Genomic DNA, 57354 nt, shown 5'->3' with positions numbered 1-57354 from the left:
TTATTGGTTCACAAATACCCGACATTGATACGGTCTTAAAATTAAGAAACAATGCTATTTATATCCGACATCATAGAGGCATTACCCACTCCATTCCAGCAGTTTTGTTGTGGCCAATCGTCCTCTCCGGAATTATTTTCCTTTTCTTTCCTAGCGTACCTTTTTCTACGTTATGGCTTTGGACATTTTTAGCTGTTTTCCTCCATGTATTTGTCGACATTTTTAACGCTTATGGAACACAAGCATTGCGACCATTCTCCAAAAAGTGGGTTGCAATAGGAGTTATTAATACGTTTGATTGGGTTATCTTCTTGACACATCTTGTCGGAATTTTTTTATGGTACTTTGGCGCTGAGCCGGGACCTTTATTTATAGGGATGTACTGTGCACTCGTCTTTTACTATTTAGTTCGATTTGCACAGAAATTAGTCATTCATTATAAAATTAAAAAATTGATTCCAGACGTTACAAATATGATTATCGCTCCAACGATGGGCTTTACATCTTGGAGACTTGCTATCGTTAGTAAACAAAGATTTTACGTTGGACGAGCGGAAAATGGAAAGGTAGAAATCTTGGATGAGTTTTTGCGCAAAAAATTACCAAAATCAGATGTAATTTCTGCTGCAAAGGTAGATCCAAACCTTTCTGCATTCTTATCGTTTTCCCCTCTTTATCGTTGGGTGATTGAAGAATATAATGACCACTACGAAGTAAGGTTTATTGATTTGCGCTACAGAAGTAACGATTACTACCCTTTTGTAGCTGTTGTAAAGTTAGACGAGGAGCTAAATATCTTAAGTTCCTATACCGGATGGATATTTAGTGAGGAGAAGCTGAAGGAAAAACTGAAGTGGACGTAAGAAAACGGAAGGATTGCCTTCCGTTTTTTGTTTTAACTTTAAGTTTTCAGTGCTTAACATCTTCTTCATCATCCAAGAGATGCGCATATTTCTTGTTTACATTCGCTAAGTCATGCAAACGGTGCCCATAGTGTAGCACCCACTGTTCCACTATTCTTTTTGTTTCTTTCTCACCAAGATACTCACGACCGCTTTTGGCATAAGTTGTTTCGAAATCTTCCCACATTAATTCTACCCATGATCTTGCTCTAGCTACTGATAAGGAACCGTTTTGCTTTAACAACATTTTAACCAATTCATCTTGATACTTTTTCAAATTCTATACCTCCCTAATACTGCCTTCATAACAAGTAAGTTTATGCTCATACTATAAAGGTACCTTGCTGAAAAAGCAAAGGGCATGAAGATAAGGGGGAGATTCGATTGCGTAATAAAGCGAAGAATTTTACCAATTTCCAAAACAACAAGTTCGAAGGGGAAGGCCGTGCTAAAGATGAGTTTAACTCAAAACGTGCAGACGGCTCGATTAATACCCACCCGCAAGAACGTATGAAAGCTTCTAATCAACGAGAAGACGACAGTATCCACTCGATGTAACAAGCATTCACACTTTAGGAGGCGGTTCGGATGGGAAAGAAACAAAACGTTTTTGGTAAACAGCATTATGAAAGCAATTTATCGTTAACTCACTTCAACCCTAAGCGACAAAAAAACCAAGTCAACGGGGAGACGCAGCAAACGCAACCTTTGTTGATATTGGAGCAAATGGCAAGGTCAAGAAGAAATTAGTGTAAGAAAAGAGCCTAATGATTGATCATTAGGCTCTTTTTTAGATTTAATCACGTTAATTTTTTGACTCATTTAGCCAGAACGATACCAAGTCGCCGGGAAAGCTAGCTTTCCTTAAAGACTTGGTATCGTTCTGGCTACCTTTCAACAAAGTTGAAAGGCGTGTGAAGTAAAGCTTCACACGAATGAGTCAAAAAATGTTGCAGTCACTAGAGTCTTTAACCATACAAACTTCTACCTCTTCTTCCTCAACAACGCAATTGGAACAGCTTCCTCTTTCCCGTCATCATTCATACGATATCCCCAAGCAAACACACCATTCATATAATCAATACGGAAAAAAGTACCCGGATCACTTTCCAACTCGTAAATCTCTCCAGCGGAATAATCTTTTGGATTTAAAAGATAGCTTTGAGCCATAATAGCTTTACGTTCTAAGACCGCAAATTCATTTACAATCCCTAACTGCTCTGCTTTTCTCGCTTTTTCCTTTAACGTAGCAATTTCTTGACGAAGTTCATGTTCTGTTAATTCACTATAACGTTTTTCCATCTTCTCCAACACCTTCTTTGTCTTCTTACTCAATTGTATACTATACTCATTATAGCTGTACAGAAAGGGGTTTCAAAAAATGAAAAGCGTTCTAATCACAGGAGCTGGTACTGGGCTTGGGGCAAGTTTTGCACAAAAGTTTGCTGAACAAGGTTACCATATCATCCTTATTGGAAGACACGAAAAGACACTTCAAGAAACAAAAAATACTATTGAAAGTAACGGCGGAAAAGCAACAACCGTTCGTTTAGACGTTCGCGATCGGGACCAAGTAGAAAAGAAATTACCAACAATCTTTGAGCACCACACGATACACACTATAGTTCTATCAGCAGGTGTCGGGAATTTTGGTCCTTTTAAACAATTGGATCCTAAAGAATTTAACCGAATGATGGATACAAATATAGGTGGATTAGTCAACATCATTCAAGTTTCCCTTCCCTTTGTAGAAAAACAAGATTCTGCAACCTATTTAGGGATTATTTCAACCGCGGGATTAAGAGGGAAAAAGAATGAAGCAGTTTATTGCGCAAGTAAATTTGCTGCTAGAGGATTAATGGAAAGTCTTGCAGCAGAGTATGAGGATACACCTATCCGATTCGTACGAGCGTACATGGGTGGAATGGATACGCCATTTTGGGAAGAAAGCGATCATATCAAAGACAAGAGCCGACTTCGTCCAGCAGATGTAGTAGCCGATGCTATTTTAGAACAGGTAGACAAAGAAGACCATATAGAAGTGTAAAATAAAGAGGTGCCCGACAAAGGCCCCTCTTTATTCTTCTTCTAAATATCGGTCTATTAAATGTAACGGGAAGCCTTTACGAAACAATGCTTGCTTCAGCTTCATCTTTTTCTCATAGCCTTCGAACTTGTCGTACTTTCTTGCAAACTTTTCCCCTTGCGTTACTAATCTTGCCCACTCTTCCTCTTCTTCCATTCCTTGCTCTTCGAATTCTTCTTTTACTTCACCCAATAAATAAGCTGGATATCCCTTCTTTACAATCGCTTCTTCCACTTTTAGCTGAAGCATTTTAGCGGATTGCGTTCGCTGTTTCTTCGCCACTTTCTCCGCTAACTTTTTAACCTTCTCTATCATTCTTTCTTCACTAAAGTTCAACAACGCTTCTTCGATTTTTGCATCACTGACAGACTTTAGCTTTAACTCCTGCTTTAGGACGTTGGGGCCTTTATCCGTCGTCTCCATCATTGTTCTAACATAAGCGTTCGCAAAAGCTAAATCATCTAAGTACCCGTTCTCCATTAGCTTAGAAAGTATTTGTTGAATCACGTGTTCTTCTACTTCTTGTTCTTTTAAGTACGTAAACACTTCTCCAGTGGAACGCATTCGATAGGATAGAAAATTGATGGCTTTCCCATATGCCTTCTGATCTTCCTCTTGCACTTGAATCTGTTCAATATCTTCTTCTGTTAACTGTTGTCCTTTTACTAAGTTATGTTTAATCAGAACCGCTTCATCTACGCTAAAAGCGTATTTTTCATTTAAGAAGATATTATAACGATCTTTTCTTTTCTCTTGAACGCTAATCTTTGTAATGATTTTCATGGACTCCTCCTTAGTATAAGAACCGCTTTTAAATAGTATTTTTCATACTTTTAACATAACATAAAGTAAGCATAAGTTCTTATTTGAAGGCGAGGGATACGATGAAAATAGCTATTGCAGGTGGAACAGGATTTGTTGGAAAAGGCTTAACTAATTACTTTTTAGAAAACGAACATGAGGTAGTAATTTTAACAAGATCTGAAGAAAAGACATCCTCTCACCCAAGACTTTCTTACGTAACTTGGTTAAAGGAAAGCGCACAGCCTGAACTGGCATTGTCCGGAGTCGATGTTGTCATTAATCTTGCTGGTACGTCGATTAATAGTGGACGTTGGACAGATGAAGTAAAGGAATCTATCCTGAAAAGTAGAGTAAACACAACGAAAGAACTTCTCCGAATAATGAAAGTTATGGAGCCGAAACCAAGTACGTTTATAAATGCTTCAGCGATAGGTATTTACCAAACTAGCGAAGACGCTACCTATCGTGAAGATAGCTTGAATCATGGTGACGACTTTTTGGCAACGACCGTTTCAACATGGGAAAACTTAGCTTCTGAAGCAGAAAGTTTAGGTATTCGAACGGTTTACACGAGGTTTGGTATTATTCTTGGGAAAGATGAAGGTGCCCTACCTGCTATAGCTATGCCATACAAATTGTTTGCAGGTGGCACAGTTGGAACAGGAAGGCAATGGTTATCATGGATTCATTGGAAAGATGTTGTCAGAGCCATAGACCATTGTATGAACAACACTGATATTAAGGGACCTGTAAACTTAGTCTCCCCTCATCCGTTAAGGATGAAGGAATTTGGAAAGACAGTCGCTGATGCGTTAAATAGACCCCACTGGATTCCTGCACCAAGTTTTGCTTTAAAAGCACTTTTAGGCGAAAAAAGCATCTTAGTATTAGAAGGACAACACGTACTTCCAACGGTTTTACAGCATACAAATTTTACTTTTGCCTATCCAACGCTTAAAGATGCATTAGAAGATATCTATGAAGAGTAATTTTTTTGTATTTCGTATGCCACTCCCCCTCAATGGTTAGACTTGTAAAGAATATCATTCAGAGGAGTGGATACTTATGGAAAAACGTTATAAAGAAGAAGGCAAACGCTATTTACGAAAAGCTCAGGAGATCAGCTTTCACCGTGAATTTAAAAAGGCGGATCGCGCTGCATCTGAAGCTTCTCCTAAAAGAGGATAAGATCTTATTAATAACTTGATATCAATCACATAATAAAAGACATATCCATAAGAGATATGTCTTTTATTATCCACAGAACTGTGGATAATCTTAATAACTTTTATACCCTTTGATACATAAAGGATACAAGGTGGTCAGTCCTGTGGATGGTTATCCACTGTTTTATCCACAATACTGTTGATAATGTTAACAACTTTCCCTAATACCATTTTTTTACTTTGAAATAGATTAACATTCCAACAGTTAACGAAATCATGATGACCCACACTAGCGGATAAGCCCACTGTTCATCCAATTCTGGCATATGAGCAAAGTTCATACCATAAATCCCTGCTATAAAAGTGAGTGGAATAAATATAGTGGAAACTATTGTTAGGACTTTCATGATTTCATTCATTTTATTGGAAATGCTTGAATAATAGAGGTCCACTAAACTCGCGACTTGTCCACGGTGAGCCTCATAAGCATCCGCCACCACTACCATATGATCATATATGTCGTTAAAATATTCTCTCATGTTCACTTGAATCATATCGAATTCTTGTTGTAGCAATTTGATCAGCATGTCTTGAACAGGTAACGCTCGTTTCTTAAAGGAGAGAACCGCGTGACGATATTCATAAATGGTTTGAAGGTCATTTTGTCTAGGATGCATGATTAATCTATCTTCTAACTCTTCCATGTCGTCTCCCATTTCTTCGGTTACCTTCATATATTCATCAACAATCACGTCAAGCATGGTATGGAATAATCCATCTGATTGGTCCAGTAGATGATCTTGCCTTTGCTCCTCTGCTTGCGTTATTACTCTTTCATAGAAACTAGAACCGGCTTCTCCAAAAGAGATGATTACTTTATCAAAAATAACTATACTTATTTGCTCTTCTAACACTTCAACCTTTTCCGGATGAAAAGCTAGACGTTTTAAGATAACTAGTAAGTGATTTTCCTTTACCTCTAATTTCGGACGATGATCTACATTTAATATGTCCTCTACTACAAGAGGATGAAGGTTTAATATACCTCCTACTTTTTCTATTGTATTCACATCATGAACACCATCTATATGTATCCAATCGACTGGTGTGTCTTGTAAATGTTTCTCCACTTCCTCTATACGTTCCGCTGTATGAGAGTGGAAATCTCCACCCTCTACTTCAATCATATGTATAGCAGTGGGACCTGAGTGAACAGGTTTAAGAGTCGTATTCTTTTTTCTGGAAGCAATTCTTTTTAACCTTCTCATTTACGTATCCCTCTTTTCTCTTTTACGTTTCCCGAATCAAATTAGTAATAAACTTTCTTGCCATATTAAAGAGGCTGCGACAGAACAAAAAAGGTACATTTCGAGAAAACGAATGTACCTTTTTTGCGTTGTATTGAAGATCATGATACTGCAGAATTAGTGCATTTAAAGAATAATTCTTAGGGATTGGAGCGGAAGGGGGCGACTCCTACGGGATAGGTGGGTTACTGAGACCCCACAGGAGCGTTCTTCAGCGACGAGGAGGCTCAGCAACCCGCCCCGTGGAAAGCGTCCCCCTGCAGCGGAAATCCCAGTGCAGTCACTTTCTGGTTTTGTCCCAGCCTCTTTTATATTATTTACTCTTCTTTAATGTTAAGCGAACGACCGCTTCCACTTGCGCCGTTTGCGGGAACATGTCAACAGGTTGAATGTAATCAATTTCATATAACCTACTTAATTGCTGTACATTCTTTGCTAAAGTGGACGGATTACAAGAAACATAAACAAATGTCTTTGGCTTAACCTTTAAAAGTGTAGATAGGAACTGATCATCACAACCTACTCTTGGAGGGTCAACTACTACTACATCAGGGGAAAATCCTGCTTGTTTCCACTTAGGTAACCAGTTCTCTGCTGTTCCTACTTCATACGTAGCTTTGTCACCATAACCATACTTTTTCGCATTTTGTCTAGCATCTTTAATAGAGGCTTCGATGACATCCATTCCTCTAATTTCTGATGCACCATCTACAAGCCATAAGCCAATTGTTCCAGAACCACAATACGCATCTACAATCTTTTCTTTACCTGTTAATTTAGCAGCTTTTTTTGCTTCATCATAAAGAGTTACAGTCTGTACAGGGTTTAACTGGAAGAAAGCTCGTGCGGACAGTTCGTATGAAAATTCTTTTAGCTCTTCTTGAATTTTTTCTTGTCCTGCAAGTAACGTGGTTTTATCACCAAAAATGATAGGTGTTTTACTTGGTTGAATGTTTAACATGACAGAAACGACCGATGGACATTGTTCTTGCACATCTCTTACCACTTCTTCTAAGTTTGGTAAGTTCGGTGTAGAAGAAACAAAAACAATCTGAGCTTGTCCTGTCTTAAATCCTACTCGGACGACAATAGTTCGAATACCAGCTTTCTTTTTCTTTTCCGAATATATTGGAAGGTTCCACTTTGTTAAGCTTGATTTGGCAGTATTAGTAATAAAATCCGTTGCAGGATGTTGTACAATACATCGATCTATATCAATTAACTTATGAGACTGTTCACTGTATAATCCAGCTTCCACTTTCCCTCGATTATACTGCGTTTGGAATTGGCTTTTGTTTCGATAAGCCCACGGATCATCCATACCTTTTGTAGGTAGGATGGTTAACTGATCAGTAGGTATTGCTTTATAAAAACGTTCAAACGCTTGTTTTACGATGTCTCTCTTTTCTACTAACTGCTGCTCGTACGTTAAGTGTTGCAATTGGCAGCCACCACAAATGTCGTAGACTGGACAAGGGGCAGTTGTACGATGTGGAGAAGCTTTTCTAATTTTCTTTATTTTGGCTTGTGCGAAAGAGTTCTTTACTAAAGTTGCTTCTACCACCACTTCTTCTTCGGGTAATGCACCAGGCACAAACACCACTTGGCGCTTAAAATAACCCACTCCCTCACCGTTAATACCTAATCGTTTAATCGTTAAAGGGAATTGTTGTCCTTCTTTAACAGGATTTTGTTGTTTTACTTGCTTTACGTTTTTATTCATGTCCGTTCACTCTTTTCTTTCTAAACTTCTCCATAGGTATAATGCTACGTAGGATCGATAAGGAGACCAACTTTGGGACTCTTTTTCCATCCATTCTTTAGAAGGTTTATTTTCAAATCCATAAATATGTTTTAGCGCATTTTGAAGCCCAATGTCTCCAACTGGAAAGAGATCTTTTCGACCCAATCCAAACATTAAAAAGCTCTGCGCAGTCCATGGCCCAATTCCTCTAATTCTTGTTAGTTGTTTTTCCACTTCTTGATTTTCAAGCGTATGTAAGTAGGATAAATCTAAAGTGATTTTCTTTTCAAGAACTGCTTTCGCAATGTCGATGATGTACTCCGCTTTTCTCTGACTAAAAGATAGTGTTCTTAATTCTTCAACAGGTATGAGTGCGACATTCTCTGGTGTTGGATAAAACCATACACCGTCAATTTTTTCACCATACTTTTGAACAAAACGAGTGGTAAGCGTAGCAGCAAATTTTGTATTAAGTTGTTGATGGATAATACTCTTCAGTAGACAGCTAAATAAAGACCACTCCAAAATAATTGGCGTACCATTATGTCTCTGAAACAACGATTCGAGAGGCGTAGTAGAAAAATGATTTTCTAATTGATCAAACGTTTGATCAATCCCAAGAATTCTTTTAATCTCCAACAAAACTGCTTCTTTTGTCGTACTATCCTTTCCCTTAATGAGCATATGTACACCTCTAGAAACTCTAGTACATTGCACACTCACAACTTCATATGTATGGTAGATTGGGATATGAATTCGAGCATGTTCTTCATCAATAACGTTCAACGGATCTATTTTTAAACGATGTAACGCTTCTTCAAATAAATACCTTTCATCTACAACCACTAACTGCTCCCACATGTCGATCCTCCAAATTTAGTCGTATCTTTTTATTATATCATGGAAAGATGGGAAAAAGCCTGTCAAATCAATGACAGACTTAAAGGGTTGGAATTCCTGATAAAGTTGCACTTAAGTCCGATAATGACTCGAAGCGATATCCTTGTTTTTTCAAATCTTTAATAACCGCTGGCAATGCTTCGGCATTATCTTTGGAAACAGTATGCAACAACATGATTGCTCCTGGGTGAATTTGCCTCATGATGTTGTCATATGCGTATTGAGATCCTTTTTGTTGATCCGTGTACCAATCCACAAATGCTAAAGACCACATAACATGGATGTAGCCTTCTTCTCTTGCAATGGATAAAGTCCTTGCAGACAGAATTCCTCTTGGTGGTCGCAAATAAACCATTTCTTTTTGCTTGGTTATTCTTGCTGTTTCTTCTTTAACTTTTTTCAGCTCATTTCTAATCTCTTCATCCGTTAAAGACGTCATATCTGGATGACTCCAAGAATGATTTCCAACGATATGTCCTTCGTTCACCATTCTTTTTACTAAATCCGTTGCACTATTTAAGTAGTGACCTGTAACAAAAAAAGTTGCTGGTACGTTTTCTTTTTTAAGAGTATCCAGAATTTGACCGGTAAACCCGTTTTCATACCCATTATCAAAAGTAAGATATAGCACTTTTTCCTTCGTTTCATGACGATAAAAGCTGTCATGATCTTTTAAAAGGTTTGTCAGCACCGCACCAGCATCAGCCGGTTGACCGTTTTGAGATCGGCTAAACCCCCAATTAATTGGTTGATTAGAAATTGCGGAAGCCCCTTGGCTTATTACACTAAATAAAATCATGAAGACGAGTAAACTTCTCCATTTCATAAAAAAACCCCTTATCTCTTACCACTAGTTTGCGTAAGAAATCAGAGGGTACTTATGGAAAATATTACTTATTTGAATACTTTATCTTTAAATTGAGCGAGTTTCTCTAAAGAACTCTTATCTACGTCTTCATGTAAACTGTTCCCATGCGCATCCATCGTAACAACAGCAGTAAAGCCATTGACAGAAAGATGCCACATTGCTTCAGGAATACCGAATTGCATCAGATCAACACCATCAACTGATTCAATACAGTCAGCATAGTATTGTGCAGCCCCACCAATAGCATTTAGGTAAACTCCACCATGTTCTTTAAGCGCAGCGAGTGTTTTGGGTCCCATACCACCTTTTCCAACGACCGCACGAATCCCAAAACGCTTCATGATATCACCTTGATAAGGTTCTTCACGAATAGATGTAGTTGGTCCTGCAGCTTTTACTTCCCAGTTGCCATTCTTGTCCTTTAACATTACAGGGCCACAGTGATAAATTACTTGACCGTTTAGGTCTACAGGTGAATCGTTTTCGGATAAGTACTTGTGAATCGCATCACGTCCAGTAAACATTCTACCGTTAATTTGCACAACATCTCCTACTTTTAACTTGCGGATATCTTCTTCAGAAATGGGTGCTTCTAATGTAATAACATCCGGTGTTTCTTCCTTTGCCGCTGATTCTGTTTCTTTAAAATCAATCAACTCACCATCTTGATACTGCCACTCTGTTATTTCTCCAGTAGCCGCATCAATGTTTACCCCTAAACGACGGTAAGCCCAACAGTTATACGCAACAGATACGTAAAAACTTGCTGGAATGCGGTTCATTACTCCGACTTTACAACCAAGTAACGTCGTTTCACCACCGAAGCCCATTGTCCCAATTCCAAGCTTATTTGCATTGTCCATTACGTACTCTTCCAATTGACGAAGTTCTTCAATAGGATTCGTATCTTCTACTGAACGGAAAAGCTGTTCTTTTGCTAGTTCATATCCGCTTGTACGGTCTCCACCGATTCCCACTCCGATAAACCCAGCGCTACAGCCTTGTCCCTGAGCTTGATAAACAGAGTGCATGACGCATTTACGAATACCATCTAGATCACGTCCTGCTCTTCCAAGACCTTCTAATTCACATGGTAAACTGTATTGAATGTTTTTATTTTCACAGCCGCCACCTTTAAGAATTAGTTTCACATCTACATAATCTTCTTCCCATTGTTCAAACTTCAAAATAGGCGTTCCTCCACCTAAGTTATCTCCGCTATTTTCCCCAGTTAGAGAATCTACAGAGTTAGGACGAAGTTTTCCGTCTTTCGTAGCTTGTTGAACAGCAGCATAAATTGCTTTTTTAAGCGTTAATTGGTTATAGGTAACCGGTGTTTTAATTTTAAATGTTGGCATTCCTGTATCCTGACAAATTGGAGATACCACGTCATCCGCCATTTTTATATTTTTTGTAATAGTTTCTAAACTCATGTGTGAACGAGTACCTGCATTTTCTTGAAGCTTCGCTTGTCGGATTGCTCGACGCACATCCTTTGGAAGCTTTGTAGAAGTCTCTACAATCAAGTCATACATACTTTTCTCTAAAGCCGTTACACTCATGATTCTCCCCCCTAAATCCCCGTTTTGTGAACGATTTCATTATATCATAGATAGGAGTTGTAGACAGGGAATTTGCGTTGTTTCCTTAGGGGAATAAAGGAGACTCATCTAAGTTCCGGCCACATCACGTAGCCAACGATATGTTGTTACTGGTCACGTAACAAAAAAGACTCGAGCCTTCAAAAAAATGGCTGGAGTCTTCTTTATTATTCTTCTTCTGATTTAGAGAATTGTTGACACTTTACTTCAATATCATCAATCATTTCTATTAAACGATCGATATCTTCTAACTCTGCTGTTTCCGGCTCTATAGAATCTAAAACAGTTAAAAACATGTTTAATCTGTTTTTCAGATAATCTACTTGTGAATCTGAATCATGAATCGCTTTGCCCATAGGTAATCCCTCCGGTTAATTTCTTTCTATTAGTATACCCATTTCTTCTTACCCATCCTACCTAATCCAAACATTACTTGCAATGAATTATGCAAAATTTATTGACGTATACATCGTATATACCGATAATGAAGTACGACTATTCCGGCTGTAAAAGGAGTTTTAATATGAAAACAACTAGCGTGCTACCTACACTTTCACCTTCCTATGATCCATGGGAAGCATATATGGATGTGAAAGAACACGGGAAGATGACGTTATCAAATATTGAATTCACCACAACTACTTTATGTAACATGAGATGTGCACATTGTGCAGTTGGCTACACACTTTCACCAAAGGATCCTACTCCATTACCTATGGATTTAATTACAGATAGATTAGATGAAATTCCACACTTACGTACGTTAAGTATTACAGGTGGCGAACCAATGATGTCTAAGAAGTCTATCGAACAAGTAGTGATTCCACTTTTAAAATATGCGAAAAGTCGCGGTGTGCGTACACAAATTAATTCTAACTTAACGTTGGACTATGACCGTTACGAAATGATCATTCCTTATTTGGATGTATTACATATCAGCCATAACTGGGGAACGGTAGACGAGTTTATTGACGTAGGCTTTGCCATGATGGAAAGAAAACCGTCACGAGAGCAACGTAAGAAGTTATTTGATCGCATGATTGAAAATAGTAGAAGACTTTCGGAAGCTGGTGTGCTGGTATCTGCTGAGACTATGTTAAACAAAAACACACTTCCATATTTAGAGAGTATTTACGATCAAATTGTTAACGAGATGAAGTGTAAAAGGGTAGAAATTCACCCTATGTATCCTAGTGACTTTGCTTCGAATTTAGAGGTACTTTCATTAGATGAATTACGCGCAGCAATCTCTTCTATCCTTTCCTTTAGAAATCCAGATGTGTGGACGTTATTTGGGACGCTGCCTTTTTATCACTGTAGTCCAAGCAATGAAGACCAAGAAATACTAAGGCAACTACGAGAGGCAAAAAACGTAACTGTACGTAACGACCCAGATGGCCGTTCTCGACTTAACGTGAACATCTTCACAGGAGATGTCATTGTAACCGACTTTGGTGATACGCCAGCTCTAGGAAACATAGAGCATGATAGCCTTCCTTCTGTGTTTAACAATTGGATGGAAACGAAAATTGCCAAGGAACTAAATTGTCACTGTCCAAGTGTGGCATGCTTGGGACCAAATATTCTAGTGAAGAACGCTTATTATCCAGATGTTGATTTTCAGAAGAGGGTTAGTAAGGTTTAAAAGTAACAGAAGTTATACACCTCAAACAGAAACAAGTGCATCCATTAAAGAATGCACTTGTTTTTATATTTGTAAAATTTGGTATGGTAATTATAGTACTGCAGTCTACTGCTTTTTTTGAAATAAAATCCGGGATTGGAGCGGAAGGGGGCGACTCCTACGGAAAAGGTGGGTAGCTGAGACCCCACAGGAGTTAGGAGCGACAGCGACCACGACGAGGAGGCATGTCTAGCACCAGGTGCGCAGATGCTCGGCAAACTCAGATGGCCCTGTGGTGGCTGAAGAGCTGCCTCCTCGGTTCATCCAAGTTTGCTGCCGCATCTAAACGCGCGCCTTACGCTTTTCGATACAGCTGCCCGCCCCGTGAAAAGCGTCCCCCTGCAGCGGAAATCCCAGTGCAGTCATTTTGTGTGACGTCCCAGCTTCTTTTTTATCTAGGCTTGTCGCTAGTAATAAATCCAAATGACACGTGGTCTTGGATCGGAATCCATGCTCCAATTCCCTGAGATGTTACGTTTTTCACCACGATCATGCGCTTCATTCCTTTAAACACTAGATACACTTCACCGTAGGTTACTTTCCCTTTTTCATTGATTGCCGGTGCATATGCGTAAAGATAACCTAAACGCTTTGGAGCAATGTTGTATACTTGATCTTTTTTTGTGCCAGCACCAATTACTGTCTCAAAAGCTAGTGGCAATCCGCTCTTTTGACCAGCTTTTAAAATCATCATTTTCTTCACATCTTCTGCTCCAGGAACATTAGATGTTAAGCCGCCTTTGATTGTCTTTTGCGTTTCTTGCACATAGTGCATCTGAATATTTGTTTTTCCACCGCGGTTATCTACATAATTGGTGTTCATTTTTTGATACTCCCAATTTGCAGCAGTTTCAGCAGAGTCATAATTTAACGCCCATTCTCCTAAATAAATTGTCGCTCTCATACCAATCGCTGTAGGCGTTTTATTCATAGAAGATTCGTTAAACATTTTTATTAACTGTGGATTCTCAATTGGAACATTAGATGTCTTTAATAATTCTTGCGTTAATTCACTTGGTTGCAAAGTTGGAAGGTCTTCCACCGCATTTGGATAAGTATTCTCTTTTCCAATTGTCAACACAGAAGAAGGAACCTCCATTTTACTCGTTTGCGTTTGACTTTGTTTCTCTGTATCCTTTTGGTCTTTTGCAGCAAGTAAAGGAGTAGATAAAATTAATACGGAGCAAAAGCAAGTTAAAAGAGTACGTTTAATCATGTCGTACCTCCTGAGTTCTTTTTTGGTAGTTTGTTTCAGAAGGTGGTGCATTATGCGAAAGCTAATCTAAAAATATTTATTAAAAAAAGTTTACAAAATATATAGTCAGAATATTTACAAAATAAAAACGATGTTGTATACTTACATTAACCAAACGTTAAACAATCTTACATGTTTTGTCCTCACTCTTTTCATACGCGAAAAGCACTCTGCCCCCTAACAGAGTGCTTTTTGTATTGTATGGAACTTGATATTTTGAACAAAATAATAGAGAGAGAAAGGAGTGTTCATATGACAAAAGAAAAAGTACTTTCCATTATGAAGGAACACCAAGTTGGAACGTTAGCAACCATTAGAGATGGTAAGCCGTATTCTCGCTTCATGTTATTTCAACATGAAGATCTAACGTTGTATACAGCTACGAATCAACATGCACATAAAGCAGACGACTTAGCTCAAACTCCTTATGTACATGTACTATTAGGATTGGATGCTTCTAACTTCCATGAAGATTATGTAGAAATTTCAGCAAAAGCGCATGTTGTAGAAGACAAAGAAAAGAAAAAAGAAATGTGGAGTGAAAAGTGGTCTAAGTGGATTCCAAGCCCTGAGGATGATGACTACGTGTTAGTTGCATTAAAACCAGAGACTATTCTTTATTTCGAAAAAGCTGGAAAAGAACCAGTGGAGATAGATCTATAAAAGAATTAAAAGCTGCTTGGCATTATGCTAAGCAGCTTTCTTATTATACAATTTCAAACGATTCTGTAATGTCAATGGATCCTTCTACAGAGCGAACCATGGAACAATTTTTTCTAGTTACATGCAAAGCTTTTTCAATTTTTGCTTCATTCAGGTCAGTACCACTTATCAAAAATTTCATGTGGACAGAAGCTACTCGGCCAGCTTCCTCGTCGATTCTTTCATGAGTGGTCTCCACTTCAATGTTAGTAACATGAAGACGCATTTTTTCAGCTACTGTTCGAAAAACACCGCCACTACATACAGCAATGGAGCTAATTAATAGTTGGTACGGACGAAACCCAAACTCTTCGTTACCTGAAACATGTAATTCTCCAAAAGGTAATTGCGTTTTAAATCCGCCTTCTTCTTTCATTGTGAATTTCATGTGAATCCCCCTTTTTCTTTTTATTTTAACAGATGGATAAGAATTCTCCTTGTCAAACGACTTATAAGGAATTAGAGTGAAGAGTGGTATTAGACAAGTAAAGGAGATTGTTTATGTCTCAAGCATATCGTTTTTGGATTTTAGTTTCCGCTGTAGCCATTTCTGGTTTTTCTCAGGGAATGTTGCTACCACTCATTAGTATTATCTTTGAACAACAAGGTATGTCATCTACATTAAATGGGTTGCATGCAACCGCCTTATATATCGGGATTATCCTAGTCTCTCCTTTTTTAGAGAAGCCATTGAGACTATACGGTTATAAGCCAATGATTTTGACTGGAGGAGCAATTGTGGTTATTGCATTAGCTCTTTTTCCTTTTTATCAAGCGGTTTGGTTCTGGTTTCTCCTACGATTGATTATCGGGATCGGTGATAACGCGCTTCACTTTGCAACACAAACGTGGATTACCTCTTTCTCTTCTGAATCAGTTAGAGGGAGAAATATTGCTTTATATGGATTATTTTTCAGCTTAGGATTTGCAATTGGTCCCTTTATGACTAAGTTTTTAGACATTGGCCCAGCTTTTCCGTTCATACTATCCTCTTTACTATGTTTAGTGGCTTGGTTCTTGTTATTACTGTTACACAACGAGAAACCTGAAGTCACTAGTTCATCTGGGTCCGTAGATAAAGGATTTCCACGAATTAAGAAACTACTTACGTGGTCTTGGGTAGCCTTTCTCCCACCGTTTGGGTATGGTTTCTTGGAGAGTTCTTTACATGGGGTTTATCCGATTTATGCTTTACGCATTGATCTAAATGTTGAATTAATTGCCATCTTGTTAGCATCTTTCTCAATAGGTGGTATTTTATTTCAACTTCCACTTGGGGTTATTTCAGACAAGATTGGTCGTAGAAGAGTTTTGACTCTGATCTCCTTACTGGGAGGAACAATCTTTTTCATTGGATCATTCTTAGAAGCACAGCCCCATTTATTGGTAGGATCCATTTTTCTTGCTGGAATGATGCTCGGTTCTACTTTTTCCATGGGAATTAGCTATATGACAGATTTAGTGCCAAAGAATTTCCTTCCTCTTGGGAACGTGGTATGTGGCGTAGCGTTTAGTGTGGGAAGCTTAACAGGACCTATCCTAGGAGGTCTGTTTTTAGCAGCTTTTCCGAATGTGAGCTTGTTAGTTTTATTCGCTGTATTATTTTTAATTATTTTTGTCAGTATTATGTTGTTTAAAGAACGAGAGCAAGAGCAAATGAGTGCGGCGGCATGATGTAGAGGCGGCTTGAGCGTTTTGTCACCCTTCTTATTTCGCTCGCACGGCGGCTTCGGCCCTTTGTCGCCTTCCTTTCTCCTCTTGCACGGCGGCTTTGGACCTTTGTCGCCTTTCCTTCTCCTCTCGCACGGCGGCTTCGGCTCTTTGTCGCCTTTCCTTCTCCTCTCGCACGGCGGCTTCGGCTCTTTGTCGCCTTTCTTTCTCCTCTCGCATGGCGGCTTTGGACCTTTGTCGCCTTCAAAATAAAAACGGGGAACACAAATCCAAAGTTTGTGTTCCCCGCCTCTTTATTTAGTGGTATCCGTTCTGACCGTTTGCAGAACTTGATGTTTTGTTGGAAGAAGATTTTTGTTTACTGTTTTGCTTCGTATGACCATGCTTTTGACTGCTTTTGCTTTTTGCCATCCGTTTTCTCCTCCTTTGTCTTACAAGACTAGTATGAGCAAGAAAGAGGGCAATTTTGCGAGGTAAATTTTTACGAAGCTTTACCTAAGCTGTCATCTACATCAAAGAGTACATCTGTTTGATGTGTTTTCCACATGGATTTAGCAAAAAGTGCTACAAATAATACTGTTACAACTGTTGCCCCGATGAAAGATACACTCATTGATAACCCGAAACCAATTGGTGCATTTAAGATATATGTTACACATACCATTGTCATAAACGTTGCTGGTATAGAAGCAATATAGTGGTTCTTCTTTTGAAGTCCTAGGTACATTGCTCCCACCCACAATGCAATCATTGCTGTTGATTGGTTTGCCCATGAGAAGTATCTCCATAATAAGTTAAAATCCATCTGTGTTAAGACAATAGAAATAACAAACAATGGTACAGCGATCATTAAACGTTTAGAAATTTGTATTTGTTTCACATTAATATAATCAGCTACGATCATACGTGCACTTCTAAACGCTGTATCTCCAGACGTAATTGGTAATACTATTACTCCAAGGATTGCAAGCGTTCCACCAATGGAACCAAGCATCAATATGGAAACCTCACTTACTACTGCAGCCGGTCCACCAGATGCTAAAAGTGCACTTAGTTCTCCAGGTTGGAAAATGCTCATAGCTGCAGCTGCCCAAATCATTGCGATGACCGCTTCTGTAATCATCATTCCGTAAAATATTTTACGTCCGTTTTTCTCATTTTGCGTCGTTCTCGAAATGATAGGTGATTGCGTTGCATGGAATCCTGAAAGTGCTCCACAAGAGATTGTTAAGAATAATAATGGGAAAATTGCGATATTATCTGGGTGCATATTCTGAAGCGTCATCTCTGGGATAGGTGCACCAGTTACAACTAATCCTACGCCAACACCTACTGCTGATATTACAAGCAATGCTCCAAAGAAAGGATAAAAACGTCCAATAATTTTATCAATTGGTAAGATAGTCGCTACAAAATAGTAGACAAAGATCAGCGCTATAATAACTCCAATGGAAATCCAAGCAGGTGTTAAGTTTGCAAGTAACGCTGCAGGTGCTGTAACGAATACAGTAGCAACAAGCACGAGTAATAGTAACGAGAATGCATTCACTACATGGCGTACACCTTTACCTAAAAACTTTCCTGCAAGATCAGGTAAATGAGCTCCCTTATTACGAATGGAAATCATTCCTGTTAAATAGTCATGAACTGCTCCTGCAAAAATAGCTCCAAAAACAATCCACAAAAACGCTACAGGACCGTATAACGCTCCCATGATCGGTCCGAAGATTGGTCCAACTCCAGCAATGTTTAGTAGCTGAATTAGTGAGTTCTTCTTCGTCCCCATCGGAACATAATCAACACCATCTTTCATAGTGTAAGCTGGTGTGTTTCTTTCTTCTTTTATACCAAAAATTTTCTCCACATACTTCCCATATGTGAAGTAACCAATAATTAAAAGTACAATTGCTAATAAGAAGGTAATCATAAGGCGCTTCCCCTTTCACCGTTCATTTATTGAATACGCTTACATTATAACAATGAAAACGGATACATTTGGCGATTTAAGGCTAACAAGCACTATTTATTGTGTAACAAGCACTATTTATAGTTCAATTGCATTTTTTAAATTTTTTACGTATGTCCTACTAACAGGTATAACATCTTCACTGGTGGATAGTGTCAACTCATATACACTATTTCCCCATGCTGTTAATGAACGAACAAAAGTAGTGTTCACAAGAAAGCTTTTATGAACTCGAAGAAAGGGGTACTGACATAACTTATCCTCTAATTCTTTGAGCGTTAAAGTAGAAGTATACGTTTCTCCCTTAGAAATCACTAAGGTGTACCTGTCTTCTCTCTTAATATAATCTACGGTATTAGGGTCCAAAAAGTATGTCTTATCTTCTCCTTGCACTGCTAACTTCCCTTGAACAGGTTTCGAAAAGTCAGAGGAACCTTTTAACCTTTTCTGTAATCTAAAGATTGATTCTTCTACCGTTTCTTCACTAAACGGTTTTACTATATAATCGAGTGCTTCTAAGCGAAATGCTTTTGGTGCTAGATCTGCATGAGCCGTGACAAATATTATAAAAGGCTCTTTAGGCATACCTTTTAGTTGTTCCGCAAACTCCAGACCACTAATTCCAGGCATATCGATATCTAGAAAAATGGCATCAGGATTTGTTTTTAACACGAGTATAGCTGCTTCATGCGCTGAACTTGCCTCGCCTACTATTTCCACACCTTCTAAGTTTGATAGAACGAAACACATTTCATCTCTGCTCCATTTTTCATCATCTACAACCACAACTTTCATTAGACTTCACTCCTTTCTTCTCTTGGAACAATCATCGTCACAGTTGTTCCTTCTTGTGGAACAGAATTAATTTCTAATGAACCTCCAAGTAAACCTTTTACTCTTTGCTTAACATTCCATACTCCTATTCCCGTTCCTATTTCGGAAGAAACTCGTTCATTTCCTAATACCTGCAACCGACTACTCTCAATACCACTTCCATTATCACGGATGCTAATTCTTACCCAGCCATCCTTAGTACCTCCCACAGCAATACTGACTTTCCCGTCAATACTCTTATCTCTCATTCCATGCTTAATAGCATTTTCTACTAACGGTTGAATAGATAATGTTGGTACTTTGGTATATTTGCAGGATTCATCTAATTCTATTGTTACTTGTAATCTGTCATGAAACCTCGCTTCCTCTATCCTTAAATACGCCTCCACGTGTCTTAACTCATCTTCAATAGTAGTCAGACTAACATGTGTGGCATTTAAGTTTCCTCGTAAGTACGTAGATAAAGCTAGCAGTACTTTTCTAGCTTCAAGAGGTTCTACCCTTATTAAAGAGTGAATGACATTCAAAGCATTAAATAAAAAGTGTGGACTAACTTGTGCCTGCAATGCTTTTAATTCTGCTTGCTGTGCAAGGTTCTCTAATTGGTCAATTTGAGCTAATTCTAGCTGTGTACTAAGGATGGATCCTAGCCCTTCTACTAGCTCTCTCATTACTAGAGTCGGTTCTGTCTTGGTGGCAAAATAGAATTTCAACGTACCTACTACTTCATCTTGTTGTATTAAAGGAGCGATGATAGCTGTATGGAGTGGACAGTTTCTGTCATGGCAATGGATATCCTCCTCGTACACAACAACTGTTTTACGAAGCTCCATCGCTCTTTTCGTAGCTTCTGTTTGGATAGGACCACCACTTACATGATGTTCGGAAGCTAGACCGACATGTGCGAGAATCTCTTCTTTGTTGGTCATAGCCACTGCGTCGACACCAATTTTTTCTTGTAAAACAATACACGTTTCTTTAGCCGAGGTAGCATTTAATCCTTGTCGCATAAATTTTACTGTACTATCAGCAACACTTAATGCTTTTTGTGATTCCGATGCTTTGACCTTTTCTTCCCCACGAATGACATTCTGAATAACCAACATAAAGATTGCTGCACCTATACCATTTGCAACAATCATTGGTACTCCTATTTGTGAAACCAGCGCATACGACTGTCCAAATGGTTTTGCAACGAGTAGAATAATCATCATTTGAACGGCTTCTGCTAACATCCCCACTAAAAAGGCAACCTTAGGTGGAACAACAATCTGCTGTCGATAATAACGATGAATAAGCCCTGCCATCACCCCAGCCACTACAGTAGATATACCGCATGCTATACCGGTAAATCCTCCTAATGTAAATCGATGAACGCCAGCTACTACCCCTGCTCCAAAACCAAGCTTCCATCCACCTAATAGTCCTGCAACGACGACTCCAATTACTCTCGAATTTGCTATCGCTTCTTCTGACGCCAAATTTACTAGCCATCTATTATAATCACCATCTAATGTGTTTACAGCTACTCCGGTGTAGGTTCCAATGATCCCAAACACACCAAAAATGAAAGCAAAGATCAGACGTTTTGAAACACCTAACTGCTCCTTCTCTTCAATAAGCTTTCGAAAAAAAGGGATTCTTGTTACTAAAAAGGCAATTGTTACAATGATCCCTAGACGCTCTAACATCGCCACCAACAACATATTTTCTCACATCTCTTTCTTTACTTAAATCATAATGTCTAGCTCCAGGTGCGCAGATGCTCGGCAAACTCAGATGGCCCTGTGGTGGCTGAATTGTGGGACCTTCTGCTAAATACCGGTGACATCACGTCACCAACGCAGAAGACAGTACCTCACGTACAAGCCCTCGGTCCATCCAAGTATACTGCCGCATCTAAACGCGCGCCTTACGCTTTTCTTAAAAAAAGAAAAGCCCTCTTTTAATAGAGAGCTACATCTCATGGTTTAATTTAGCTAAAACTGCATTAATACAACCGCCGATCATAATGATTGCACCAGTTAGATAAAACCAAATCATTAAAACAATAATTCCACCGATACTGCCATAAGTTGCACTATAACTACCAAAGTTGCTTACGTAATAAGAAAAACCGAGGGAAACTATTGCCCAACCTAGTGTAGTAAAAAGTGCCCCTGGAAATAACGTTTTTCCTTTCATATGAACGGATGGGGCTAAATAATAAAGTGCTGTAAAAACAAAAAATAAGATGACTACACTAATTACCCATCTAAGTTGATTCCACATAAATAAAAATTCTTCTGATAAACCAAAGCCGTTAAATAAAAAGAATCCTATTTGTCGCCCAAAAACCGGTAAAACTAACGCTACTATAATAACTAATAACATTAAAATTGTTAATGCCAAAGAGATAAATCGAGCAAGAAATAGATTACGCGTTTCTTTTACTTCATATGCTTTATTCAATAACTTTACAAGCGCATTCATCCCATTAGATGCTGTCCATATCGTCGCAATAATCCCAAAAGATAATAATCCACCAGTGGTATTATCTAATACATCATCTAAAGTATCTCTAATGACATCCATTGCATCAATTGGTGCAAATTCAGCAATAAAAAGTAAAACTTGGTCACTTGAAATAGGGAAATATGTTAATAAGGTAAAGAGAAAAATCAGCATCGGAAACAAAGACAACAAAAAGAAATAGGCTAGCTGTGCAGCCATCCCAAACACATCATCAACGGTTATCTTATGTAGTAGTAACTTTAGAAAGTTCATTATCGCTCACTTTTTTTGGCATGATTTACTGTATCTTTTACCGCAGTTACCGTGTCTTGTACCAATCCTGTAACTTGCGGTGTAAGTTTCTTTAATTCATTCACACGATTAATGACATAATCCACATCTTGCTTCAGAGCAGTAGCAGTAACTTTCCACTCTTCCGTTTTTAAGGATACTTGATGATACGTTTCTTTTGGGTGCTGGACTGTATGCTTAACGGTATTTCCTGTTTTTTTCATACACGTTTCAAAAGATTCTCTTGTTTGTTTATCTAACAAAGATAATGTTCCTCCAACGACTGCTCCAATTAAAACACCAGTTATCATTCTCATACTGATCCCTCCTATACTATATTCTACCCAAAGTATTCATTATTTCCTACTTGTTATTCTTCTCATTTCACGCTACCCTTATAGAATCAGTTGTATAAAGGGGTGTCCCAAATGGATTTAACCGTTAAATCTACAGAAAATATTGAGTATATGGTGACAAAAATTACGGAGAAACTTCGCATGGTGAACGTTGGTGCAATTAAACCTGGTTCCTTTAATGAAGAAATGTATGAAGACTTGCACTATCTTTATACCCTTGTTATGAAAAAAGAACACTTTAGCCCAAGTGAAATGCAGGCAATTGCGCAGGAACTGGGGACATTAAGAAAAGCGTAAGGCGCGCGGTTAGATGCGGCAGCAAACTTGGATGGACCGAGGGCTTGTACGTGAGGTACTGTCTTCTGCGTTGGTGACGTGATGTCACCGGTATTTAGCAGAAGGTCCCACAATTCAGCCACCACAGGGCCATCTGAGTTTGCCGAGCATCTGCGCACCTGGAGCTAGACATTAAGAAAAGCGTAAAAGATTGATATGGATACTCGGTTAAGTTCGGACCACTTCACGTGGTCCTTCCTGAGTTGTTACCAGTCACGTAACAAAAGCTCTAGGTGCGCAGTTACGCACCTAGAGCTAGACATTAAGTAACTCTAGAGAGAATGACTAAAAAAGTTAGGACAACACAAAAAAGGCACATTTAATAAATAAATGTGCCTTTTTTGCGTTATATTTGAGTTTAAAATACTGCAGAATAAATGCTTTTAAGAATAAATCTGTGGGATTGGAGCGGAAGGGGGCGACTCCTACGGGAAAGGTGGGTTACTGAGACCCCACAGGAGCGTTCTTCAGCGACGAGGAGCGATGTCTAGCTACAGGTGCGCCTTACGCTTTTCGATACAGCAACCCGCCCCGTGGAACGCGTCCCCCTACAGCGCAAATCCCTGTGCAGTCTCTTTCGGGTAATGTTCCAGCCTCTTTTTCGTCAAAATACGCGTTGATCAAACGTTTGATTAAAACCTCTATATTTCCCAAGAAATAAAGCTTTTCATTACAAATGCCCCGCGAAAGTTGTCGCACACACCATTGCGTTCGACATTTATTTCACCATTATTTTTCGCTTTAAGAGAACAACTCTAGATACTTCTCCTGTAGCTTTTTCTTCTGTAAAGTATGTGGGACTGTTTCTCTAGATTCGTGGGAAAGCGCTGCACATGCTAAACCTAACTTGCAACATTCCTCTAATCGTAAGTCATTAAATAAACCGTAAATCACACCAGCTGCTAATAAGTCTGCACTACCTGTAAAATCAATTACCTTTGTAACAGGAGGAATGACAAGCCCCACCTCTCCACGGTATGTGTGATAAACAAGCGGTTCATGATTACGATAAATAATTACGTGTTTAGCACCTTTTTCTACTAGTAATCTTGCAGCCTCTAGAGCATCCGATTCTTCTTCCACAATCTTCCCTGTAAGTATTTCAGCTACTTCTTGATGGCAAATGAACCAATCTACCCCGTCTAAATTAGAGGGTACTCTATCTATTTTACCTGTAGCCGGGGGAACAAGGACTACAGGAATTTCTTCTTGTTTACATGTTCGAATAATATATTTCACTACTTCAGCAGAAAAATTGGTATCTACAACAACCATGTCTGATGCCCGGACTGGTGTCCACTTCTTTTGAATATGACCTATATCCACTTCATTATAAATAGACATATCGGAAAAACTCATCGTCGTGTTACCTTCTTGATCTATAACTGCTGTATAGGTTCCACATAACTTGTTAGGTAAAGTTTGTACAAATGAAGTATCTACGTACGGTTGACTATGTTCCATCAACCATTTTGACTGAGCATCATCTCCCACAACTGAGACCAATTTCGTTTCTAACCCTAATCTACCTAGTGTTTCTGCTATGTTCCTTGCAATACCGCCTGGGAAGTGGGATGTTTCCACTTCGTTGGTAGTACGGCTACTAAGCGGTTTATCACTATGAAGTTTTCTGTCTATATTAGCACCACCAAGACACACAATGCCTTTTTGATTAGGAAGTATATATGCTCGTCCTAATAGGTGACCTGTTTTTATCAAAGATGATATATAGCCTGCTACTGCTGATCTTGATAGTCCTGTTTTTTCCGCTATCTCTTGCTGACTGACAAACGGGTTTTCTTTTATTGAGTCGTATATTACCTTCTCTTTTTCATTCATGACGTTCCCCCATCATTATGCATCGCAATCCTAGCATTTTATTATGTCTAGTATAATAATTAATCATTGTTTAGGCAAAGAAGACTCTTCTAAGTACAGCCCTCATTACATGGCCAACGATGAGTAATTACCAGTCATGTAACAAAAAAACCTTGCTCTATTTACTTAAAAATGTGAGCAAGGTACCTTTATTATTCTACTACTCTAGGACGAACAAGTACTTCTACACGTCTGTTTTGAGCTCGACCTTCTACCGATTCATTATCGGCAATAGGTGTAAATTCTCCAAAACCTTTCGCACTGAATAACGTTGGGTCTAAAGATGCGTTATTCAATAGTATTTCCATAAAAGAAACAGCACGTATTACACTTAACTCCCAGTTAGAATCAAATTGTGCATTTCTTATAGGTACATTATCTGTATGTCCACTTATCACAATTTCTCTTGGTGGGTCCATGACTAATAGTTTTGCTAATTCATTGGCAATCACTTCATCTTCTTTTCTAACCGTAGCGCTTCCAGAAGGAAAAAGAACTTGATCTCGAATAGTAATCAGCAGACCTTCCGACTTTAATTCTGTTGAAAATTGTGAATCTAATCCATTCTCATTGATGTAGTTCTGTAGCCGTTCTTGAAGTTCACGAAGTTCTTCTTGATCCTTTTCGACTTCAGCCATCTTTTCTTCATCCGTTAAGTCATCCAACGGAACTTCTTCCTCTGGAATAATTGGTTCCGAGACAGTTGGTTGTTCCATGACACCGTCCCCTCCATCAAAAATGACATTAAACGTTTGAGAGAATTTTTGTAGCTTTTCTACATCCACTTGACTAGAAGCAAACAAAACAATAAACAACGCTAATAACAATGTTAATAAATCTGCATATGGAATTAACCAAGACTCATCAATGTGTTCATGTTCATGCTTTTTATGTCTACGTTTACCCATCGACACTCTCTCCACTCTGATTTCCAGCCATAAATACCACTCTTTCTGATGCTGGTAAGAAAGAAGAAAGCTTCTGTTCAATCACTCGTGGCGCTTCTCCTTCTAAAATGGATAAGATACCTTCTAACATTAATTGCTTTGATCTGACTTCTACCTTTGATTTTCTTTTTAATTTATTAGCAAAGGGATGCCACAATACATAACCAGTAAAAATTCCTAAAAGAGTTGCCACGAATGCTGCTGCAATTGCATAACCAAGTTTATCAATATCGGTTAAATCTTTTAATGCAGCTATTAAGCCTACTACTGCTCCAAGTACACCTAATGTTGGGGCATACGTGCCTGCTTGTGTAAAGATTGCTGCTCCTGTTGCGTGCCTTTCTTCCATTGCATCAATTTCTTCAGATAAAACATCACGAATATAGTCTGCACTTTGTCCGTCAATTGCTAAGAGAAGTCCTGTTTTTAAGAAAGGGTCGTCGACTTCTTGAATCTTAGGTTCTAGAGACAACAATCCTTCTTTTCTTGCATGTTGTGCCCAATCAGAGAACTGACGAATAATATCTTGTGTACTTTGACTTTGTCCCTCTTTGAATAATACTCCGAAAACTTTCGGTAGTTTTACTAGTTCTGATGTAGGAAAAGCAATCGTCACTGATGCAACAGTTCCTACTAAGATAATTAAAATTGCAGCTGGATTAGCTAACGAAGACACTGGTACACCTTTCATTACCATTCCTGCACCAACAGCTATTAGTCCTAGTATTACTCCAATTATTGTTGTACGATCCATCGTTCACACCACCAAAATGTATAGTCTTTACTACTATCGGCATGTAATCGATATTTGTGTATAGTTCTCGACAAAATTCTTAAAATTTGCCTCAATGATTAAATGTATCGTATATCTTCTGGTGATAAGCTTTAAACGTATCACTATTCGTTCGAATTTTCTTTTTGGATAGGTATTGTTGATATTGTACCTGTTTTTCATCTAATCTTTTCTGGTATTTCACTTTATCTAGCTCATCTTCCGTAGAAAGTAACTGCAGTTTAGTTTCGTGCATATCGACTAAATACTTCGCCTCATCTTCTGAATATCCAGCATTCCTCATAATTCGAAATGCCATTCTAAAAGATTCCGGTAAATGGTCTAAAGGATCATTTGGCAACGGCTTCCCCATTCCGGAAAGGTTATCAAACTCACCTCGAGCCATTGCGGCTTTTAATTGCTCCTCCACAATCTTAGTAAATGGTGTCATGAAAATCCCTCCTTTTATACTTTATATGTCACAAAAATAAGAATACCTTTAAGATAAAATGAACAATTTATAACAGTTACTATAAACTTTCATTAACATAATTTAGGCACGATTCTTTAATGTTTCGTAAAAGCTTGGTACAATAGTTGGAGTGAGAACATTCTGACAAAAAGAGGAGATTTTAACATGAACTTTGAGACTGCTTTACAAAATTATGCTGAACTAGCTGTAAAGGTTGGCGTTAACTTACAGAAAGATCAAACACTAGTAATTAATACTACATTAGACTCTGTAGAACTTGTTCGTTTAGTAACCAAAGAAGCTTACCAACTTGGTGCCAAAAATGTTGTGGTGAATTGGACAGATGATGTAGTTACTCGTACGAAATACGAACTAGCTCCTCTATCTTCATTTGAAGAATTCCCTGAATTCCGAGCGAAAGAAATGGAAGCATTAGCTGCAAACGGTGCTGCATTTATGTCCATCGTTTCATCTTCTCCAGATTTATTAAAAGGAGTAGACCCAGAAAAAATCTCTGCTAATCAAAAATCATCAGGAGCTGCGCTTAAAGCATTCCGCCAATACGTACAATCAGACAAAGTAAGCTGGACTGTAATAGCTGCACCGTCTGAAACATGGGCGTTAAAAGTATTCCCAGAAGAACGTTCAACTGAAGCAGCAGTAGAGAAGCTTTGGGAAGCAATCTTCAAAGCAGTACGTGCAGATGTGAAGGATCCAGTTGCAGCTTGGAAAGAACACGATGAAACATTACATAAAAAAGTAGACGTATTGAATGAAAAACGCTTTAAAACACTTCATTACACTGCATCAGGTACTGACTTAACCATAGACTTACCAGAAACACACCTTTGGGTAGGTGCTGGAAGTGTAAACGCAAATGGAGAAGAGTTTATGGCAAACATGCCTACGGAAGAAGTATTTACTGTTCCTCATAAAGAAGGTGTAAATGGAACTGTGGCAAGTACAAAGCCACTTAGCTACGGTGGTAACATCATTGATAACTTCTCGATTACTTTTGAAAACGGGCGAATTGTGAAAGTGGAAGCAGAAGAAGGACAAGAAATTTTGCAACGTTTAGTTGATACAGACGAAGGTGCAAAGTATTTAGGAGAGGTTGCACTTGTACCTCATCAATCGCCTATTTCAGACTCTGGTGTCCTATTCTACAACACATTGTTTGATGAAAATGCGTCAAACCATTTAGCAATCGGTAATGCGTATGCATTCTGTATCGAAGGCGGAAAAGAAATGTCGGAAGAAGAGTTAGAGAAAAATGGCTTAAACTCTTCTATCACGCACGTTGACTTCATGATCGGTTCTGCGGAAATGAACATCGATGGAATCAAAGCAGACGGAACAAAAGAAGCTATCTTTAGAAATGGTAACTGGGCGATCTAGAAAAGCATAAGGCGCGCGTTTAGCCGCGGCAGGAAAGTTCAGAAGACCGAGTAGGCAGCTCTTCAGCCAACGGAGGGCTTTTGGACTTTCCCGAGCGGTTGCGCACCTGAAGCTAGACATCTAGAAAAGCGTAAGGCGCGCGTTTAGCCGCGGCAGGAAAGTTCAGAAGACCGAGTAGGCAGCTCTTTAGCCAACGGAGGGCTTTTGGACTTTCCCGAGCGGTTGCGCACCTGAAGCTAGACATCTAGAAAAGCGTAAGGCGCGCGTTTAGCCGCGGCAGGAAAGTTCAGAAGACCGAGTAGGCAGCTCTTCAGCCAACGGAGGGCTTTTGGACTTTCCCGAGCGGTTGCGCACCTGAAGCTAGACATCTAGAAAAGCATAAGGCCCAGCTTAAGCTAGACACAACTTTATTTTTTGTAGACGACTTTTTCGAAAGTCGTCTTTTTTATGCACTACTTATCCTACAAAAGCCTAAATATCTGTCACTTCTTGTCGATAAAAAGTAAGCAACGATAGATTACTCATTTAGGAGGTAGTAATGTGAAGAATTGGAAGATAATCGGCCTTCTTTTTTTAATAGTGTTGTCAGGTTGCTCAACAAAAACAGCTGACACTTTAGAAGAGGACTATACAAAAATAGGGATACTTTTGTCAGACACTGGTCTTGGAGATGGTTCCTTTAACGACTCCGCATTTCGTGGACTAGAAAAGGCACGTGATGAACTTGGTATCTTATTTACATACGAAGAAGCACCAGATGGAAATTTCGAACAAGCATTAGAAATATTAGTCAAACAAGAGAATGATTTAGTTATTGGTTTAGGTTTTACTGCACAAGAGCCATTAGAAGCAGTAGCTAAACAATATCCTGAGCAAGAATTTGTATTAATTGACAGTGTTTCTGCTCTTGAGAACATTACATCCATTACATTTAAAGAACATGAAGGTAGCTTTTTAGTAGGTCTCGTTGCTGCCATGGTGAGTGATACTAAAACGTTTGGTTTTATAGGTGGTGTTGATGCCCCGTTGATCCACAAGTTTGAAGTTGGATTCCAGGAAGGGGTCAACTATATTTTGCCTGATGCTACACTGCTATCTGAATACGCTGGAGACTTCGGTAATGCTTCACTAGGTAAATCGATCGCAGAGAAGCAAATTGCTGAAGGTGCTGGATTTATTTATCCTGCTGCAGGATTTACGGGTGTTGGGTCTATTCAAGCAGCACAAGATAAGCAAATTCTATCTGCAGGTGTTGATTCAGACCAATTCTTTGTGGCAGAGAAGGCTGTCGTTACTTCAATGTTAAAAAATATTGATGTAGCCGTATATGACATTATTAAAGAACTTGTAGAAAAAGGCTCTATTTCTGAGTCAGCTTACGAATTTGGCCTTGCTGATGGTGGAGTTGGCCTTGCTCCTATCCGAGTAAAATCGTTAACATCCGAACAAAAAGCTTTATATGACGAAGCTGTAGAAAAAATTAAATCTGGTGAAATAGTTGTTTCCACTACAAAATAAGGAGGGGAAAATATGAAATTACGTACTCGTTTATATATTTTAGCACTCGTTCCCTTACTTATCGCAATCCTTATGATTGGTTTTATTACTTTACAAGTACAACAAATTCAAAGTTCTTCACAAGATAATGTACAGGTGCTAATAAATGTAGAAAAGCTTAGAGGGCAATTCGTCACAACGAAACAATCTTTATCCAATTATGCCTTTAATCCTTCTGAAGGAAATAAAGCAGAGTCTGAAGCACAACTTGCTTTAACTGCTACAACATTAGAAGAGATGAAAACTGTTCTAACGGTGCCTTCGCATCAAGTTATTGCTGCTCAAATTGAAGATAAACTAGTAAAACTTGATGGTGTGGCTAGAACTGCCCTTTCCGAAAATGATAAAGCAGAGATTAATCGTCAGAGCATCCGAATAAGTGGAATCATTAATGATATACACTTGTTAGATATACAAACTAGTGCATGGTACAAGCAATTGACGAACAATATGGAGCGAACTGTTCAATTTACTATCACTGCCTCCATTATTGGAAGTATCCTCTTAGTTTCCTTATCCATCATTTTTACTTGGATAGTAGCAAGACGTATCATTGTACCGATTAACGCTCTTGTAAAAGATGCTCAACTGGTAGCCAATGGAGACTTAACACTTCATACTTCTGAAAGAAAGAAAAAGAAAACAAAATACGAAGTGGAACAGTTGCGTGATGCTTTTGGTCAAATGGTTAGCAATCTCCGCTCCACTGTCCAATCTGTGGATCATGTAGGAACAGAAGTAAATGAGTTTACAGAAGAGATCACTTCCCAAATGAACATACTTTCTGAGAGTAGCAACCAGATTGCTATTTCCACAGATGAATTGTCAAGAGGAAGCCAATCTATTTCCGTCGATATTCAGCAAGCAGCAGAACTTGTTGGTAATATGAGAAACGCTTTTTTACAGTCTGTTCAAAATAGCAAAGATTCTACGGATCTTAGCTCTCATGCTTTACAGTCCGTATCTACAGGAAAAGAAACGATTGTTAAACAGCTAGAACTAACAGAGAAAATGACCGCTGCATCAAGAGAAATTAAATCTTCTATTGATCAATTCTCTTCATTTACAAATAAAATTGAGGAAGCAGCTACTTCGGTAAGAGGTATTGCGGAACAAACCAACCTCTTAGCACTAAATGCTGCGATAGAAGCTGCAAGGGCTGGAGAAGCTGGTAAAGGATTTGCTGTTGTTGCTGATGAAGTTCGAAAACTAGCAGAAGACTCTTCTAAAGCCACACAGTCTATTTCTGATATGTTAGCTCAGATGAAAGAAGGAATTAACGACATTGTGGAGTCTGCAAATTTAGGAGAAACCTTATCTTCCAATCAAGCACTCTCTATGTCAGATACAGAAAAGTCTTTTTCCAACATCTATACGAATGTTACTAGTGTCTTTGAACAGTTAAAAGACCTGTCTAATAAGTTAGAAACGGCAAATGCCATGAGTGAAGATGTATTAGCTGCAGTAGAAAATGTTAGTGCAATCACGGAAGAAACAGCTGCTGGTACAGAAGAAATTTCCGCTTCTACAGATGAGCAACTACATTCATTTACTAGAGCAACGGAGAAAGTAAATGAGCTACGTAATATGACTCAATCAATGAAAAACGAACTAACGAAGTTTAAGATTAAGTAACCAAAAAGTACGGAGCATGGAATTTCTGCCATGGTCCGTACTTTTTCTTTATCCTACTGTAAATATACTCCTCTACTCTCTGTAACGAATATTACATTTTTATGACACCAAATTACCTCTACACAATTCGACACCACTCATAACAAGCTTCGACAACCATTACAATTATATTTCTGCTGTCGTAAAGCGCAACTGGCAAGGTTTTCATTACATATGACACCCAAAAATACGATATACTGCTTGAAGTATATATTGTAGAACCGATATTGGAGGGATAAATATGTTTCAAACAACACATATCGGCATTGATTTAGGAACAGCCAATATACTTGTTTATACGAAGCAAAAAGGAATTATTATGAACGAACCGTCCGTTGTGGCGATTGATATTAACACAAAAAAAGTACTTGCAGTTGGTACGGATGCTAAAAATATGATAGGTAAAACCCCTAGTCATATCGTTGCAATCCGCCCACTGAAAAATGGTGTTATCGCTGACTTTGATATTACTACTGAAATGCTTAAAATGGTGATGAAAAAAGTCTCGAAAATTTTAGGACGTACTGTGCGAAAGCCTACTGTGGTAGTTTGTACCCCTTCTGGCGCAACAACAGTGGAACGTAGAGCGATTACAGACGCTGTGAAATTGTGTGGTGCCAAACAAGTAGAACTTATCGAAGAGCCGGTAGCAGCAGCTATCGGAGCTGATCTTCCTGTACATGAACCTACGGCAAACGTTGTAGTAGACATTGGTGGAGGTACTACTGAAGTTGCTATCATCTCTTATGGTGGGGTGGTTACTTGTGAAACGATTCGCGTTGGTGGAGACAAAATGGACGATGATATTATTCACCACGTTCGTAAGCAATACAACGTTTTGATTGGGGAACGTACTGCTGAAAACATCAAAAAAGAAATTGGGTACGCGTTAATTGACCATCCAGATCAACTCATGGAAATTCGTGGGCGTGATCTTGTTACAGGATTACCTAAAACAGTTGAATTGTCATCTTCTGAAATTCAATCTGCATTGCGTGAGTCTCTTGAAGCTATCTTAGAAACTGTCCGTTCTACTTTAGAACAGTCTCCTCCAGAATTAAGTGGCGACATTGTTGACCACGGAGTAGTCATTACTGGTGGTGGAGCGTTATTAAATGGTTTACAAGACTGGTTAACTTCTGAGTTAAGCGTTCCCGTACACTTAGCACCTAACCCATTAGAGTCTGTCGCTATCGGAACAGGAAAATCTCTGTCTATGCTTCAGCAATTAAATAAAATCGCTAAGTAAAACTCGGATAATCTAGCAACTTCATGGTTACACTAAACAAAGCACGACTGTAAAGGAGGTTTTTCCTCATGAACAATGCAGAGATTCGTAGCTTGTTTACTGACTATGACTTAGAGGAAACGTATTCAAGTATGTTAACTTCATTGGAGCAATCTAGACTTTTATACGGAGCAGATGTAGAGTGCATGGAGGATTTTCTGGCTACGTATAATTATCAAATTCTTCATCTTTCTTATGAAGAGTTTGAAAGACTTTATACTCAATTTGTTGCTATCTACCCTCATATAAAGAACAGATATGACTTTGGATAATGAAAGAAGCGAGTTTCCTAATTGGATTCTCGCTTCTTTTTTACTTATTTTGAATGGTATAAGATTTTTCTTGATAAAAGTAATTAGGCGTTTTCCACGTTGGATCGTATGATTTATGGAAGATATGCGTTGTAGCTGGAGAAACCGGTGGGATTAGCCACGTCCAGTCTCCTGTTACTTCTCTGTTTGCATGTTCTTCTTGTTGTTCAAAACGTTTGAACTGTTGGGCAGCTGTATGATGGTCTACAATGCTCACTCCTGCTTCTTTAAAGGAGTAATGCACCGCATGATTTAATTCGATTAGTGCGCGATCTTTCCAAAATGTACTGTTTCTAGAAGTATCTAGTCCCATACAAGACGCCACTTTCGGCAAATAGTTGTACCTATTTTCATCAGCTAAGTTTCTTGCTCCGATTTCTGTCTCCATGTACCAACCGTTAAACGGAGCTGCTTGATACTCAATTCCACCGATTTCTAATTTCATGTCCGCAATCATTGGCACTCCATACCATTTCAATTGAAGATCCTCGAACCACTGGAATTCTGGATGCTTAATGGAGACTTCTAAGATCAGATTATTTGGGATTTCAAGTAATCTCGGTGTTTCTTCGTCTTCCAATTTGTATACTAGTGGTAAGACGTCAAAATGAGTTTCCTCTCCCTTCCACCCTAGCGACTCACATACTTTAGTAAACTCGATAGAAGCTGGGTCTCCCACTATACCATCTTCTTTTTGATAACCTGCATAACGTATTAATTGATGATTCCATAAACGTACAGGAGCCTTATTGTTTACGGTAGGAGCAAATATGGAAATCGTTGGATAGATCTTCCCGTTATTTGTTGCGTACTCAACATGTTGAAGTAAAGCACTTTCTACTTCTTGAGGAGTTTTACTATCTCTAACATCTAATACATGTAGAGTCTTCCAAAATAATCGTCCGATGCAGCGGTTACTGTTGCGCCAGGCAAGTTTAGCACCATAATCCAGTTCGTCATAGGTATGCTTGTATGTACCTGTTTCACGAATTTCCTCTTTGACTTCCGTTAACCTTCTATGTAAATCTTCTTCAGATAATTGATTTTCTATATAAAATTGCACAATGAATTTTTCTGCTTCTTCTATTAGATGCTGCACCAAGGTGTTTTCCTCCTTGCATAATGTCTCGTTTTAACAGTATAGCATTTTCATTAAAGAAATAGAAAAGTGCTGTCTTATCTATGTGCTTATACTCTCCTTACAAGTTAGTTTCTCTCGCCAGATGGTTATAGGCGCCCTCTATTCTATTCTCTTCTCAGCACTGGTTTTCTCTCGCCAGATGCGTATAGACGACCTCTATTCTCTTCTCGTGGCTCATTTTGTTCCGTCAGAAAAGTTTTAACGGCCAGTGATGTCTAACTCCAATAGCAAAAGGTGCACTTATCGTAAGTGCACCTCTCGTAACTATTTCTATTACTCTTTCTCGTCTTCCGCTTCCACTTGTTTTGCCGCCTTGCCAGCAGTCAGTTGCTTTGCTAAATCATCAATGCTATTTCTTACATTACCTTTACCAGAAAGGTTCTCTAGTAACTCTTTCACATCGATACCAGATGTTTCTTTTAATGATTCTTGCATGGTAGACATTAAGTTTGTCGCATAAGCAGTTACTTTGTTTGCTCCTCCGTTCGCTGAATCACTTCCGGAATCGATTACCGTAATCTTATCAATGTTAGACAATGGCGCTGAAACTTCTTTCGCATACTGAGGTAACATTTTTAATACCATGTCCAAGATAGCTGCTTCACCGAACTCATCAAATGCTTCTGCAATCTTACGTTTTGCTTCTGCTTCTGCAAGACCTTTTAGACGGATAACTTCTGATTCTGCAGTACCTTGAGCTTTTTCTGCATCTGCTTTTGCGATACCGTCTACACGTACACGCTCCGCTTCTGCTTTCGCCATTGCTTCAATACGATATTGTTCTGCTTCTGCGGCTGCGATTGCTTTCGCTTTTTCCGCTGCTGCTGATTGCTCAACAGAGTAACGGTCTGCATCTGCTTTTTTCTTCACTTCAGAATCATACTGTCTTTCACGACGTAGAATCTCTTTTTCCTCTAGTTCGATTTGCTTTTGACGTTCAATGATACGGACTTGCATCTCTTGCTCTGTAACTTCTTGTTTTGCTCTTGCTGTTTCTAAGTCATACGCTTGGTCAGCTCGAGCTCGTGCAATATCTTGTTCGCGGCGATACTCTGCTGTTTTCATTGCATTAGTTTTTTCTGCTTCTGCAATTTCTGTAGCACGCTCTAATTCAGAACGCTTCGCATCTTTATCCGCTTCCGCACGTTTAATACGTGTTTCTTTATCCGCTTCTGCAGTGGCAATATCCGCATCACGTTTAACTTGAGCGATACGAGGTTTACCAAGAGAGTCTAAGTAACCATTTTTATCTCTTACATCTTTAATGGTGAATGATACAATAACTAGACCCATTTTGGCTAAATCTTGTGAAGCAACGCGTTGCACTTCTTGTGAGAATTTTTCACGGTTCTTGTAAATTTCTTCTACCGTCATGGACCCTAAGATAGAACGAAGGTGTCCTTCTAGTACCTCACGCGCTTCTCCTTCACGATCCGCTTTAGACTTTCCAAGGAACTGCTCGGCTGCCGTTGCGATTTCACCAATAGATCCACCAATCTTAATGATTGCAGTTCCATCCGCCATAACTGGTACACCTTGCTCCGTATATACCTCAGGAGTTGTAACTTCTAACTTACTTGAAAGTAAACTTAACGGTTCTGCTTGTTGGAAAACAGGAAGAATAAACGTACCGCCACCACGGATAATCTTAATTTTATTTCCTGACTCATCCACATGTACGTTCTTTCCACCTAAGTAACTTCCCGTAACGATTAGTGCTTCATCGGGACCAGCTGTACGGTATTTCGTTACAAACACCGCAATAAATGCAATAAGTATAAAAGCAATTAATCCAATAACAATGTAAAGACCTGTGCCCATTTCTTTTCCTCCTTTAAATTGGTTTATAAGGCATTACCACTGCAACACCATGTTCCACGTCAATTACGAGAACGTGAGAGCCTTCCGGAATATCTTCATTCTCATACCCTTGAGCAGATTTGGAAATTGTTCCGCCATTGCCCTCTAGCACAATTTCACCATATCCATCTTTGGGAATTGATATGATTACTTTCGCTATTCTTCCTTTTAATGATTCTTCTGTGTACACAAGAGATTCTTCTGCTGATGATAGAGGAATCAAGACAAAGATGTTAAGCAACGTAGTGATTCCTATTGAAGCTAATGCACTTCCAATTAAAATTAGTATGGAAGAGAACGATGTCAACAACTCTCCTATATAAGCTGATCCTGCTGTGAATGTAATAAAAGAAAAAATGAGAACTGGATTCAGCCAATCAATTCCAGCGAATGCTCCTTCTGCTACATCACCAAAAAATAAGTACAATACCGTGACGCCAGTCATAGCAATCAGAATGTATAAATACCAATCTTGCAAAGCTATCCCTTCCAACATCTCTACGCCTCCTTCCGTGTTTGTTGCTTTCCTTATCTAAATACGGTGGATAAGGAAAAAAGTTTCAAAAATATTTTATTTTTCCTTATCCATTTTACAGAAGTAAAACATGGAATTGGCTATTATCAGCAAAAAGTGTTACGGTTAAAGATAAGCTATAAAACTAGTAGAAGGGAGGGATTTCTATGCAATCGATGATTACACATGCTACGGATACAATGCTTGAAGGAAACACTAGTAAATTAATAAGTATTGTAGAGGAATGCCGAAAGCTTGGCTGGAGTAATTTAACTATATTCGAAGAGTTATTAAAACCAGCTTTGTACACAGTAGGCGATAAATGGGAAAGTGATGAAGTTACTGTTGCCGACGAACACTTAGCCACAATGACTGTAGACTATATTCTTTCTTTCTTGCAAAAAGCTGAGGATTCCCAAACGAAGATAGAGAGAACTGCTATGTTATTCTGTGTAGAGGGGGAAGAACATTATCTTGGTCTAAAAATGACTGCCTCCATCCTCTCTTTATCAGGCTGGGAAGTGAAATTTCTTGGACCTAATTTGCCTACAAAATACGCTGTGCATTTTGCGAAAAAATGGAAGCCACAGTTAATTGGTATATCTGTATCCATGCGAGGCCTCATTAAAAATGTAGAAGAATGTACATCAGAATTAGCATCCCTGTCCCATCGTCCTTCTATATTTGTCGGCGGTCGAATTGTAGCCTTAAAAGAAAAAATGATGTTGCCTAGGAACGTAGAAAGAATTACATCTCTTTACGATCTTCAACACTGGTTAACGCATAAGAACATGCAAGATACCTCTTTCCAAAAGGAGGTCACACTAAGATGAATCCTGCTAACATCCCTGTAATTTTATTTGTCTTAGAAGAAGACTTAACGATCTCCTTTATGTCAAATAAAGCAAAAGACTCCTTACCATGTATGCATTTAGAAGACATCATTGATCCAGATAGTTATACAAAATGGAGATCCTATACAACTGATAGGAAGCCGCGCTCTGGTGAAATTCATTTAACAAAAGGGGACGAACTTGTACCTTGCCTTTATAAGATTAATTATTCATACAGTGTACATGAAAAAAAGCATTATATTGTCTTTACGGAATCACAAGATGATATAAAAAAAATTCGATTCCAAATGCATGATTTACGTCAGCAACTAGTGGATTCGAATTATGAAAAAATAAAAACATCTGAAAGGAAACAATGGATTTCCATGTTGGAGCCATTCTTATCAACAATTGATATTTCTTCTCTATTAGTAGAAGAAAAAAGAATTGATCTAGCCATTGAAAAGCTTCAACGTATGGAAGATTTATTATCCACTATCCGTCCAGATATGATTGAATTAGGGAAATGGGAAACAGTGGACCTCATTACGCAAGAATTACATGAAATCAGGTCCATCGTTACCTATTATCAAACATTGTTGAACTTACCAGATATCTCTTAATAGCTTACAGGTAATGTTATTGTCGCGGTTGTTCCCTTACCTTCTTCGCTCACGAAGACAAGTGATCCTTCATGATAATGGATCAGGTTTTTTGTCATCATTAACCCTAAACCTGTTCCTTTTTCTTTTGTTGTTAAGAATGGTTCTCCTAATCTTTCAATTAACTCAGGTGGCATCCCTACCCCATTATCCTGGACCACTATTTCTATATAATCTTCTAAACTATTGGTTGATACAGTCATGACTCCACCTTTACTTCCCATTGCTTCAATAGCGTTTTTAATCAAGTTTATAAAGACTTGCTTTAACTCATGATCAATTCCCAGCACAAATACATCTTCATCAACGAAGGCTCTCTCTATTGTACTGTTGGACATTAAAGCTTGAGAGTCTAAGACTAAACACACTTCATTAAGTAGTTTATGTATGGACACCATTTTCTTGTCAGAACTCCTTGGTTTCCCTAACACCATTAGTTCTGTAATAATAGATTCTAATCGGATAAATTCTGACATCATAACATCTGCATAGGACTCATTATACGTTTTAGATTGTTGCATTAACTGTAAGAAACCTCTAAGTGAAGTAAGTGGATTTCTGATTTCGTGAGCAATACCAGCAGCAAGTTGTCCAACTGCAGACAACATCTCTGATTGAATTAGTCGTTTCTCCGATTGTTTATATTCGGTTATCTCTTCACCAATTCGCAATATTTCTGCAACGTCTCCCTCACTATTTTCTACAGGGATAAACGTTACACGCTCCCAGAACTCTTGATTATTCTCCTTCTTGTAAATCCATTCAGTTGTAATCTTTTCTCCTGCCCTTGCTTTTCGCCAAACATCATCAAATTGTTGTACTTGAATAAAGTCTTGGTAAACCTCTTTTAGCTTCTTCCCTAATATCACTTCTTTAGGTTGATCGACTAAATAGGTGAATTTTTCGTTTATATATTCTATTCTTCCCATAAAGTCTGTTAGGACAATGTTTGAAGGAGCATTCTCCAGTGCTTGCATACTTACACTTAACTCGTTATTCATACTTTTTAATTGTGTAATATCAGTAAACGTTAAGACGACCCCATCAATTTTGTTTTCCCCTGTTCTGTAAGGCATCATCTTAATTTGATACCAGTCACCAAATCTTGTCTTACAAATTCGCTCATTAACTTTTTCATCATATAAAGTATCTTCTAAGTCGCGTTGAAGTTCTTCATAATCTAAGTCATTCTTAATGTCATATATACTTCTACCGATATCTTGTTCAATAAGTTTAAATATCCTTGTCGACTCTGGTGTAAATAACTTTACTTCCCATTCTCTATTTAAAAAGATGGTAGCAATATTAGTACTGATTAACAGGTTATCCATGTCGTTATTCATACCAGTTAACTCATTAATTTTCATTTCATACGAAACATTTACATTCATTAACTCTTCATTTACTGATTGCATTTCTTCGTTTGTCGACTGTAGTTCCTCGTTTGCAGCTATTAACTCTTCATTCGTAGCCTGTAATTCTTCATTAGAAGTTTCTAACTCTTCAATAGTATTTTGTAATTTTTGCTTTGTTTCGTTAAGCTCGTCTTCTAAGTCAAAAATACGTTGGCTAATAACAACTTCAGGCTCAAATGTGTAAGCATCCATAAACAAGGTTGAATCTTCCAGGGCTTTTACCTGTTCAAAGAAGATACCGAAATGCGTAATCATACTTCCTCTTTGTTGAAGAGGCACGACTCTAATTGAAACTGGGCCATTCTCTGTGTGAATATTTTTGTACGTGATGGCATGAGTCGTTTTAATTACTTTCTTAATGGCAGAGCCAATTGCAACAGAAAGATTAGTGGAAACAATCTGATGAATATTATAATGCGCACGACCACTTGGGAAGGATAAAAACTTCTGTGCTCCCGTGGACGAAAATATTACGTCTTCTTTTTCGTCAATCACTACACACGGCTCGATCGAGGAATCAATTAGTGCTAAGTGTAATTGATCCATTGATTTATGGGACGTTAAAGGTCTATAGGAATCATAAGCTCTTGTGACTGCAGTCTCTTCTGCTACATTGGTTGGAACAGACTGAAAACTTCTAGAAGATAACTGATCAAATGTAACTTGATTCTTAAACGTTTTCCATTTAAGAGAAACCGGTTCAAAGAAGGTACCCATTTTTCCAATTGTTTCGCTTGGGCCTAAGAACAAAAAACCATTATTTTTCAGCGCAAAATGAAATAAACTTAGTATTTTTTGCTGTAATTCGGTTTGGAAGTAAATCATTACATTGCGGCATATAATAAAGTCTAAATTCACAAAGGGTGAGTCTTTCGCCAAATTATGAGGCGCAAACACAACCATTCTTCTTATGACTTTTGAAACTTGATACCCTTCTTCTACTTTACGTAAATACTTCGTAATATAACTAGATGGGAAACCAGTAACAATACTTTGACGATAGATCCCTTGGCTCGCAACCTTTATTGATTCTTTATTTACATCTGTAGCAAATATCTGCACATTCATATCAATATCTTTTTCTTCTAAAACTTCCTTAAATACCATGGCGATAGAATATGCTTCTTGTCCAGTAGAGCATCCCGCAGACCAAACGCGAATCATCTTCTCTTGATTAGCCATAGCATTTTCTATAATCTTTGGAACTATTTCGTGTCTTAAATGGAGGAAAGCTTCATCATCACGAAAGAAATGAGTTACACCAATTAGTAGGTCCTCTTGTAATTTCTTTAACTCTTCGGGTTTCTCTAGTAAAGTACGTTTGTATTCTTCTGCTGAATGGAATGTTTCTTGTGCTAAATTCATACGACGTTCCATTCTTCGGGACATACTGTTTGATTTATAGTGTGAAAAATCAATATTAGTTTGTTTATACAAAAGTTGGTAAATTTCTCGAAGTGTGATTTCGGAAAACTCGTAATTTCGATAATCGAAAAACTTATGGATTTGCTTGACCATTTTTTTGGGCGGTAAGACAAAATCAACAGACCCTGTGCTTTGAGCATTTTGAGGCATATCTAGGAATTTCGCCGTGTTATCTTGTGCTAGGCAAAGACCTCCTGCTTCTTTTATATGCTTTAGTCCAATTGTTCCATCTGAACCTTTTCCTGATAACACAACACCAACAGCTTTTTCTTTTACATATTTAGCTAATGAAATAAAAAATGTGTTAATTGGTAGGTGTATTTTTTGATTCTCGTCATATTTCGATAATGTAATTTCGTTTTTATTCGCCATTTTTACATAGTAATTAGGAGGGCAAATATAGACGTGATTTTTTTTAATTCGTTCTCCATCTTTTAACACTTTTACGGGTAACGTTGTTTCCTTAGATAGGAGTTGTGGTAAAAAACTCTTATAATTAGGCGAAAGGTGTTGAACAATTACATAGGCAAAAGACGTCTTCTCTTCTGACGTTGCAGAAAGAAACGTTTCTATGGATTCGAGTCCTCCTGCTGAGGCACCAATACCCACAATATGTACTTCCTGAGGTTCTTTCATCGAATCCCTCCGATATTATTTTTGGGTCTTCGTTCTAGTATTCTTCTATTGTACCAAATGTTGTATGCTTTCACACGGTAACTCGTTATAAAATTACAAAACTCCTTCCATCTACTTCTGGCACCACAACTATATAAATATTCTTGAGAGAGTAATAATTTTATATACATAACCAAAAGTTACTAAAAATATGTATAATAGGAAAATACTTATCCAGGAGGAAAGATACATGACTTTTTACGGATTCATCGTTTTACTTCACGTAATAGCGGCTGTTGTAGGGATTGGAAGTAGCTTTGCCATGCCCACCATTTTAAACAAAGCAACTACACGTGCCAAAGCTTTATGGTCTATTGATCTGTTAGACTATTTAGAGAAAATGGCGAAGTTTGGGAGCTTAGCGTTACTTGCTACAGGTTTACTTTTAGGAGTTTTACATACTCATTTATTTACACAGGTTTGGTATATCGCTTCTATTATTATTTATATCGCTGTCCAGCCTATCGTTGCAGGAATTTTGCCAAAGAAAATCGCTGCACTTAGAGAGGAATTAGCAAAAGAAGATAGGGAAGAATTATCGGAGAACTATCTATCCATTTTAAAAAGCACGCAACCACTGAACTGGACGATGCATACTGCTGCTATTGTGCTCATTATTCTAATGTCTATTAAGCCTTTTTAATTCTGAATTCATACAAAAAAGACGAGATAAGTAGTTCGCCTACCTGTCTCGTCTTTTTATCATTTATATGTATCTATTATTTTAACATCTGCATCAAACTTTCCGTATAGAGACCTACCTAAGTAAAGAGGTATTTGTAGTTTATCCAAGTCAGGCAGACCATTTTCTAAGAAAAATTCTTCGTTGCGATAAAAAGCTACCATATCCCCGACAAACCAATCGTGATCTCCATATGTTTGCACGTCTCTTACTTTACACTCATAAGCGACATAGGCATCTTTTAAAATCGGAGCATTTACACAAGTTGCTTCAAAAGTGGATAAACCAAGTGCTCTAAATTTATCTACCTCTTCTCCTGATAACGTTCCTAATTGTTGAATTTTTTCTGCAAGCTCGAAAGGCAAAAACGAGATGGTAAACTCCCCCCTTCTTTCAACAGGTTATACGTAAACCTTTCTCTCCCTATCGCCACCCCATAAATCGGTGGCTCATAAGAAATATACGAGTGCCAACCTGCTGCCATAGCGTTTTCTTTCCCCCTAGATCGAACGGATACAATTGCAACCATTCCTGGATAACTATGCATGACGGTTCTGTCCTGCTTCGTTAACATGTTTTTAACCCCCTTCTTTCGTGACTATACCGTGCTGAAAAGCATAAATGACTGCTTGTGTTCGATCTTGTACTCTTAACTTACTCAATATATTACTGACATGTGTTTTTACTGTTTTTAACGTAATGAAACATTCATCTGCGATCTCTTGATTCGATTTTCCTTTTGTCATCAACTGGAGAATCTCCATCTCTCTCTGCGTTAATTCATCATGTAGATCTTGCGTTTGGCCACCTCTCATCCGTTTCATCATCTTTTGTGTAACTTCGGGCTCTAATACCGATTCCCCTTGAACCGTCTTTCTGATTGCCTCAGCTATTTGAGCAGCCGTTGAGGTTTTCAGTAGATAACTTGTTGCACCCGCTTCAAGTGCAGGGTATACTTTTTCATCATCTAAAAAGCTTGTCATTATCATGATCTTCACTTCGGGCCATTTTGAAATTAGCTCTTTAGTTGCTGCGATTCCATCCATTTCGTCCATAACTAAATCCATTAAGATAACATCTGGCTTATGGAGAAGGGCAAGTTCAATTGCTTCTACACCATTTGTCCCTTCTGCCACTACTTCCATATCCTGTTGTAATCGCAAATAGGTTCCTACACCCAGTCGTACCATCTCATGGTCATCCACAATCAATATTCTAATCATTGGTCTCCCTCTCTTTCTTCTAAAGGTACAGTTACAGAAACCTGTGTCCCTTCTCCTATCACGCTAACTACTTTACAGAAGCCACCGATTTCTTCCGCCCTTTCTTTCATCGTTGAAAGTCCGTAAGAAGATAATTTGTTATCTACCATTTCAAATCCTTTACCGTTATCTTTAATAAATAATAACAACTGATGATTTCGTTGAAGTAATTGAACTTCTACTTTCGTAGCATTCGCGTGGCGGATAATGTTCGAAATAGCTTCTTGGAAAATACGAAAAATGTGATCTTCTACACCTTTTTCACATGTAAAATCTTCTAAAGTCGCAACAAACTCAAAAGAAGTTTGAGCCTCCAGTTCGTGCATTAATCCATACATTCCTTCTTGCAAGGTTTTGTCTTTTAAAGGCACAGGCCTTAAGTGAAGAAGTAAGGCCCTCATTTCTAGTTGAGATTGATGAACAATTCCCTGTGTCTTTGTAATTAAAGAAGCCAGAGGAGTATCCTTACTCGTTTCTTGTAAAGTAGATAACAACATAGATGCTCCAAAAAGTTGCTGACTTACAGAATCATGCAGTTCTCTCGCAAGACGATTTCTTTCATTTTCTACTACTGTTTGGATTTCTCTTTCCATCGTTTCTGATTGCTCATTTACTTTTCTTTGCTGTTCTAATCTTTCTCCCTGTAAAGAAGAAGATACTTCTTTTAACAAAGTAGAGCTTGATGACATGTTCCTTGCTACTTCCTCTGTAGTGCTGGCAGTAGGCATTCCTCGATCTTTAATTTCCATTAACCAAACGGCCAAAGTACGCTGTCTTTTAAAATCTAGGTAAAGAAAAATACTACCCATTGCCATGGTAAAGAAGATTGGGAAAGAGAGAAATACTACAATCCACGGAAGATCAAATATCTCTTCCTCCCACCACAAATCCCATGCAATTGGTGGAAAATAAACCCCAACCATGGTTAAGGAAAAAAACGACACCACTATGACATTTATGATCACAAACAAAAACCATCTCTTAGACATCATCATCCTCTAATCACCTTTACTCTACTAAAGAATCCAGTCGTGATTATTCTGACTCTTGAGGTAGATGATTGGAATCCGACTGTTTCATAATAGATATTTTGTTTCCAATTTGAATTAGTGGACGATTCGACTATTTTCGTTTCTCCAAACAGGGAAGTATGTTTCACAGAAAACTCCACATTATATGGCATCACTACTGTCAATTCTCCGATAGCTTGTTGTGCCACAATGAAACATTCTCTCTCAGGTAAGACTGTACCAGTTAAGTCAATTTGTGAATCTCCAATAAGTTGATTAAAAGATATATCCTTCCACACGTAGGGGGAAGTTGGGGTAGTTTGGTGCCCAATAACCAGATTTTGAATGGGTGAAGCGGTGTCTTGCTTTAGGACATTGTATGCACTTGTTTTTCGGTTAGACAACTGAACTACTCCCCAAATTAGTAAAACAAAGAATAATAGTCTAATGGTGATTAGTTCAAAAGCTAGAGCGATTAAGATGATGACTCCTAGCCAACCAACTAGTTTCCAAATAATTTTCTTTCTTTTCTTCCATCCAAAATACATACATAAGGAAGCAAAGCCAATTGGGACGAGGAATCCTGTTCTTATAAATAATAGTTCAATAGAAAATAAAATTACTGCCACAATCATCAAGCGCTGCAAAATCCCTTTTTCTTTCCATTTCAAGTCTTCCACCTCCCAATTGTCCTTCTATGCTACCTATAAATTTTACCCTTTCTATTAGTAGTTGAAAAGTGTTGACCATCGACTCTTCCGATTAATTTATTTGTACAAAAAGCTGCCAATACAAAGGCAGCTTTTTGTACAAATATTAGCTGTTTTTCTTTTCTAACTCTTCAAAACGTTGATCAATACTGTCAAACCTTTGCTGTCTCGTCAATTTCTCTTCCATTCTTTTCATGTACTTCTCTACTTGGGATACCTTTGATTCTAATGTTCCCTCGTACTTACTTGCATCCACTAAATGGTTAGCTTTTTCGGTTGCACGAACAACATTTTCTTGCTGCATCACTTTTAATTGCCTAATTCTCATGTCTTCTAGCTTATTTTTCATTTCTGTATATTTCATTTCTAGACGAGTTACTTCCGTTTTAGCTTCTTGCAGTGTTTGGGACAAGTCCTCTATTAATGTAGTAAACCGAGCGACTTCTTTTTCTGCAAAGGTAATCAGCTCTTTTTCTTGATGGTGATTCGCTAATACTAATTGATTTTCACGCTTGGCTAACTGCTTTTTTGATTGATCAAGTTTTGTCTCCCACTCATCTACCAGACGGTATTGACGGTTAACTAACTCTCCTACTTTTTCTGTCTCTTTTTCAGCTTGTCGGAATGCGTGGTTTAAAGTGGCGATTGGATTCTTCTCTTCCTTTTTATCTAATACCGCATGTAAATCTGCCATTACTGTGTTTGTTAATCGTTGCATAAAAGTAGACATCCATTTTCCTCATTTCGTTTGTAATTTTGACCATTCATCTTCAAAGTGCTTGAACGGATCTCCCTCGATTGTTGCATTCTCTTGCTTGTTCCACTTTTTTACTACTAACCAAATCATCCAAACACCAACTAAACCGATTAAAGCTGGAACATTGGTGATTGCTAAAAAAGCAAAACCTAATCCAATAGCAAACCATGCTACTTTACTGAAACCACCTGTGGACTCCATATACTTTTTAAAAGACCAGTACGCGACTCCAACTGTAACAATTAAAAATAGTAGAGAAGGGATGTTGATAAAAATAATCCCCGCTGCTATTACAGCAATTATGCCTAAGCCAAGTTTTTTCACGTTACCGCCTCCTTTCTTGATGTAAGTTTATCTGTTTCTTGTTTTTCCTATAACGAGCTGCAGATGGAACTTCGTATGGGACTTAAGACGTATGGAAGGTAGGTTTTTTAGCATTATTGTTAATTCTGATTAGTTTCGTAACAAAAAAAGGATTAGCGTATAGGTATTGCTTACGCTAATCCTGCTTTGATGGTTTTGTGGTGACTTATGGGCTTTGTCGCATCTTTCCTATCATTGGAATGGCGACTTATGTACTTTGTCGCCTGTTCTCCTGCTCTCGCATGGCGACTTATGCCTTTTGTCGCCTGTTCTCTCGCTCTCGCATGGCGACTTATGCCTTTTGTCGCCTGTTCTCTCACTCTCGCATGGCGACTTATGCCTTTTGTCGCCTGTTCTCTCACTCTCGCATGGCGACTTATGCCTTTTGTCGCCTGTTCTCCCACTCTCGCATGGCGGCTTAAGCGCTTTGTCGCCTGTTCTCTCACTCTCGCATGGCGGCTTAAGCGCTTTTGTACCTACTTTCGTCGCTTTCCCACTGCGGCTTAAGCGCTTTTGTACCTGCTTTCCTCGCTCTCCCACCGCGGCTTAAGCGCTTTTGTACCTGCTTTCCTCGCTCTCCCACTGCGGCTTAAGCGCTTTTGTACCTGCTTTCCTCGCTTTCCCACTGCGGCTTAAGCGCTTTTGTACCTGCTTTCCTCGCTCTCCCACTGCGGCTTAAGCGCTTTTGTACCTGCTTTCCTCGCTCCCCCACTGCGGCTTAAGCGCTTTTGTACCCACTTTACTCGCTCTCCCACTGCGGCTTAAGCGCTTTTGTACCTGCTTTCCTCGCTCTCCCACTGCGGCTTAAGCGCTTTTGTACCTGCTTTACTCGCTCCCCCACTGCGGCTTAAGCGCTTTTGCACCCCACTCTAGCTACCAACCTAGTAAAAAGAGTTATGTTAAAATCGTTCTCTCTTTCTTGTTTAAAATTGGAATTAAGGATATAGTATGCAACGCTAGCAATAATACACCACTAATATTTAACGCAAGTAAAACACCGTCCATTCCTAATCCCATTACAAATCCCAGTCCCCAAATGCAACTAAATTGTACGATGGTCACCCAGACTGTTTGCCAAAATGTTGCTTTTACATATCCAAGCCCAATGAGAAAAGCCTGTAATGGTATGACAAAAAAGTGTGTTACAAAGTACGGCCACAATAGCACTAAGTAATGCGCTGCAATTCCGTTTTTCACAAACAACGCCGTTAAAGGGTCCGCAAAAAGCAAGCATATTATAACGGATGGCCCTGCGTAAGAAGCTGTAACAATTAATGATTTTTTCACCAAACGCTTCAATTTATCTGTGTCACCGTTTGCTTGAGCTTCGGACACCAAAGGTATTAGCACCATCAATAAAGAGTGTGAAATAAATGCTGGAAAAAAACCAATGGTTAGCGCTACACCAGCTACTAAACCAAACTGCTCATTAGCTGTCACTGCTGCAACACCAGAGAGGATTAGTGTCATTTTTATAAAAAACGGTTGTACAGCATGCGTCATGGCATGGAATAATCTTAAGCCAGTTGTTGGAATAGAGATGCCCATTAATGCTCGACGAATCCTCACTTTATCTAACCACTCGTCCTCTTCCGGCTTCCTCTTATGCCAGTTTCTGTGGAAAGCCATCATTAAATAAAGACAAACAATTAGCTCGGAGCTAATCAACATGCCTATGGCTACCAAGATCGCAAGTGGTTCCGTCATATTTAATTGTGTAAAGATCATAAATAACAAAATTAGTTGAACTACTTTTCTCAGAAAGTTAGAGAAGGCAATCGCGCCCATTTGGTGTGTTCCCATAAAGTATCCTCTTGCGATAGATGAATACGCAATGATTGGAACAAACGCAATAAGAAACCATTGGAGTCTAGCGTCAACCATCTGGGAGAAAGGAAAAAAAGGATAAGCTAAGACAATGATTGTCATGCCTACTAAAGAAACTATTGTCATGAGACGAAAAGCGTATCGTAGCATCACAGGATAGTACATTTTATCTTTTTCCGCGACAAATTTAGATACCGAAATGGGTAACTCTAAACTTGCTAAAATCATGATTAGAAATAAAGTGGGAATAATAGTCATGTAATGACCAAGGCCAGACTCGCCAAGGTGATTAGCTAACACCATATTGATAAAAAATTCAATGCTCTCACCAAAAAATGCGGCAATCACAAGCCAAATTAACCCTTTTGCAAATACACTCACAAGAGAAAGACCCCTTTCTACATTCCGATTATACGAACGGCCTCTTACGAATGTATGCTTGTACAAGAAAAAGTATGTCCAAGCACATTAGGGTGGTTATCAAGACCTTAGCTGTGGAATAGTGTAAACAAAAAGGAGGAGTATCTATGAACAAAATAAAAGCAGGGATTATTTTTGTTTTGTTACTACTTGTAATTGGATATAACGGGTTAGCGAATTACTTACCCTTAAATGGAAAGTCAACTGGAGAATTGTCTGATGCAGTACCTATGTATATAACTCCACCAGGTTATGTCTTCAGTATTTGGGGATTTATCTATCTTATAACTATTGCCTGGTCTATACTGTTACTACTCGGAAGAACGGAGAAGCCGGACTTAGTAGATCGAACATTTACACCTTTCATCGCTATTTCAGCTGCCAATATCCTTTGGTTAACATTTTGGCATTACCAACAAGTTGGCATATCTGTTCTCATCATGCTCTTTTATTTAGGCAGTTTAATTTGGATGTATGTTTCTATCCAATCTAAACCATTCCGCTTTTGGGACCGCTTCCCTTGGTCTATCCATATGGGATGGATTTCCGTTGCCACCATTGTGAATATTAGCTATTGGTTAAATACTCGTGGCTTTGATGGTTTTGGGTTTAGTGATGCAACTTGGACAAATGCTTTATTATTCCTTGCGACAGTCTTAGCCATATGGATTGATAAAAATTTCAAAGACTTATCTTATACACCAGTGTTCACTTGGGCATTTACAGGAATTGGATTTAAGGCATGGGGTGACGAAAATGCCATTGCAATTGTTGCATTTGGTCTTGCTATTTTATTAGCAGGGAGAGCATTGTACCTAGCGTATCAAAGAAAAAAGCCAATATAAAATAAACATCCACCACGAAAGTAACAATACCTTCTCGTGGTGGATGTTTTTATGCGTATACTCGCTCATTAGCAAGATCTTGTAATGCAGAGGATTCAATCGTATGTTTACCTGTATGAGCGTTTTCCAAACTTAAACGAATCATTGCACTAGCAACATCTTTTGCAGCAATGCTTCGATACTTCTTCCACTTCCCTATCATTACTGGCTGAAGGACTTTTCCTAACCATTCTCCAATCTTCTCACCAGTTCTAAACTCATTTCGGTCACCTAGAAGTAAAGAAGGGCGAATAAAATACACAGTAGATATTTGTAAAGAACGCACCTTTAATTCCAATTCTCCTTTTACCCTGCTGTAGAAGAAAGGAGAGGAGGCATTTGCTCCGATTGCTGTAATGATGAGTAACTTAGGTATTTTTACTTCTTCCACCCATTTCGCAACAGCAAGTGGATAGTCAAAGTCTACTTTTAAAAATGCTCTTTTGGACCTAGCTTTCTTCATTGTTGTTCCAAGACAACAATAGACTACGTCATATGTAGTATCTAGGTCTACTAAAACATTTTCTAAACTATCAAAATCAATGACTTTTTCTTCTAATTTATAATGCTCCCATGTAGTTTTTCGTCTCGTCAGCATAGTTACATGAGAGAACTGATCGTTCGTTAATAGGTGTTTTACCACACACTTTCCTACTAATCCAGTTCCTCCAACAATTAAGGCTCTCTTTGTCATTTTGACTAACTCCTTCCAAGGTCGCGCCATTTCCATACGCTAGTAAGCCAGCACTTATCAACATGAATAGCTTATATACGAATAGCTTGATGATTTGTTTCAAAAAAACACTATGCTCATCATAGTACCGAATACGTTTTGTGTAAAGAGGGAACGTACCGACAAAATCTCTCTAAATCTTAATTTAAAAAACAGAAAAGGTTGCCACTATTCCTAAAGCCTATAGTGCTTTATAATAAAAGGGATTCTATAGAGGAAAAGGTGTCGATAAATGAGTATATTACATGTACAAAAGCTCTCACATGGATTCGGTGATCGAGCAATTTTCCAAGACGTAACATTTCGTTTATTAAAAGGTGAACACATCGGTTTGATTGGAGCAAACGGTGAAGGAAAGTCTACCTTTATGAATATAATTACAGGAAAACTTCAACCTGACGAAGGAAAAGTCGAATGGAGTAAAAATGTTCGAGTAGGTTACTTAGATCAGCATGCTCAGCTGAAGCAAGGTATGAGTATCCGAGATGTATTAAAGACTGCATTCTCTTATTTGTTTGACCTTGAACAGAAAATGAATGACCTGTTTGCAAAAATGGGAGAAGTAGACCCGGAAGAGTTAGAAGCTCTTCTTGAAGAAACAGGAACGATTCAAGATATGCTGACAAACAACGATTTCTATACAATTGACGCAAAAGTAGAAGAAATCGCTCGTGGTCTAGGGCTTGATGAAGTTGGGCTAGATAAAGATGTTCACGATTTGAGTGGTGGTCAACGTACCAAGGTCCTATTGGCAAAGCTTTTACTAGAAAAGCCTGAAATTCTTCTTCTAGATGAGCCAACAAACTACTTAGATGAACAACATATTGAGTGGTTAAAGCGATATCTGCAAGAGTATGAGAATGCCTTTATTCTTATCTCACATGATATTCCCTTCTTAAATAGCGTAATTAACTTGATCTATCATGTAGAAAATCAACAGTTAACTCGATATGTTGGCGATTACGATGAGTTCCGTCAAGTATATGAAATGAAAAAACAGCAATTAGAATCTGCTTATAAGCGCCAACAAAAAGAAGTGGCAGAGCTAAAAGATTTTGTTGCTCGTAACAAAGCCCGTGTTTCTACACGTAACATGGCAATGTCTCGTCAAAAGAAACTAGATAAGATGGACATGATTGAACTTGCAGCGGAGAAACCGAAGCCAGAGTTCCAATTTAGAGAAGCTCGTACTTCTGGTCGAACTATATTTGAAACAAAGGATCTTGTCATTGGATATGATACTCCTTTATCAAGACCTTTAAATTTGAAGATGGAACGTGGTCAGAAGGTTGCCTTGGTTGGTGCTAATGGTATTGGTAAAACAACGCTCCTAAAAAGTATTTTGGGCGAGATCCGTTCTCTTGAAGGTCAAGTAGAGTTAGGAGATTACTTAGAGACAGGGTATTTTGAACAGGAACCTAAACGAGAAAATCACAACACGTGTATTGAAGAAGTATGGGATACGTTCCCTCACATGACGCAATACGAAGTGCGTGCTGCTCTTGCAAAATGTGGATTGATGACGAAACACATTGAGAGTAAAGTTACTGTCTTAAGTGGTGGAGAAAAAGCAAAAGTTCGACTTTGTCAGCTAATTAATAGTGAGACGAATTTATTAGTACTCGATGAGCCGACAAACCACTTAGATGTGGAAGCAAAAGATGAGTTAAAACGTGCACTTAAGGCGTACAAAGGCTCTATCCTAATCATCTGCCATGAACCTGAATTTTATCAAGACGTAGTAACGGATGTTTGGAACGGAGAAAACTGGACGACGAAGGTTTTATAATTTCTTTTAACAAAGGAGCTATTCCTCAATGGGATAGCTCCTTTAATCATCTTGATGATAATAATAATGGCCACGATATGGGCGAACGACTCGTACGTTATTACTCATGATGGTCTTCATAAATCCTGGGAAGTCCTCTGTCCATTTACTTCCAAACTTATGTGAAACAGCTTCCTTCAGCTCTTTGGACGACAATGCAGAAGTATTATTTTGTAGTAAATCTTCCACAAACTTTTGAACCATTCGTATATCTGTTTGATCAGTACCCAACCGTTTCAAGATAGCTTCTTTTTCCAGTTGAATTTGTTCCAGTTGTTTTTCTTCTAGATCTTCCAATTGTTTTAACCTAAGTAAAAGTGCATCTCTTTCTGTAAACAACATTGTCACCTCGCCACTCCGTTACCGATAACTTTACAGTATGCTCGTCCGACTAAGAAGGTTCTTCCTGTTGTCCCTAGTTATGCATTTATCGCTTATTCAAAGGCAGGTAAGGTAACGTTCACAATCGTTCCTTCGTTAGGTTTGGATTGGATATCAATTTCTCCTTGATGTCTTTCCACTATCCTCTTACATACTTCTAATCCTAAGCCTGTCCCATCATTCTTGGTAGAAAAGAATGGTTGTCCAATGGAAGCCAACTTTTCTTCTTCGATTCCGACACCTTGATCGCTAACAGTCAGTTCAATACGATTGTTCTCTTTCCAGACTTCTACTACTACTGGTTTATGATTATCTGTTGCTTCAATTCCATTTTTAATTAAATTTACTAATACCTGTTTCAATTGATTCTCATCAGCGTAAACATACAAAGGCTCATTTTTTGTATCAATAAATTTTAACGGAACATTTTTTGAGTGAGCTTGGGAATCCATTAGATAGATCACCTTAGAAATAATAGACTGGATATGTACCTTCTTCATAGGGACATCTTGCTTTTTACCAAGTACTAGCATTTCACTTGCAATTAAGTGTATACGATCAATTTCTGACAACATAATGGACACATGTTCAGGGTTGACCTCTTTTGTTGTTTCCATCAATTGTACAAACCCTTTAATTGACGTTAAAGGATTCCTAATCTCATGTGCAACTGATGCTGCCAGTTGCCCAACTAATGCTAACTTTTCTGAAGAAAGTACTAATTCTTCCTGTTGTTTTTCTTGTGTAATATCACGAGCTATGCCATATACTCCCACTACTTTTTCATTTAGGACAATTGGTAAAAAGGCATTACGTAAAATAATGCTGTCACAAGATTCATTTAGTTGAAGTTCTATCTCATCTGGCACACCTAGTAACGCTCTTTCAAAGGATTGACGAACTTCTTTTACCTTGTCCTCTGATATAAAAGGCAAACCCGTCTTTCCAATACGTTCCTCAGCAGAAGAACGAAGTAGGTGTTCTGCCATCTTGTTCATCGCTTTAACCGTTCCGTCTGTTTTGTACTCGATGACAGCATCAGGATTTTGAAAGAATAAAGATTGAACGTGTTGCTGTCTTCTTAAAAGTTGACGCTCTTTCTTAAGAAGCTCTGCTTCTACTTGATGTTCTTTCTTCGTTTGAATTAGAACCAGCCAATAAAGGAGTATTCCTGTTAATATAACAAACATAGCACCTTTGGATCGTTGAAATGACAAGTACAATTCCATTTTATTTTGTGCCAATGTAAAGCTAATAAGATCTGATATGAAGATCCAAGCAACGCCAAAAAAAACATATATAATAGCAACTTTAAAAGCTATTCGCTGTTCTGTCTTCATACCTCATCTCCTTTCATGCCATCATGAATCTTTCGTCATCCAGTTTGCTTGCCAGCCAATTCCCTTACTTATTATCCATTGTGAAACCATAGTTAAAACACTACATCCAATAATAGCTCCAAGCTCACTTATTCCATACTTTTTTAAGGTTAAGTAAAATAATGTTGAAACAAGGATAGACATCCCTTGTTTTTGAAAAAACCAGCGACTGTGGATGACATAGAATACGGGCTTTTTTGATTTACGCATCCTTGCTCCTCCTTCACCACTATCCTTACCTTATAGTATGGAAAACCAAGCTTGGCCTATGAGTAGGTTCTTTATTTAGGATCTACAAATTCACTTGCACGAATAACTTTTTGTACAAGGTTCCACCCTTTTGACGCAGCAAGTTGTTTGCATTCACGAACTTCTCTTGGTGTAAGAAGGAACACTACTTGACCATCTTTCCCCGCTCTACCTGTTCTTCCAGAACGGTGTGTCGCTTGGTCCTCATCTAATGGAAAATCGATATGAATGACAGTTCCAACATCAGGAATGTCTAATCCACGAGATGCTACATCTGTTGCTAAAAGAATCGGAACATTATTCGCTCTGAACTGTTGAATAGCCTGTTCTCTATCTAGTTTGTCCTTTTCCCCATGGAGAGCTCTTACGTTAACTTTCTTAAAACGTAATTTTTGCTCTAAAACATTTAATTCTGTTATATCATTTGAAAAGGCTAACCCTCTCATTCCTTCAAACCTTGCCATTTTTTCTAAAAGAGTAGATTTTTCTCTTTGCTCACACTCTAGATAGAAATAATCTACCTTTGCATCTGCGAACAATGTTTCTTGCTCCACTTTGATCACTGTTGGGTCATTCATCCAATTTTTCGCGACGTCAATAATGTCATTTGGCATCGTAGCGGAGAAAGCAGCTAATTGACGCTCACTTTTTAACGTAGAAGAGATAATAGTGTCCACTGTTTTACGATGTTCTCTTGCTAACACTTGATCAGCCTCATCCAGAATAATTAGTTTGATTGCATGCATTTTTAATTTCTTCAACTTAATTAGTTCTAGAACTCGTCCAGGTGTACCTAAGATCAGTTGTGGGCTCTTCTTTAGTTTTTCTACTTGTCTTTTAATATTTGCACCACCAATAAAGCTACCGGCTGTAATCCCTTTTTCTTTTGTATACTTTAACGCCTCTTGGTATGTTTGCATGATTAATTCTTGTGAAGATGCAAGGATTAGCACCTGAGCGTTTTGTTTCTTTACATCAATTCGTTCCAATGCAGGAAGCAAAAATGCTAACGTTTTACCTGTTCCTGTTGGGGATTGACCAATTACATCTTTCCCTTCTTCTAATAGCGGCATAGCTTGTTCTTGTATAGAAGTTTTTGTTTCAAAACCTGTCTTTTCCCATAATGTCATTCTATTCACCTTTTCCTTCTAAATCTGCTTTTGTAAATTGTTCTAGTACTGTATCTAATAAATTTAGCATCTGAAGATATTCTTCTTTTCCTACGTTTAACTTTTCAAAGATTTTGACGGGTACCTCTTGAGCCTTCTCTTTTAAAGTTGTTCCTTCTTGTGTGATTTTCACAATCACTGTTCGTTCATCCGTTTTAGAGCGCTCTCTCGTTAACAAATTTCTTTGTTCCATCCTTTTTAACATAGGAGTTAACGTTCCAGAGTCCAAGTGTAATCGTTCTCCAATATCTTTTACAGAACCTGTATTAGTTTCCCACAAATAGAGCATCACTAAATACTGTGGATAGGTAAGATTCAACTTTTCTAAAAGCGGACGATAGAATTTCGTTATTTCGCGTGAGGCGGTATATAAACGAAAGCATAGCTGCTGTTCGAGTAATAATGAGTTATTCACAACGGTCATCCTTTCTACCTTCATCATCTTACCGAAAAATTGTTGAATTGCCTAGCTTTCTTGCCTATTATGCCCTAAATCGAATATAGAAGAACATTTAATTGTGCACAATTAAATTTTTTGCAATATAATTTGCTGCGTGTTATGGTTTAATTGTTCATTTAAAACAAAGGAGTGAGTTACATGGTACAAGTACTTTATACAGCAAAAGCAAAAGCAGAAGGTGGACGTAACGGAAAGGTCGTTTCATCCGATAACGTCATTGATTTATCTTTATCTATGCCTAAATCGTTAGGTGGAGCAGAAAAAGAAGGTGCTACGAACCCAGAGCAACTTTTCGCAGCTGGATACGCGGCATGTTTTGATAGCGCCCTTCAACTAGTTGCTGGGCAAGCGAAAAAGAAAATCACTTCCACAGTGACAGCGCATGTTAGTATCGGAAAAGATACAGACGGCGGTTTTGGCTTAGCAGTTAAATTAGAAGTTTCTGTAGATGGTGTCGACCAAGCAGAAGCAAAAGAACTAGTGGAAAAAGCGCACGGTGTATGCCCATACTCGAAGGCAACTCGTGGAAATATTGAAGTAGAGTTAGAGGTAGTTTAATTTACTTGGTATCATTGTTTAGAAAAACCATTAAGTGACTGCACAGGGATTTCCGCTGCAGGGGGACGCTTTCCACGGGGCGGGATGCTGAGCCTCCTCGTCGCGATAGATCGCGCTCCTGTGGGGTCTCAGTATCCCACCTTTCCCGTAGGAGTCGCCCCCTTCCGCTCCAATCCCGGAGATTAATTCTGGAAAGTCACAAATTCTGCAATAATTTTATTACCCTAGCATATTATACTTTTCTTACACATAAAAAGCAGGTGCACTCTTTGAAGAGTACACCTGCTTCTTTAGATTTGCCCCTTGCGTTATTAGCTTAACGCTGCTGTTAAGTTAGGAACTATTTGCTTCTTACGTGATACAACACCTTTTAAGATTGCCATATCGTCCGTTAATTTTACCTCAAACGCTGTTTCCACTGCCTTCGCTTGTGCACCTAGAGCTAGGATTGTTGAGTCGTTTGAAAGAATATCTGTTGCCACGAATACGAAAAGGTCTAATCCATTTTCTTCTAAATTAATCGCAATTTCTTTCTCGATATCTTTACGAAGAGCAAATACATCGTTTACATCCACCGTGTTAACTTGAGCAACTTCTACCTTATAGCTTCCCATGGAGAATTCTTTTGCATCAATTGTGATTAAATCACGAGCTGATTTGCCTGATAAAGATGCTCCCGCTTTTAACATTTCTAAGCCGTATTCTTCTGCATCAACGCCTGCAATAGCAGCTAATTCTTTCGCTGCATCCACATCTTCTTGTGTGCAAGTCGGTGATTTAAATAATAAAGAGTCAGAAATAATTGCGGATAGCATTAAGCCAGCTGTCGCTTTATCGATTTCTACACCTTTTTCTTTAAAAATCTTATTCAAGATTGTTGCTGTACATCCAACT

At 38.5% G+C, this 57354-nt stretch carries 59 protein-coding genes and 1 pseudogene (2 of these 60 only partly in view); 21 read left to right on the top strand and 39 right to left on the bottom strand.

The window, feature by feature from the left end:
* Positions 1-863, top strand: partial view of a metal-dependent hydrolase gene (locus G8O30_RS01725; protein ID WP_239673297.1) — the 3' portion only. The gene continues 112 nt to the left of window position 1, outside the view; the window shows 863 of its 975 coding nt (coding positions 113-975); its start codon lies beyond the left edge, outside the window; it ends in the stop codon at positions 861-863.
* Between the two features lie 46 nt (positions 864-909).
* Here the strand turns inward: G8O30_RS01725 and G8O30_RS01720 are convergent, their stop codons facing one another.
* Positions 910-1179 carry a YfhJ family protein gene (locus G8O30_RS01720; protein ID WP_239673296.1) on the bottom strand — a complete coding sequence of 90 codons (270 nt, stop codon included), beginning with the start codon at positions 1177-1179 and terminating at the stop codon, positions 910-912.
* A gap of 107 nt (positions 1180-1286) precedes the next feature.
* Between G8O30_RS01720 and G8O30_RS01715 the strand changes: the two genes are divergently transcribed.
* Both G8O30_RS01715 and G8O30_RS01710 read left to right on the top strand, forming a co-directional pair.
* Entirely contained in the window at positions 1287-1460 is a 174-nt protein-coding gene (locus tag G8O30_RS01715) for a small, acid-soluble spore protein K (RefSeq protein WP_239673295.1), read from the top strand.
* Between the two features lie 30 nt (positions 1461-1490).
* A complete protein-coding gene (locus G8O30_RS01710; RefSeq protein WP_239673294.1) occupies positions 1491-1652 on the top strand; it encodes a YpzG family protein in 162 nt (53 codons plus the stop codon).
* Between the two features lie 234 nt (positions 1653-1886).
* Here G8O30_RS01710 and G8O30_RS01705 read toward each other — a convergent pair whose 3' ends face one another.
* The gene (locus G8O30_RS01705; protein ID WP_239673293.1) at positions 1887-2204 is read right to left on the bottom strand and encodes a YfhH family protein; all 318 of its coding nucleotides are present in this window, start codon (positions 2202-2204) and stop codon (positions 1887-1889) included.
* Between the two features lie 79 nt (positions 2205-2283).
* Between G8O30_RS01705 and G8O30_RS01700 the strand changes: the two genes are divergently transcribed.
* Complete coding sequence (locus tag G8O30_RS01700) at positions 2284-2949, top strand: SDR family NAD(P)-dependent oxidoreductase (protein WP_239673292.1); 666 nt, start codon at positions 2284-2286, stop codon at positions 2947-2949.
* Positions 2950-2979: 30 nt separating this feature from the next.
* Here G8O30_RS01700 and recX read toward each other — a convergent pair whose 3' ends face one another.
* Positions 2980-3771, bottom strand: a complete 792-nt coding sequence (gene recX / locus G8O30_RS01695; RefSeq protein ID WP_239673291.1) for a recombination regulator RecX — start codon at positions 3769-3771, stop codon at positions 2980-2982.
* Between the two features lie 101 nt (positions 3772-3872).
* On the opposite strand from recX, the gene G8O30_RS01690 reads away from it, so the two are divergent.
* Both G8O30_RS01690 and G8O30_RS01685 read left to right on the top strand, forming a co-directional pair.
* Positions 3873-4781: a TIGR01777 family oxidoreductase gene (locus G8O30_RS01690; RefSeq protein ID WP_239673290.1), complete on the top strand. Its 909-nt coding sequence runs from the start codon at positions 3873-3875 to the stop codon at positions 4779-4781.
* Between the two features lie 76 nt (positions 4782-4857).
* Complete coding sequence (locus G8O30_RS01685) at positions 4858-4980, top strand: YfhE family protein (protein ID WP_239673289.1); 123 nt, start codon at positions 4858-4860, stop codon at positions 4978-4980.
* Between the two features lie 199 nt (positions 4981-5179).
* On the opposite strand, the gene corA is transcribed toward G8O30_RS01685, so the two are convergent.
* The 6 genes from corA to G8O30_RS01655 all read right to left on the bottom strand — a co-directional run bounded on the left by corA (position 5180) and on the right by G8O30_RS01655 (position 11734).
* A complete protein-coding gene (corA, locus tag G8O30_RS01680; RefSeq protein WP_239673288.1) occupies positions 5180-6226 on the bottom strand; it encodes a magnesium/cobalt transporter CorA in 1047 nt (348 codons plus the stop codon).
* 352 nt (positions 6227-6578) lie between these two features.
* Entirely contained in the window at positions 6579-7988 is a 1410-nt protein-coding gene (rlmD, locus tag G8O30_RS01675; protein ID WP_239673287.1) for a 23S rRNA (uracil(1939)-C(5))-methyltransferase RlmD, read from the bottom strand.
* A gap of 6 nt (positions 7989-7994) precedes the next feature.
* A complete protein-coding gene (locus tag G8O30_RS01670; RefSeq protein ID WP_239673286.1) occupies positions 7995-8870 on the bottom strand; it encodes a DNA-3-methyladenine glycosylase family protein in 876 nt (291 codons plus the stop codon).
* A gap of 79 nt (positions 8871-8949) precedes the next feature.
* Complete coding sequence (pdaA, locus tag G8O30_RS01665; RefSeq protein WP_239673285.1) at positions 8950-9735, bottom strand: delta-lactam-biosynthetic de-N-acetylase; 786 nt, start codon at positions 9733-9735, stop codon at positions 8950-8952.
* Positions 9736-9803: 68 nt separating this feature from the next.
* Positions 9804-11339, bottom strand: a complete 1536-nt coding sequence (locus G8O30_RS01660) for a fumarate hydratase (protein WP_239673284.1) — start codon at positions 11337-11339, stop codon at positions 9804-9806.
* A gap of 206 nt (positions 11340-11545) precedes the next feature.
* Complete coding sequence (locus G8O30_RS01655) at positions 11546-11734, bottom strand: SE1561 family protein (RefSeq protein ID WP_239673283.1); 189 nt, start codon at positions 11732-11734, stop codon at positions 11546-11548.
* A 167-nt stretch (positions 11735-11901) separates the two neighbouring features.
* Here G8O30_RS01655 and yfkAB point away from each other — a divergent pair, with 167 nt between their 5' ends.
* Complete coding sequence (yfkAB, locus tag G8O30_RS01650; RefSeq protein ID WP_239673282.1) at positions 11902-13023, top strand: radical SAM/CxCxxxxC motif protein YfkAB; 1122 nt, start codon at positions 11902-11904, stop codon at positions 13021-13023.
* A 430-nt stretch (positions 13024-13453) separates the two neighbouring features.
* Here yfkAB and G8O30_RS01645 read toward each other — a convergent pair whose 3' ends face one another.
* Positions 13454-14278: a YfkD famly protein gene (locus tag G8O30_RS01645; RefSeq protein WP_239673281.1), complete on the bottom strand. Its 825-nt coding sequence runs from the start codon at positions 14276-14278 to the stop codon at positions 13454-13456.
* 291 nt (positions 14279-14569) lie between these two features.
* Here G8O30_RS01645 and G8O30_RS01640 point away from each other — a divergent pair, with 291 nt between their 5' ends.
* Complete coding sequence (locus tag G8O30_RS01640) at positions 14570-14980, top strand: pyridoxamine 5'-phosphate oxidase family protein (RefSeq protein WP_239673280.1); 411 nt, start codon at positions 14570-14572, stop codon at positions 14978-14980.
* Between the two features lie 43 nt (positions 14981-15023).
* Here G8O30_RS01640 and G8O30_RS01635 read toward each other — a convergent pair whose 3' ends face one another.
* On the bottom strand, positions 15024-15407 hold the full coding sequence (locus G8O30_RS01635) for an OsmC family protein (protein WP_239673279.1): 384 nt from the start codon (positions 15405-15407) through the stop codon (positions 15024-15026).
* A 113-nt stretch (positions 15408-15520) separates the two neighbouring features.
* Between G8O30_RS01635 and G8O30_RS01630 the strand changes: the two genes are divergently transcribed.
* On the top strand, positions 15521-16693 hold the full coding sequence (locus G8O30_RS01630; RefSeq protein ID WP_239673278.1) for an MFS transporter: 1173 nt from the start codon (positions 15521-15523) through the stop codon (positions 16691-16693).
* 478 nt (positions 16694-17171) lie between these two features.
* Here G8O30_RS01630 and G8O30_RS01625 read toward each other — a convergent pair whose 3' ends face one another.
* The 5 genes from G8O30_RS01625 to G8O30_RS01605 all read right to left on the bottom strand — a co-directional run bounded on the left by G8O30_RS01625 (position 17172) and on the right by G8O30_RS01605 (position 22591).
* Positions 17172-18617: a carbon starvation CstA family protein gene (locus G8O30_RS01625; RefSeq protein WP_239673277.1), complete on the bottom strand. Its 1446-nt coding sequence runs from the start codon at positions 18615-18617 to the stop codon at positions 17172-17174.
* A gap of 117 nt (positions 18618-18734) precedes the next feature.
* On the bottom strand, positions 18735-19451 hold the full coding sequence (locus G8O30_RS01620; RefSeq protein WP_239673276.1) for a LytR/AlgR family response regulator transcription factor: 717 nt from the start codon (positions 19449-19451) through the stop codon (positions 18735-18737).
* The gene (locus G8O30_RS01615) at positions 19451-21181 is read right to left on the bottom strand and encodes a sensor histidine kinase (protein WP_239673275.1); all 1731 of its coding nucleotides are present in this window, start codon (positions 21179-21181) and stop codon (positions 19451-19453) included. The genes G8O30_RS01620 and G8O30_RS01615 overlap by 1 nt, the downstream gene beginning before the upstream one ends.
* 265 nt (positions 21182-21446) lie before the next feature.
* On the bottom strand, positions 21447-22256 hold the full coding sequence (locus G8O30_RS01610; RefSeq protein WP_239673274.1) for a YihY/virulence factor BrkB family protein: 810 nt from the start codon (positions 22254-22256) through the stop codon (positions 21447-21449).
* Complete coding sequence (locus G8O30_RS01605; protein WP_239673273.1) at positions 22256-22591, bottom strand: YtxH domain-containing protein; 336 nt, start codon at positions 22589-22591, stop codon at positions 22256-22258. The genes G8O30_RS01610 and G8O30_RS01605 overlap by 1 nt, the downstream gene beginning before the upstream one ends.
* Positions 22592-22702: 111 nt before the next feature.
* On the opposite strand from G8O30_RS01605, the gene G8O30_RS01600 reads away from it, so the two are divergent.
* On the top strand, positions 22703-22927 hold the full coding sequence (locus G8O30_RS01600; protein WP_239673272.1) for a DUF1128 domain-containing protein: 225 nt from the start codon (positions 22703-22705) through the stop codon (positions 22925-22927).
* Between the two features lie 780 nt (positions 22928-23707).
* Here the strand turns inward: G8O30_RS01600 and G8O30_RS01595 are convergent.
* From G8O30_RS01595 to G8O30_RS01580, 4 genes are all read right to left on the bottom strand, one after another.
* The gene (locus G8O30_RS01595; protein ID WP_239673271.1) at positions 23708-24805 is read right to left on the bottom strand and encodes a carbohydrate kinase; all 1098 of its coding nucleotides are present in this window, start codon (positions 24803-24805) and stop codon (positions 23708-23710) included.
* A 191-nt stretch (positions 24806-24996) separates the two neighbouring features.
* Positions 24997-25752 carry a flagellar motor protein MotB gene (gene motB, locus G8O30_RS01590; protein ID WP_239673270.1) on the bottom strand — a complete coding sequence of 252 codons (756 nt, stop codon included), beginning with the start codon at positions 25750-25752 and terminating at the stop codon, positions 24997-24999.
* Positions 25745-26545 carry a flagellar motor stator protein MotA gene (gene motA / locus G8O30_RS01585; RefSeq protein WP_239673269.1) on the bottom strand — a complete coding sequence of 267 codons (801 nt, stop codon included), beginning with the start codon at positions 26543-26545 and terminating at the stop codon, positions 25745-25747. Before motA ends, motB begins: the two co-directional genes overlap by 8 nt.
* A 91-nt stretch (positions 26546-26636) precedes the next feature.
* Positions 26637-27014: a DnaJ family domain-containing protein gene (locus G8O30_RS01580; protein WP_239673268.1), complete on the bottom strand. Its 378-nt coding sequence runs from the start codon at positions 27012-27014 to the stop codon at positions 26637-26639.
* A gap of 186 nt (positions 27015-27200) precedes the next feature.
* Here G8O30_RS01580 and G8O30_RS01575 point away from each other — a divergent pair, with 186 nt between their 5' ends.
* The 5 genes from G8O30_RS01575 to G8O30_RS01555 all read left to right on the top strand — a co-directional run bounded on the left by G8O30_RS01575 (position 27201) and on the right by G8O30_RS01555 (position 33224).
* Positions 27201-28433 carry an aminopeptidase gene (locus G8O30_RS01575; RefSeq protein WP_239673267.1) on the top strand — a complete coding sequence of 411 codons (1233 nt, stop codon included), beginning with the start codon at positions 27201-27203 and terminating at the stop codon, positions 28431-28433.
* A 540-nt stretch (positions 28434-28973) separates the two neighbouring features.
* Complete coding sequence (locus G8O30_RS01570; protein WP_239673266.1) at positions 28974-29951, top strand: BMP family lipoprotein; 978 nt, start codon at positions 28974-28976, stop codon at positions 29949-29951.
* Between the two features lie 12 nt (positions 29952-29963).
* Positions 29964-31625, top strand: a complete 1662-nt coding sequence (locus G8O30_RS01565; RefSeq protein ID WP_239673265.1) for a methyl-accepting chemotaxis protein — start codon at positions 29964-29966, stop codon at positions 31623-31625.
* A gap of 280 nt (positions 31626-31905) precedes the next feature.
* Positions 31906-32913: a rod-share determining protein MreBH gene (mreBH, locus tag G8O30_RS01560; protein ID WP_239673264.1), complete on the top strand. Its 1008-nt coding sequence runs from the start codon at positions 31906-31908 to the stop codon at positions 32911-32913.
* 68 nt (positions 32914-32981) lie between these two features.
* Positions 32982-33224 (top strand): hypothetical protein, encoded by a 243-nt coding sequence (locus G8O30_RS01555; protein ID WP_239673263.1) that lies wholly within the window; start codon positions 32982-32984, stop codon positions 33222-33224.
* 40 nt (positions 33225-33264) lie between these two features.
* Here G8O30_RS01555 and G8O30_RS01550 read toward each other — a convergent pair whose 3' ends face one another.
* From G8O30_RS01550 to G8O30_RS01540, 3 genes are all read right to left on the bottom strand, one after another.
* Positions 33265-34362: a nitric oxide synthase oxygenase gene (locus G8O30_RS01550; protein ID WP_275576536.1), complete on the bottom strand. Its 1098-nt coding sequence runs from the start codon at positions 34360-34362 to the stop codon at positions 33265-33267.
* 315 nt (positions 34363-34677) lie between these two features.
* Positions 34678-36225, bottom strand: coding sequence for a flotillin lipid rafts scaffold protein FloT (locus tag G8O30_RS01545; RefSeq protein ID WP_239673262.1), 1548 nt, complete (start codon positions 36223-36225; stop codon positions 34678-34680).
* Positions 36226-36238: 13 nt separating this feature from the next.
* On the bottom strand, positions 36239-36760 hold the full coding sequence (locus G8O30_RS01540; RefSeq protein WP_239673261.1) for an NfeD family protein: 522 nt from the start codon (positions 36758-36760) through the stop codon (positions 36239-36241).
* A 185-nt stretch (positions 36761-36945) separates the two neighbouring features.
* Here G8O30_RS01540 and G8O30_RS01535 point away from each other — a divergent pair, with 185 nt between their 5' ends.
* On the top strand, positions 36946-37611 hold the full coding sequence (locus tag G8O30_RS01535; protein WP_239673260.1) for a cobalamin B12-binding domain-containing protein: 666 nt from the start codon (positions 36946-36948) through the stop codon (positions 37609-37611).
* The gene (locus tag G8O30_RS01530; RefSeq protein WP_239673259.1) at positions 37608-38234 is read left to right on the top strand and encodes a hypothetical protein; all 627 of its coding nucleotides are present in this window, start codon (positions 37608-37610) and stop codon (positions 38232-38234) included. The genes G8O30_RS01535 and G8O30_RS01530 overlap by 4 nt, the downstream gene beginning before the upstream one ends.
* Here G8O30_RS01530 and G8O30_RS01525 read toward each other — a convergent pair.
* Positions 38231-41749 (bottom strand): CheR family methyltransferase, encoded by a 3519-nt coding sequence (locus G8O30_RS01525; protein ID WP_239673258.1) that lies wholly within the window; start codon positions 41747-41749, stop codon positions 38231-38233. The genes G8O30_RS01530 and G8O30_RS01525 overlap by 4 nt on opposite strands.
* Positions 41750-41978: 229 nt before the next feature.
* Between G8O30_RS01525 and G8O30_RS01520 the strand changes: the two genes are divergently transcribed.
* Positions 41979-42431, top strand: coding sequence for a DUF2269 family protein (locus G8O30_RS01520; protein WP_239673257.1), 453 nt, complete (start codon positions 41979-41981; stop codon positions 42429-42431).
* A 59-nt stretch (positions 42432-42490) separates the two neighbouring features.
* Here G8O30_RS01520 and G8O30_RS01515 read toward each other — a convergent pair.
* The 8 genes and pseudogenes from G8O30_RS01515 to G8O30_RS01480 form a co-directional block, all read right to left on the bottom strand.
* Positions 42491-42999, bottom strand: a pseudogene (locus G8O30_RS01515) (flavin reductase family protein).
* Positions 43000-43048: 49 nt separating this feature from the next.
* The gene (locus G8O30_RS01510) at positions 43049-43693 is read right to left on the bottom strand and encodes a response regulator transcription factor (RefSeq protein WP_239673256.1); all 645 of its coding nucleotides are present in this window, start codon (positions 43691-43693) and stop codon (positions 43049-43051) included.
* Positions 43690-44727, bottom strand: a complete 1038-nt coding sequence (locus G8O30_RS01505; RefSeq protein WP_239673255.1) for a sensor histidine kinase — start codon at positions 44725-44727, stop codon at positions 43690-43692. The genes G8O30_RS01510 and G8O30_RS01505 overlap by 4 nt, the downstream gene beginning before the upstream one ends.
* Positions 44724-45413, bottom strand: coding sequence for a cell wall-active antibiotics response protein LiaF (liaF, locus tag G8O30_RS01500; protein WP_239673254.1), 690 nt, complete (start codon positions 45411-45413; stop codon positions 44724-44726). The genes G8O30_RS01505 and liaF overlap by 4 nt, the downstream gene beginning before the upstream one ends.
* 145 nt (positions 45414-45558) lie before the next feature.
* Positions 45559-46182, bottom strand: coding sequence for a PspA/IM30 family protein (locus G8O30_RS01495; RefSeq protein ID WP_239673253.1), 624 nt, complete (start codon positions 46180-46182; stop codon positions 45559-45561).
* A gap of 9 nt (positions 46183-46191) precedes the next feature.
* Complete coding sequence (locus G8O30_RS01490; RefSeq protein ID WP_239673252.1) at positions 46192-46533, bottom strand: lmo0954 family membrane protein; 342 nt, start codon at positions 46531-46533, stop codon at positions 46192-46194.
* Between the two features lie 170 nt (positions 46534-46703).
* Positions 46704-47018, bottom strand: a complete 315-nt coding sequence (locus G8O30_RS01485) for a hypothetical protein (RefSeq protein WP_239673251.1) — start codon at positions 47016-47018, stop codon at positions 46704-46706.
* Positions 47019-47466: 448 nt separating this feature from the next.
* Positions 47467-48780, bottom strand: a complete 1314-nt coding sequence (locus tag G8O30_RS01480) for an oligosaccharide flippase family protein (protein ID WP_239673250.1) — start codon at positions 48778-48780, stop codon at positions 47467-47469.
* Positions 48781-48926: 146 nt separating this feature from the next.
* On the opposite strand from G8O30_RS01480, the gene G8O30_RS01475 reads away from it, so the two are divergent.
* Positions 48927-49664 carry a tryptophan-rich sensory protein gene (locus G8O30_RS01475; protein WP_239673249.1) on the top strand — a complete coding sequence of 246 codons (738 nt, stop codon included), beginning with the start codon at positions 48927-48929 and terminating at the stop codon, positions 49662-49664.
* A gap of 49 nt (positions 49665-49713) precedes the next feature.
* Here the strand turns inward: G8O30_RS01475 and G8O30_RS01470 are convergent, their stop codons facing one another.
* Complete coding sequence (locus G8O30_RS01470; RefSeq protein WP_239673248.1) at positions 49714-50397, bottom strand: NAD(P)H-binding protein; 684 nt, start codon at positions 50395-50397, stop codon at positions 49714-49716.
* Between the two features lie 271 nt (positions 50398-50668).
* On the opposite strand from G8O30_RS01470, the gene G8O30_RS01465 reads away from it, so the two are divergent.
* Positions 50669-52225 carry an ABC-F family ATP-binding cassette domain-containing protein gene (locus tag G8O30_RS01465; protein WP_239673247.1) on the top strand — a complete coding sequence of 519 codons (1557 nt, stop codon included), beginning with the start codon at positions 50669-50671 and terminating at the stop codon, positions 52223-52225.
* 42 nt (positions 52226-52267) lie between these two features.
* Here G8O30_RS01465 and G8O30_RS01460 read toward each other — a convergent pair whose 3' ends face one another.
* The 5 genes from G8O30_RS01460 to G8O30_RS01440 all read right to left on the bottom strand — a co-directional run bounded on the left by G8O30_RS01460 (position 52268) and on the right by G8O30_RS01440 (position 55866).
* On the bottom strand, positions 52268-52606 hold the full coding sequence (locus G8O30_RS01460) for a Rok-like winged helix domain-containing protein (protein ID WP_420844609.1): 339 nt from the start codon (positions 52604-52606) through the stop codon (positions 52268-52270).
* Positions 52607-52698: 92 nt separating this feature from the next.
* Positions 52699-53985 (bottom strand): ATP-binding protein, encoded by a 1287-nt coding sequence (locus G8O30_RS01455; protein WP_239673245.1) that lies wholly within the window; start codon positions 53983-53985, stop codon positions 52699-52701.
* 21 nt (positions 53986-54006) lie between these two features.
* Positions 54007-54234, bottom strand: a complete 228-nt coding sequence (locus tag G8O30_RS01450) for a hypothetical protein (RefSeq protein WP_239673244.1) — start codon at positions 54232-54234, stop codon at positions 54007-54009.
* Positions 54235-54305: 71 nt separating this feature from the next.
* Positions 54306-55403, bottom strand: coding sequence for a DEAD/DEAH box helicase (locus tag G8O30_RS01445; protein WP_239673243.1), 1098 nt, complete (start codon positions 55401-55403; stop codon positions 54306-54308).
* Position 55404: 1 nt separating this feature from the next.
* On the bottom strand, positions 55405-55866 hold the full coding sequence (locus tag G8O30_RS01440; protein ID WP_239673242.1) for a MarR family winged helix-turn-helix transcriptional regulator: 462 nt from the start codon (positions 55864-55866) through the stop codon (positions 55405-55407).
* A gap of 174 nt (positions 55867-56040) precedes the next feature.
* Here G8O30_RS01440 and G8O30_RS01435 point away from each other — a divergent pair, with 174 nt between their 5' ends.
* Entirely contained in the window at positions 56041-56460 is a 420-nt protein-coding gene (locus G8O30_RS01435; RefSeq protein WP_239673241.1) for an organic hydroperoxide resistance protein, read from the top strand.
* 311 nt (positions 56461-56771) lie between these two features.
* Here the strand turns inward: G8O30_RS01435 and G8O30_RS01430 are convergent, their stop codons facing one another.
* Positions 56772-57354, bottom strand: the 3' portion of a protein-coding gene (locus G8O30_RS01430; RefSeq protein WP_239673240.1) for a manganese-dependent inorganic pyrophosphatase. It continues 344 nt past the right edge of the window; the window shows 583 of its 927 coding nt (coding positions 345-927); its start codon lies off the right edge, out of view; it ends in the stop codon at positions 56772-56774.

The organism is Mangrovibacillus cuniculi (genome assembly GCF_015482585.1).
In the GTDB taxonomy this organism is placed as follows: domain Bacteria; phylum Bacillota; class Bacilli; order Bacillales; family R1DC41; genus Mangrovibacillus; species Mangrovibacillus cuniculi.
Note: the sequence above shows the minus strand (reverse complement) of the source record. Positions and strands in the feature narration are given on the sequence as shown.

Coding starts and splice junctions, on each gene's coding strand:
- G8O30_RS01620 (WP_239673276.1), bottom strand. CDS start 19,451: ATGAAAGTTGTGGTTGTAGATGATGAAAAATGGAGCAGAGATGAAATG.
- G8O30_RS01460 (WP_420844609.1), bottom strand. CDS start 52,606: ATGTTGTTTACAGAAAGAGATGCACTTTTACTTAGGTTAAAACAATTG.
- G8O30_RS01455 (WP_239673245.1), bottom strand. CDS start 53,985: ATGAAGACAGAACAGCGAATAGCTTTTAAAGTTGCTATTATATATGTT.
- G8O30_RS01450 (WP_239673244.1), bottom strand. CDS start 54,234: ATGCGTAAATCAAAAAAGCCCGTATTCTATGTCATCCACAGTCGCTGG.
- G8O30_RS01595 (WP_239673271.1), bottom strand. CDS start 24,805: ATGAATGAAAAAGAGAAGGTAATATACGACTCAATAAAAGAAAACCCG.
- G8O30_RS01705 (WP_239673293.1), bottom strand. CDS start 2,204: ATGGAAAAACGTTATAGTGAATTAACAGAACATGAACTTCGTCAAGAA.
- G8O30_RS01580 (WP_239673268.1), bottom strand. CDS start 27,014: ATGACACCATTTACTAAGATTGTGGAGGAGCAATTAAAAGCCGCAATG.
- yfkAB (WP_239673282.1), top strand. CDS start 11,902: ATGAAAACAACTAGCGTGCTACCTACACTTTCACCTTCCTATGATCCA.
- G8O30_RS01700 (WP_239673292.1), top strand. CDS start 2,284: ATGAAAAGCGTTCTAATCACAGGAGCTGGTACTGGGCTTGGGGCAAGT.
- G8O30_RS01635 (WP_239673279.1), bottom strand. CDS start 15,407: ATGAAATTCACAATGAAAGAAGAAGGCGGATTTAAAACGCAATTACCT.
- corA (WP_239673288.1), bottom strand. CDS start 6,226: ATGAGAAGGTTAAAAAGAATTGCTTCCAGAAAAAAGAATACGACTCTT.
- pdaA (WP_239673285.1), bottom strand. CDS start 9,735: ATGAAATGGAGAAGTTTACTCGTCTTCATGATTTTATTTAGTGTAATA.
- G8O30_RS01640 (WP_239673280.1), top strand. CDS start 14,570: ATGACAAAAGAAAAAGTACTTTCCATTATGAAGGAACACCAAGTTGGA.
- G8O30_RS01710 (WP_239673294.1), top strand. CDS start 1,491: ATGGGAAAGAAACAAAACGTTTTTGGTAAACAGCATTATGAAAGCAAT.
- G8O30_RS01470 (WP_239673248.1), bottom strand. CDS start 50,397: ATGACAAAGAGAGCCTTAATTGTTGGAGGAACTGGATTAGTAGGAAAG.
- G8O30_RS01670 (WP_239673286.1), bottom strand. CDS start 8,870: ATGTGGGAGCAGTTAGTGGTTGTAGATGAAAGGTATTTATTTGAAGAA.
- G8O30_RS01655 (WP_239673283.1), bottom strand. CDS start 11,734: ATGGGCAAAGCGATTCATGATTCAGATTCACAAGTAGATTATCTGAAA.
- G8O30_RS01510 (WP_239673256.1), bottom strand. CDS start 43,693: ATGATTAGAATATTGATTGTGGATGACCATGAGATGGTACGACTGGGT.
- G8O30_RS01440 (WP_239673242.1), bottom strand. CDS start 55,866: ATGACCGTTGTGAATAACTCATTATTACTCGAACAGCAGCTATGCTTT.
- G8O30_RS01610 (WP_239673274.1), bottom strand. CDS start 22,256: ATGAACTTTCTAAAGTTACTACTACATAAGATAACCGTTGATGATGTG.
- mreBH (WP_239673264.1), top strand. CDS start 31,906: ATGTTTCAAACAACACATATCGGCATTGATTTAGGAACAGCCAATATA.
- motB (WP_239673270.1), bottom strand. CDS start 25,752: ATGGGTAAACGTAGACATAAAAAGCATGAACATGAACACATTGATGAG.
- G8O30_RS01540 (WP_239673261.1), bottom strand. CDS start 36,760: ATGTTGGAAGGGATAGCTTTGCAAGATTGGTATTTATACATTCTGATT.
- G8O30_RS01625 (WP_239673277.1), bottom strand. CDS start 18,617: ATGATTACCTTCTTATTAGCAATTGTACTTTTAATTATTGGTTACTTC.
- G8O30_RS01645 (WP_239673281.1), bottom strand. CDS start 14,278: ATGATTAAACGTACTCTTTTAACTTGCTTTTGCTCCGTATTAATTTTA.
- G8O30_RS01445 (WP_239673243.1), bottom strand. CDS start 55,403: ATGACATTATGGGAAAAGACAGGTTTTGAAACAAAAACTTCTATACAA.
- G8O30_RS01630 (WP_239673278.1), top strand. CDS start 15,521: ATGTCTCAAGCATATCGTTTTTGGATTTTAGTTTCCGCTGTAGCCATT.
- G8O30_RS01465 (WP_239673247.1), top strand. CDS start 50,669: ATGAGTATATTACATGTACAAAAGCTCTCACATGGATTCGGTGATCGA.
- G8O30_RS01565 (WP_239673265.1), top strand. CDS start 29,964: ATGAAATTACGTACTCGTTTATATATTTTAGCACTCGTTCCCTTACTT.
- G8O30_RS01685 (WP_239673289.1), top strand. CDS start 4,858: ATGGAAAAACGTTATAAAGAAGAAGGCAAACGCTATTTACGAAAAGCT.
- G8O30_RS01660 (WP_239673284.1), bottom strand. CDS start 11,339: ATGAGTGTAACGGCTTTAGAGAAAAGTATGTATGACTTGATTGTAGAG.
- G8O30_RS01435 (WP_239673241.1), top strand. CDS start 56,041: ATGGTACAAGTACTTTATACAGCAAAAGCAAAAGCAGAAGGTGGACGT.
- G8O30_RS01575 (WP_239673267.1), top strand. CDS start 27,201: ATGAACTTTGAGACTGCTTTACAAAATTATGCTGAACTAGCTGTAAAG.
- G8O30_RS01520 (WP_239673257.1), top strand. CDS start 41,979: ATGACTTTTTACGGATTCATCGTTTTACTTCACGTAATAGCGGCTGTT.
- G8O30_RS01495 (WP_239673253.1), bottom strand. CDS start 46,182: ATGTCTACTTTTATGCAACGATTAACAAACACAGTAATGGCAGATTTA.
- G8O30_RS01555 (WP_239673263.1), top strand. CDS start 32,982: ATGAACAATGCAGAGATTCGTAGCTTGTTTACTGACTATGACTTAGAG.
- G8O30_RS01530 (WP_239673259.1), top strand. CDS start 37,608: ATGAATCCTGCTAACATCCCTGTAATTTTATTTGTCTTAGAAGAAGAC.
- G8O30_RS01600 (WP_239673272.1), top strand. CDS start 22,703: ATGGATTTAACCGTTAAATCTACAGAAAATATTGAGTATATGGTGACA.
- G8O30_RS01605 (WP_239673273.1), bottom strand. CDS start 22,591: ATGAGAATGATAACTGGTGTTTTAATTGGAGCAGTCGTTGGAGGAACA.
- rlmD (WP_239673287.1), bottom strand. CDS start 7,988: ATGAATAAAAACGTAAAGCAAGTAAAACAACAAAATCCTGTTAAAGAA.
- G8O30_RS01545 (WP_239673262.1), bottom strand. CDS start 36,225: ATGGGCACAGGTCTTTACATTGTTATTGGATTAATTGCTTTTATACTT.
- recX (WP_239673291.1), bottom strand. CDS start 3,771: ATGAAAATCATTACAAAGATTAGCGTTCAAGAGAAAAGAAAAGATCGT.
- motA (WP_239673269.1), bottom strand. CDS start 26,545: ATGGATCGTACAACAATAATTGGAGTAATACTAGGACTAATAGCTGTT.
- G8O30_RS01475 (WP_239673249.1), top strand. CDS start 48,927: ATGAACAAAATAAAAGCAGGGATTATTTTTGTTTTGTTACTACTTGTA.
- G8O30_RS01615 (WP_239673275.1), bottom strand. CDS start 21,181: ATGTTAGAGCGTCTAGGGATCATTGTAACAATTGCCTTTTTAGTAACA.
- G8O30_RS01525 (WP_239673258.1), bottom strand. CDS start 41,749: ATGAAAGAACCTCAGGAAGTACATATTGTGGGTATTGGTGCCTCAGCA.
- G8O30_RS01690 (WP_239673290.1), top strand. CDS start 3,873: ATGAAAATAGCTATTGCAGGTGGAACAGGATTTGTTGGAAAAGGCTTA.
- G8O30_RS01505 (WP_239673255.1), bottom strand. CDS start 44,727: ATGATGATGTCTAAGAGATGGTTTTTGTTTGTGATCATAAATGTCATA.
- G8O30_RS01535 (WP_239673260.1), top strand. CDS start 36,946: ATGCAATCGATGATTACACATGCTACGGATACAATGCTTGAAGGAAAC.